Below are 57671 nucleotides of genomic sequence, written 5' to 3'. Positions count from 1 at the left end.
GCGGCTGGCGCAGGCGGCGCGGCGCAACCGGCTGGAACTGCTTCTTGAAATCATCCCGTCCAAGGTTGGCAATGTCGATGACACGACGACGGCGCGGATCATCGAGCGTTTCTACGAAATCGGCGTTTATCCCGACTGGTGGAAGCTGGAACCGATGAAAAGCGGAGCCGCGTGGAGAGCCGCATCTGATGCCGTGGAGCGCAACGACCCTTACGTGCGGGGCATCGTGGTGCTAGGTCTGGATGCGCCGCAGGCGGAGCTGGAGGAGAGCTTCCGGCTGGCGGCAGGGTTTGATCTTGTGAAGGGCTTTGCGGTGGGGCGCACGATTTTTGCGGATGCGGCCCGCGCATGGCTTTCGGGCAAGATGAGCGATGAGGAGGCCGTTGCGCAGATGACGCAACGTTACAGCGCACTCTGCCAGAAATGGGATGAGGCGCGCGCCGCAAGCAACAAGGGAGGTGCAGCGTGACCACATACCGTTTGACAGCCGCGCAGGCGATGATGCGCTATCTGGCCGCGCAACTGAATGAGGATGGCGATACCTATATTGCCGGTGTCTGGGCCATTTTCGGCCATGGCAATGTGGCCGGTATCGGTGAGGCGCTCTATGGCATCCGCGATGAGCTGAAGACCTATCGCGGCCAGAACGAGCAGACCATGGCGCATTCCGCCATTGCTTACGCCAAGCAGCTTGGCCGTCGTCGTGCGATGGCGGTCACGTCTTCCATCGGCCCCGGCGCGACGAATATGGTGACGGCTGCGGCGCTTGCGCATGTCAACCGTCTGCCCGTGCTGCTCATTCCCGGCGATGTGTTCGCCAATCGCGGCCCCGACCCGGTGTTGCAGCAGATCGAGGATTTCGGCGATGGCACAATCTCGGCCAATGATTGCTTCAAGCCTGTCAGCCGATATTTCGACCGCATCACCCGCCCCGAACAACTTTTGACCGCGCTGCCGCGCGCCATGCGCACCATGACGGACCCGGCCGATTGCGGGCCTGTGACGCTGGCCTTTTGCCAGGATGTGCAGGCTGAGGCTTATGACTATCCGGCCAGCTTCTTTGAGAAAAAAGTCTGGCGCCAGCGCCGTCCTGAGCCTGACCATGCCGAGTTTGAAGAGGCGGTTGCGGCACTGAAGGCTGCCAAGAACCCAGTGATCATTGCGGGTGGTGGCGTGCATTTTTCCGGTGCGACGGAAACGCTCAAGGCCTTTGCTGAAAAGCATTCCATTCCCGTGATCGAGACGCAGGCGGGAAAATCTGCGCTGGCCTGGGACCATGCGCTCAATTTCGGCCCCGTGGGTGTGACAGGCGCAGACAGCGCCAACGCCATTGCCGAAAAAGCCGATCTTATTTTCGGTATCGGCACCCGCTTTCAGGACTTTACGACAGGTTCCTGGGCGCTGTTCAAGAATCCCGACCGTCAGCTTCTGGCGCTGAACGTGCAGGCCTATGACAGCGCCAAGCATGATGCAATCAGCCTGACGGCGGATGCGAAGGTGGGACTTGAAAAGCTTTCCAGCGCTTTGGGAAGCCACCGCTTCACAGCGCCTGATACGGCGCTGAAAGAGGCGTGGTTTGCAAAAGCCGATGCGGTGACGGCGGCTCCAAAAGAGGCCAACAGTCTGCCGACAGACATGCAGGTTATCGGCGCGGTTCAGCGTGCTTCGCGTGACAACACGGTTGTCATGTGTGCGGCGGGCACCATGCCGGGTGAGTTGCACCAGCTGTGGAAGGCCAAGCTGCCGCTCTCCTACCATATGGAATACGGCTTTTCCTGCATGGGCTACGAGATTGCCGGTGGCCTTGGCATTGCGATGGCGCAGCCTGAGCGTGATGTGATCGTAATGGTAGGCGACGGTTCCTACATGATGGCCAATTCCGAACTTGCCACAGCCGTTGCCATGGCCGTGAAAATCACCGTCGTGATTACCGATAACCGGGGATATGGCTGCATCAACCGGCTGCAGATGGGCACCGGTGGTGCGGAGTTCAACAATCTCTATGCACACACCAACCACACCAACCCCATCGCCATCGATTTTACCAAGCACGCCGCCAGCATGGGCGCGGATGCGCACAAGGTAACCTCGATTGCAGAGCTTGAAACAGCGCTTGAGGCCGCCCGCGCGGCCGCGGTGACAACCGTTATCGTCATCGACACGGACCCTTACCCGACCCCGGATGCGGGTGGATACTGGTGGGATGTGGCGGTGCCGGAGGTTTCTGAGCGCAAGAATGTTAACGATGCACGCACAGCTTACGAAGCGGCGTTGAAGGAAAGGCAGTCATCATGATTCTCTACGGCACAAACCCCATTGCCTGGAGCAATGACGATGACCGCACGCTCGGCGCCCATATCAGCCTGGAACAGTGCCTGGATGAGACATCGAAGATCGGTTTCGACGGCATCGAGAAGGGCCACAAGTTTCCGCAGGAACCGGATGCGCTCAAAGCGGTGCTTAAGCCCCGCAATCTGCGCTATGTTTCCGGCTGGCATTCGCTGAACCTTTTGACCAATTCCATAGAGGACGAGAAGGCGGCGATGCAGCCGGTGCTCGATCTCCTGAAGGCCATGGGTTGCAAGGTCATCATCGTTTGCGAAACATCCAATGCCATTCATGGTGACGATGCAAAGCCGGTGAATGACCGCCCGAAACTCGCCGATGCTGAATGGAAATCCTTTGGCGAAGGCGTTGAAGCGCTGGCAAAGTTTGCTGCCGATCAGGGCATTGCGCTGGTCTATCACCACCATATGGGCACCATCATCGAGAGCGAGGATGAGATCGACCGGCTGATGGAGCATACCGGCCCACATGCCAAGCTGCTGCTGGACACCGGCCATTGCCTGTTTGGCGGTGGAAACCCTGAGCGCCTTGCCAAAAAGCATATGGGCCGCGTGGGCCACATCCACGCGAAAAACGTGCGGCCAGAGATTGCAGCTCAGGTGCGCGACGAGAAGCTTTCGTTCCTTGAGGGCGTGCGCCGCGGCGTTTTCACCGTGCCGGGCGATGCCGAGGGCGGGGTGGATTTTCCGCCCGTTCTGAAAGTTGCCGCAGAGCATGGTTACAGTGGCTGGCTGGTGATCGAGGCCGAGCAGGATCCTGATGTTCGCAACCCCTTCGAATATCAAAGCCTCGGGCTGAAATCGCTTCGGGCATACGCCAGGGAAGCCGGGCTCGATAGAGCCTGAATGAGGAGATGAGTGATGGCAAATCTGCTGCGCAAGCCGACCGGCCAGTCCGGCAAGGTCCATGATATCACGCCTGAAAGCGCTGAGTGGGGCTATGTCGGTTTTGGTCTTTACCGGCTGAAGCCAGGCGTGACTGCGACGGAAGAAACAGGGGACAAGGAAGTCATTCTGGTTCTTGTCGAGGGCAAGGCGGACGTCTCGAGCGAGGAGCAGACATTCGGCGAACTCGGCGACCGCATGAATGTGTTCGAGCGCAAGCCGCCGCACTGCGTCTATATTCCGGCAGGTTCTTCCTGGTCGGTGACGGCGATGAGCGATTGCACCATCGGTGTGTGCACGGCACCGGCCAAGCCCGGTCGCAAGGCGCAGGTGATCGGTCCTGCCGGGATTTCGCTCAGCGAACGCGGCAAGGGTGCCAATACGCGCTATATCTTCCCGATTGCCATGGAAGACCGCGATGTGGCCGATAGCCTGCTAGTGACGGAGGTGTTTACGCCGTCAGGCCACTGGTCATCGTACCCGCCGCACCGCCATGACGAAGACAACTATCCCGACATGACCTATCTGGAAGAGACCTATTACCACCGTCTCAACCCGGCGCAAGGCTTCGGTTTCCAGCGGGTCTTTACCGAAGACGGAACGCTGGATGAGACTATGGCGGTGTCTGATGGAGACGTGGTGCTGGTGCCGAAGGGCCACCACCCCTGCGGTGCGCCCTATGGCTATGAGATGTATTATCTCAACGTGATGGCCGGACCGATGCGCAAATGGCGGTTCCAGAACCATCCCGATCACGACTGGATCTTCAAGCGCGATAACGGCTAGTCACAGTCATCCTCGGGCCCGCCATATGGCAAGGCCCGAGGTCTTGGGAGATTATGCTGGCTGCTTCGTCTTGCGCAGATAGGGCAGGACGGTGTCGAAAGAGCCGAAACGGGTGATCGCATCCTCGTTGGAAACGGCAGCCGTGATGATGACATCCTCGCCCTGCTTCCAGTTCGCCGGTGTGGCGACCTGATGTTTGGCGGTGAGCTGGATGGAATCGATGGTGCGCAGGATTTCATCGAAATTGCGGCCTGTCGTCATCGGGTAGGTGAGGATCAGCTTCACCTTCTTGTCGGGACCTATAACATAGACCGAGCGAACCGTGGCGTTATCGGCAGGGGTGCGTCCCTCGGAACTGTCACCGGCATCATCCGGCAACATGTCATAGAGCTTGGCGACCTTGAGATCCTTGTCGCCGATCAACGGGTAGGCGACTTCAAAACCGGTTGCGGTCTGAATATCCTGCTTCCACTTGGCATGACTTTCGACCGGATCGACAGAGATGCCGATGACCTTGACGTCACGCTTCCTGAACTCGCCATCCAGGCCCGCCATCGCGCCAAGTTCGGTGGTGCAGACGGGTGTGAAATTCTTCGGGTGCGAAAACAGAACCGCCCAGCTATCCCCGATCCATTCATGGAAATGGATGGCTCCTTGTGTTGTATCGGCAGTGAAGTCAGGGGCGGTCTGATTGATACGCAAGGTCATGGCATACTCCGGTGAAGGGTTATGCGATGATCTTCGCCTGTTGCAGGGCGAAAGTCGCCAAATATTCATCCAGAATATGGGCAATAGCGAGCAGATATATTCGCTGAAGCCTCTCAGGCGACAACCGTTTTCCGCCAAAGTCCTGTGGCAAGTTTGCCGCACCTGGAGGTTTAGTCGACCATACCGCACAAAACCGGCTTGGCGTTTTCTTTCTGGTTGCATAGTATGGACGCATCAACGTGAACGAGGGAGGTATAGATGTCATATTTTTCAACCTCCCCGGTGGCTAGCGCCGCGCAGAGCTGACGCTCTCTCTTTTTCCGACAAAAGATCGACACGTACCAACCGGTAGGCCGGTCATTTCTCACATTCGTCAGAATTTTTCGCGAGCCAATGCGCGCGAATTTCCCTTTCAAATCTCTCTCGGGACCGGTTTCGACCGGTGATGATCATCATGTCTTTTGGATTGAAATTGCGCCGCAGTGAGGCGTTTCGCAGCGTTTTTCGCTTCTGTTGGGGCCATTGGCGACAGCAACCGGGCCGCGTTGCCTTCATGCTGTGTGCCGTTCTGTTTTCAACGCTGGCTGATGTCTTGACGCCCATGTTTGCTGGGCGTCTGGTGGATGCCGTTGTCTCAGGTTCGGCAAGCGATGCCGGTGCGTGGAACAGCGCGCTCTCGGCCTTCGGCTGGCTGATGGGGCTTGCCGTTTTAGCCGTGATCCTGCGTCACGCAACGTTTCTCACCATCATCAAATTCACGTTGCGATCCATGACGGATATCGCGGCGGGCTCGTTTCACCGCATCCAGCGGTTTTCGTCCGATTGGCATGCCAACAGCTTTGCGGGCTCCACCGTGCGCAAGGTGACGCGCGGCATGTGGGCGCTGGATGTGTTGAACGACACGGTGTTCGTGGCGCTGTTTCCATCCATCGTCATGCTTGTCGGTACAACCGCGCTGATGACATGGTACTGGCCGATGATGGGCCTCTTGGTGGGTCTCGGCTCGTTGCTCTTCGTCATCATCACCATGTCCATGTCGCTCGGTTTCGTCGCGCCCATGGCAAGCCTTGCCAATAGCTGGGACACGCGTCTGGGCGGTTCGCTGGCCGATGCGGTGACCTGCAATGGCGTGGTGAAAGCCTTTGGTGCGGAAGAGCGTGAAGATGCACGGCTGACCCGCGTCATGGGCAAATGGGAGGACCGGACACGGCGGACCTGGGTGCGCGGCACCATTAACGGCACGCTTCAGGCCGGTTTGCTCAGCATCATGCGCGCTGCCGTCATCGGTCTGGCCTTGATGCTGTGGGCAAGCGGCAATGCCAATGCGGGCGATATCACCTTCGTCCTCACGTCTTTTTTCATATTGCAAGGATATTTGCGCGAAATCGGCATGCATATCCGCAATCTGCAACGGTCGGTAAACGACATGGAAGAGCTGGTCTCCATCCATTCGCAGCCGCTGGGCATCGATGATGTGCCGGACGCAAAGGCGTTGCGGATCAACGAGGGGAAAATCGAGTTCGAGCGGGTGAGCTTCCATTATGGCAAGCATCTGGCACCGCTCTACAAGGATTTTTCCGTCACCATCAAGCCGGGCGAGCGGGTGGGGCTTGTCGGCCATTCCGGCTCTGGCAAGACCACATTCATCAAGCTCATCCAGCGGCTTCATGATGTGAGTGATGGAACGATCCGCATTGACGGGCAGGATATTTCGCAGGTGTCGCAGACATCGCTGCGTCAGCAGATTGCCATCGTGCAGCAGGAACCGATCCTGTTTCACCGGTCGCTGGCGGAAAACATTGCCTATGCAAAGCCGAACGCGACGCAGCGGGAGATTGAAAACGCTGCCAGACTGGCCAGCGCCCATGGCTTCATCAGCGCCTTGCCCAAGGGTTATGGCACGCTGGTGGGTGAGCGGGGCGTGAAGCTTTCCGGCGGCGAGCGCCAGCGCATTGCTATTGCGCGGGCATTTCTGGCCGATGCGCCTGTTCTCATTCTGGATGAGGCGACATCAAGTCTGGATTCGGAATCGGAAATGCTGATCCAGACCGCGATGGAACGGTTGATGCAGGGGCGCACGACGCTTGTGGTCGCGCACCGCCTGTCCACGGTTCGGTCGCTGGACCGGTTGCTGGTGTTCAGCCACGGCACGATTGCGGAAGAGGGTACGCATGCCAGCCTCATCCAGAAAAAGGGCGGCATCTATCGCGGTCTGTTCGAGCGTCAGGCGCTGGAACTGACCAAGGGACTTGTGATGGATGTTGCTGAGTAAGCTTTGGTCCACGGCATTCAGATTGGAATGCCGTGGACTTGGAAGAATTACCGCCAGCCGAGTGCGGGCGCGACATGTTTCAGAATGGAATCGAGGACATGCACATTGTAATCGACGCCCAGCTGATTGGGGATCGTGAGGAGCAGCGTGCCGGCCTCGGCAATGGCCTCATCCTGCGCCAGTTGCTTGATGAGTTGCTCCGGCTCTGCCGCATAAGAGCGCCCGAAAACGGCACGTGTTTGCGCATCCAGATAGCCGATGCTGTCGCCATCCTTGCCGCTTCCACCGAAATAGGACCGGTCACGGTCATCCATCAGCGCGAAGATGCTGCGGCTGACGGACACACGAGGGGTGCGGGTATGGCCCGCTTCTTTCCATGCCTCACGATAAGCGCGGATCTGCGCTGCCTGCTGAATGTGGAACGGCTCGCCGGTCTCGTCGTTCTTCAGCGTCGAGCTTTGCAGGTTCATACCGAGTTTGGCCGCCCAGACGGCTGTTGCGTTGGAACCGGCACCCCACCAGATGCGCTCGCGCAGACCTTCGGAATGGGGTTCGAGACGCAGCAGGCCGGGCGGGTTGGCAAACATGGGCCGTGGATTGGGTTCGGCAAAGCCTTCGCCTTTCAGAACTTCCAGAAAGACTTCCGCACTGTTGCGGCCCATATCGGCATCATCTGAGCCTTCCTTCGGCTGATAGCCGAAATAGCGCCAGCCTTCGATCACCTGTTCGGGAGACCCACGGCTGAGGCCAAGTTGCAGGCGACCATCGGAAATGAGGTCGGCAGCGCCAGCATCCTCCGCCATGTAGAGCGGATTCTCATAGCGCATGTCGATGACGCCGGTGCCGATTTCGATTTTGCTGGTGCGTGCGCCGACCGCTGCCAGAAGCGGGAAGGGCGAGGCAAGCTGGCGGGCGAAATGGTGCACCCGGTAATAAGCGCCATCGATCCCGATCTCTTCTGCGGCAACGGCCAGATCGATGGACTGGTGCAGCACGTCCTTGGCGGTGCGCGCCTGGGAATAGGCTCCGGGTCCCCAGTGACCGAATGACAGAAAGCCAATCTTCTTCATGTTATTTCACCTGATCTGCATATGTTTCGTTGCCAAACATATAGTGCGCCGATCAGCGATTGTATCGCCATGATTGTGAACAGTCTGTTCAGGCCTTGGCGCGAAGGGTCCCCGCACCATCATGTGCGGGGCCTTCAACCTGCACACCAACGATGGCGCTGGCGAGCTGACGGAAGGTGACATGGCCGACAATTTCGCCTGAAGCATCGATGACCGTAGCGGTTTCCTCGCCACTGCGCGCCAGCAAGCCCATCGTGTCTTCGATGCTGGTGCCGACAAGCACCTTGCGGTGGGCGGCAACAAAGCCCGGCGGGGGTTGAGACATGACAGCCTCGACATTGATGACGCGACCGCGGTTCACCTCCTTGACGAAATTGGCGATGTAATCGTCTGCCGGGCGCAGGACGATATCCTGACTGTTGCCCTGCTGGATGACCTCGCCGTCACGCAATATGGCGATCTGGTCTCCCAGACGAAGCGCCTCATCCAGATCATGGGTGATGAAGACGATGGTCTTCTTGATTTCTTTCTGGATATCCAAAAGCACGGTCTGCATGTCGGTGCGGATGAGCGGGTCAAGGGCGGAATAGGCCTCGTCCATCAACAGCACGGGTGCATCGTTGGAAAGGGCGCGCGCCAGCCCCACACGCTGCTGCATGCCGCCGGAAAGCTGGTTGGGAAAGCGGGTTTCAAAGCCTTTCAGGCCCACCCGCTCCAGCCAGCGCATGGCGATATCGACGCTCTTTGCCCGCTCCATGCCCTGCACTTCAAGGCCGTAAAGCGTGTTATCCAGCACGTTGCGATGGGGCAGAAGCGCAAATTTCTGGAAGACCATGGCCGTCTGGTGGCGGCGAAAGGCCCGCAATTCGGTCGCATTCATCTTCACCACATCGACACCATCCACCAGCACCTCGCCCGCTGTCGGATCAATCAACCGGTTGATGTGGCGGATGAGGGTGGACTTGCCGGAGCCTGACAGACCCATGATGACCTGAATGCAGCCGGAGGGAATATCTAGGTTGATATCCCGCAAGCCCAGAACATGGCCGTGCTTTTCGTTGAGCTCGGTTTTTGTCAACCCATTGCGAACGGCGTCGATATGGGTCTGCGGTGAAACGCCGAAAATCTTGTAGAGATTTCTGATCGTGATGCCGCCAAAAGACGTTTCAGCCATGGGAAATCTCCTGATGTTTCTGGAGCCTTTTGCCATAGGCCTGGCTGATGCGATCAAAGATGATGGCGATGCCGACGATGGCGAGGCCATTGAAGATGCCCAGCGTGAAATACTGGTTGGCGATGGCTTTCAGCACCGGTTGGCCAAGCCCCTGAACGCCGATCATGGAGGCGATGACGACCATGGCGAGCGCCATCATGATGGTCTGGTTGATGCCAGCCATGATGGTGGGAAGGGCGAGCGGCAGCTGCACCTTGAACAGCTTTTGCCAGCCGGAAGAGCCGAAGGCATCGGCGGCCTCCAGCACATCGCGGTCCACAAGGCGGATGCCGAGATTGGTGAGCCGGATCATTGGCGGAATGGCGTAGATGACGACAGCAATCAGCCCCGGGACGCGGCCAATGCCGAGCAGCATGACGACCGGGATGAGATAGACGAAGCTTGGCATGGTCTGCATCACATCCAGTATGGGATTGACCACGCGCTGGAAGCGATTGGAATGGGACATGGCAATGCCGATGGGCAGGCCGATGGCGATGGACAGAACGGTGCAGACGAAGATCATCGAGATGGTCCGCATCGTATCCATCCACATATCGAAATAACCGATGGCCAGAAGCGTGAAGAGACAGCCCACGACGATTTTGAGGCTGCGACTGCCAGCCCATGCGATGCCTAAAATGATGAGGATGATGACCGGCCACGGCGTTTGCGTCATGAAACGCTCGGCCCAGATCAGGAATTGTTGCAGCGGTGAAAAGAAGCCCTCGATGCTGCCGCCCCAGGCGCGGGTGAACTCGCGAAACCCGTCATCGATCATCTTTTTCAGATTTCGAAGCGTTTCGTCATCCATATGCGGAAACTTGTAAAACCAGTCCATGCCTTTCCCCTGTGATCGCGGTGACATGCGACGGGGTTTGCCCGCCGCATGTCCATTTGCGTGGCTGCCGGAATGTTCAGGCAGCAGGGAAAGCCATCAGAGAGAGGCCTTAATCTTTTCGGCTGCGGCTGGAGACACCCATTTCGTCCAGATATCGGGGCTTTCCTTGAGGAAATGCTTGGCGCTGTCTTCGCCCGTGGCCTGGTTGTCGGTCATCCATGCCATCAGCTTGTTGACGGTGGCGTTGCTCCACTGGCGCTTGTTGAGGTAATCCATGATTTCAGGCCCGGCCTTTTCGGAAAAAGGCTTGGCAACCAGTGTCACGACCTTGTCCACCGGCCATGCGTTTGGCTTGGGGTCCGGGCAATCGGCGACCGTGTTGCAGCGTTTCCATTCGGCGGCATCAGCGGCAACGCCGGGCTCAAGCTTGACCATTTCGTACTTGCCGAGAAGGGCGGTTGGCGACCAGTAATAGCCGACCCATGGCTGCTTGCGCTCATAAGCCTTGGCAATGGAGCCATCCAGACCGGCGGAAGAGCCGCTATCGACGAGGGTAAAGCCAGCTTTTTCAGCTCCGTATGCCTTGAAGAGTTGACCCGTGACGACGGTGCCGCCCCAGCCCTGCGGGCCGTTGACGATGGCGCCCTTATCCGGATTTTCCGCATTCGGGAACAGCTTCGGGTTCTTCATGAGATCGCCGATGGTCTTGATTTCGGGATGGGCGTCGGCGACGTATTTGGGTATCCACCAGCCCTGAATGCCGCCATCCGGCAGGGCTGTTGCGGCCACCACGAGCTTGCCTTCATCCACGCCGCGCTTGACGACCTCAGGCAGCGTATCCGCCCAGGCTTCAGGCGCGATATCCGGCTGGCCCTTTTCGACCATCGAGGTGATGGTTGGCACGGTATCACCAATGGTGATCTCGGCGCTGCAACCATAGCCTTCATTGAGAATGATCTTGTCGATGGCGGAGAGCACTTCGGCGCTCTGCCAGTTCATGCTGGCGATGGTTGGGCTTCCGCAATTGGCAGCATTGGCTGCCGCCGCGCCTCCCAGCAAACCAAACACCAGACAGGTTGATGCAAGCAATGACTTCATATCCGTTCCCTTTATTCGCGACGCTTATAAAGAGGCAAGCCTGCCGCTTGGGGTTGCCCCTGTCTTTGTCTTTGCAAAGTTGAGCGGATGATGGCGCGAAGCCCGGTGCGAACCTGCGCAAAATGCGACGGGGAGTTACCCAAGCACGACAGTGCGGGGCATTTTAAACTTTAGGTAACTTTTTGAGCATTTGGCGATCGCGACAACAGGATCACGCACTCTTTGCTGACGGATGTCAAAAAAAGCTGGATAGTTGATTTTCCCATGCCAATAATGGGAGTTGTCCGGAAAGGGCAGGATGGCGTTGAGGGATGTCGTCCGCAAGAGAACTCGTTTGGGGGAAACACCTTGGCTCGAATTACGCTTCGTCAATTGCTCGATCATGCGGCAGAACACGGTTATGGCGTGCCTGCTTTCAACATCAACAATATGGAGCAGGCGCTGGCCATTATGGATGCAGCGGATGCGACCAACTCTCCCGTCATCATGCAGGCATCACGCGGCGCGCGTGCCTATGCAAACGACATCATGCTCAAGCACATGATGGATGCCGTTGTGGAAATCTACCCGCACATTCCCGTCTGCGTGCATCTGGACCATGGCAATGAGCCAGCCAGCTGCATGACCGCCATGCAGGCCGGTTTCACATCCGTGATGATGGACGGTTCCCTGAAGGCCGATGGCAAGACGCCTGGAGACTGGGACTACAATGTGGGCGTGACCCGCGAGGTGACGACGACGGCCCATTACGGCGGCATTTCTGTTGAAGGTGAGCTGGGTGTTCTGGGATCGCTGGAAACCGGCATGGGCGAAGCCGAAGACGGCCACGGTGCCGAAGGCGTGCTTTCGCATGACCAGTTGCTGACCGACCCCGACGAAGCCGTAAAGTTCGTGCGCGAAACCAAGGTGGATGCGCTGGCCGTTGCCATGGGCACCAGCCACGGCGCCTACAAGTTTACTCGCCGCCCGGATGGTTCCGTGCTGGCGATGAATGTGATCGAGGCGATCCACCACAAGTTGCCCAACACGCATCTCGTGATGCACGGCTCATCGACCGTGCCGCAGGATTTGCAGGATATCATCAATGCCTATGGCGGCGCCATCAAGCCGACCTGGGGCGTTCCCATCGAGGAAATCCAGCGCGGCATCAAGAACGGCGTGCGCAAGATCAACATCGACACGGACTGCCGCATGGCCATTACGGGCCAGATCCGCAAGGTACTGGCGGAAGACCCAGCCGAGTTCGATCTGCGAAAATATCTCAAGCCCGCCCGCGATGCGATGACCAAGCTGTGCAAAGAGCGGTTTGAACTGTTCTGGACCGCAGGTCAGGCGTCGAAGATCACGCCGCTGCCGCTGCGGGAAATGGCGAAGCGTTATGCGTCCGGTTCGCTGGATCCTGTGATTTCGTAAACGGGCTTACACCACTCGGTCGTCATCCTCGGGCTTGACCCGAGGATCTGCCACGGTTCGTCTTTCGCGACGCCAGTGGGCTCTTGAAGGTGATATGAAGACAAAAAAGGCCGGAGGCGATGAATTCGCCTTCGGCTTTTGCGTTTCTGAAAGCCCACGTCGAAGTCGCTTGGGCGGCAGTAGACCCTCGGGACAAGCCCGAGGGTGACGGAGGTGGGATGGTTGGTTGGCTGGTCGGATGGTGGGGCTGGTGGAGTTGGTCGCAAAAAAACCGGGGGCAGTAAGCCGCCCCCGGCGTCATTGACTTCAGCAGACTTACTTCTGCCAGCTCTTGACCAGTTCGTCGTAGTTGACGGTCATCGGCTTTTCTTTTTCGTTGGCGACCTTCAGCTGGGGTGCGAGGTTGCCCTTAGAAACGGCGTCCTTGTTCCAGTATTCGAGGTCGTGTTCTTCAGCGAGTTTCGGTCCAAATTCGCCCTGAACGCCTGCACGTTCCAGACGCTGCAAGACCTTTTCCTGTTCGGCGCAAAGTGAGTCCATTGCCGCCTGAGCAGTCTTTGCTCCGGAGGATGCATCACCCACTGCCTGCCACCATAGCTGTGCAAGCTTTGGATAATCAGGAACGTTGGTGCCGGTTGGCGACCACTGAACGCGGGCTGGCGAGCGATAGAACTCGATCAGGCCGCCGAGATCCTTGGCGCGCTTGGTGAAGCTTTCGTGGTTGATCGAGGATTCGCGGATGAGTGTCAGGCCGACATGGCTTTTCTTCAGATCCACGGTCTTCGAGGTTACGAACTGCGCGTAGAGCCATGCGGCCTTGGCACGATCGTCAGGGGTGGATTTCATCAATGTCCAGGAACCCACGTCCTGATAGCCGAGCTTCATGCCGTCTTTCCAGTAGACGCCATGCGGGGAGGGGGCCATGCGCCACTTCGGCGTGCCATCCTCATTAACGACGGGCAGGCCCTTCTTGACCGCATCCGCCGTAAAGGCCGTATACCAGAAGATCTGCTGGGCCACTTCGCCCTGCGCCGGAACCGGGCCGGATTCGGAGAAGTTCATGCCCTGCGCTGCTGGAGGCGCGTAAGCCTTCAACCAGTCGAGATATTTCTGGATAGCATAGACCGAGGCAGGTCCGTTGGTATCACCACCGCGCGCAACGCAGGAACCGACCGGCTGGGATTTCTCGTTGACCTTGATGCCCCATTCATCGACCGGCAGGCCGTTTGGCAGGCCCTTGTCGCCGTTGCCAGCCATCGAAAGCCAGGCATCGGTAAAGCGCCATCCGAGCGACGGGTCTTTCTTGCCATAGTCCATATGGCCGTAGACCTTCTTGCCGTTGATTTCACGACCGGTAAAGAATTCGGCGATGTCTTCATAGGCAGACCAGTTGACGGGAACGCCGAGGTCATAGCCATATTTGGCCTTGAAATCCGCCTTGTTCTTTTCGTCGTTGAACCAATCATACCGGAACCAGTAAAGGTTGGCGAACTGCTGGTCAGGCAACTGGTAGAGCTTTCCATCCGGCGCGGTGGTGAACTTCGTGCCGATGAAATCCTTCAGGTCGAGGCCAGGATTGGTGACGGCCTTGCCTTCATTCGCCATCCAGTCCGTCAGGTTGCGGGCCTGCTGGTAGCGCCAGTGGGTGCCGATCAAGTCGCTGTCGTTGACGAAAGCGTCATAGATGTTTTCGCCAGACTGCATCTGCGTCTGGAGCTTTTCCACCACGTCACCTTCACCGATGAGGTCGTGGGTCAACTTGATGCCGGTGATTTCCGAGAAGGCCTTGGCCAGCACCTTGGATTCATATTCATGCGTGGTCAGCGTTTCGGAAACGACCTTGATATCCATGCCGGCAAAAGGCTTTGCCGCATCGATGAACCATTGCATTTCCTTTTCCTGTTCAGCCCGGCTCAGGCTGGAGAGATCGCCGACTTCCTTGTCCAGGAAGGTCTTGGCCTCGTTCATCCCGGCGTTGGCCACGCCGGTCAGTGCCAGCAGCGCGGCTGCCGTGGTTGCTAATAGATGCGCTCGCATAATCATCCTCCCAATGTTTACGATTGCTTGCAGTCCCATATCCGGGCGGTCCCTCCGCCCGGTATTTCCGTCGGTTGATCTATATGAGGCGGAACACGCCAATCGCATAGACAACCGAAAGAGCCAGTGCCCACCAAAGGCCGGGGCCGATAAGGCCGAGCCAACCAAGGTGGATGAATGCCGAGCCGAGCAGCGACACGAACAGCCGGTCGCCGCGTGTCGTCTCAAAGCGTAAGATTCCAATGCGCGGATTGCCGCCGGGCGATATATATTCCCAAACCGCCATGCCGATCAGCAGCGCCAGAATCGTCATAAAAAACAGTGCCGTGGGCAGCGTCCACGCCATCCAGGAAAAACTCATCGATCTTCTCCTTGTTAGACGCGACCGAGCGCAAAGCCCTTGGCGATGTAGTTTCTGACGAAATAGATGACGAGTGCGCCGGGGATGATGGTGAGCACACCGGCAGCAGCCAGCACGCCCCAATCCATGCCCGAGGCGGAAACCGTGCGTGTCATGGTGGCGGCAATCGGCTTTGCGGCTGTTGTCGTCAGCGTTCTGGCCAGCAGAAGTTCGACCCAAGAGAACATGAAGCAGAAGAAGGCTGCCACACCAATGCCGCTGGCGATGAGGGGCATGAAGATCTTCACGAAGAAGCGCGGGAAGGAATAACCGTCAATATAGGCGGTTTCATCGATTTCCTTCGGCACGCCGGACATGAAGCCTTCGAGAATCCAGACTGCCAGCGGAACGTTGAACAGGCAGTGGGCAATGGCCACCGCGATGTGCGTATCGATCAAGCCGAAAGCGGAATAGAGCTGGAAGAAGGGAAGCGCAAACACGGCGGGTGGTGCCATGCGGTTGGTCAGCAGCCAGAAAAACAGGTGCTTGTCGCCCAGAAAGCGGTACCGGGAAAAGGCATAGGCTGCGGGCAGGGCGGCGGCGACGGAAATCACCGTGTTCATCGCTACGTAGATGATGGAGTTGATATAGCCATTATACCAGGCTGGATCGGTAAAGATGACGGTGTAGTTGCGCAGCGTCGGGTTTTGCGGCCAGAGCGAAAAGGCACCGAGAATCTCGCCGTTTTCCTTGAAGCTCATATTCACGAGCCAATAGATCGGCAGCAGCAGAAACAGGATGTAGATCGTTGGGATCAAAAAGGAGAAGCGTGTGATGGACTTTGAATTGCTCATGATAATCTCCTTTCTCAAGCCTGTTCGTCGCTATTGGTCATGACTGTGTAGAAGATCCAGGACAGGGCAAGGATAATCAGGAAGTAGATGATCGACATGGCCGCCGCTGGCCCCAGATCGAACTGACCGACCGCCATTTTTACAAGATCGATGGACAGGAAAGTGGTGGAATTGCCCGGTCCGCCGCCGGTGACCACGAAAGGTTCGGTGTAGATCATGAAGCTATCCATGAAGCGCAGCAGCACAGCGATGAGAAGCACGCGCTTCATTTTCGGCAACTGGATATAGCGGAAGACCGACCAGCGGGATGCGCCATCGATGCGCGCCGCCTGATAATAGGCATCGGGAATAGAGACCAGGCCGGCATAGCAGAGCAGCACGACAAGGCTCGTCCAGTGCCAGACATCCATGATGATGACGGTTGCCCAGGCATCCACAGGGTCCTGCGTATAGTTGTAATCGACACCGAGCATCGACAGATAATGCCCGAGAAAGCCGATATCGACGCGGCCGAAGACCTGCCAGATGGTGCCGACAACGTTCCATGGAATGAGAAGCGGCAAGGCCATGAGCACGAGGCAGACGGGGACGCCAAGGCCGGTTTTGGGCATATTGAGCGCAATCAGAATGCCGAGCGGTATCTGGATTGCCAGAATGACGAAGGAGAAAATCAGGTTGCGCATCAACGCATCCCAGAAGCGGGGCGAATGCAGGATTTCCATGAACCAGTCGGTTCCGGCCCAGAAGAACTGGTTGTTTCCGAATGTATCCTGAACCGAATAATTGACCACCGTCATCAGCGGGATGATCGCAGAAAATGCCACGAGCACCAGAACGGGAATGAGCAGCAGCCATGCCTTGTTGTTGACTGTTTTTTCCATGGTCAGGCCTCCATGCCAACGCGCCAGCTATCGGCATAGATGCCGATGGCTTGGGGATCGAAACTGACATGCGGTTCGGATGGAATGTCGCCATCCTCAGGAACGACCACCGTCAACGGATGTCCGGCAAAGCTTGCCCGTACGATTTTATGGCGACCGATATCCTCAACCTTGCTGATGGTGACGGGCATGCCCTCACGGCCAAGGGTGATGAATTCAGGCCGGATGCCAAGCTCTGTGCGCGCACCGGCCTTCACGCCAGGTGCCGATGCCAGAACCAGATTTTGATCGCCAATACGGGCCGTTGCACCATCCAGCGCCACAGGCATGAAGTTCATGCCCGGAGAGCCGATGAAATAGCCGACGAAGGTGTGGCGGGGTTGCTCGAAGAGCTCGGCAGGCGTGCCGATCTGCACGATCTGGCCGTCATACATGACGACGACCTTATCCGCGAAGGTCATGGCCTCGGTCTGGTCATGGGTGACATAGACCATGGTAAAGCCGAACTGCTTGTGAAGACGTTTCAGCTGCGAACGCAGAACCCATTTCATGTGGGGATCGATGACCGTCAACGGCTCGTCGAACAGGATGGCGTTCACGTCATCGCGCACAAGGCCGCGTCCCAGCGATATCTTCTGCTTCTGGTCGGCGGTCAGCCGATTGGCGCGGCGGGTTGCCATATCCTTGAGATCGATCATCTCGAGGATTTCGTTCACGCGACGACCGACATCGTTTTCCGCCACACCGCGATTGCGCAGGGGAAAGGCCAGATTGTCGTAAACGGTCATGGTGTCGTAAATGACGGGAAACTGGAACACCTGCGCGATGTTGCGCTGTTCCGTCGGCAGGTTTGTGACATCCTTGCCATCGAACAGGATGCGGCCATCGGATGGATGGATCAGGCCTGAGATAATGTTGAGCAGGGTTGTCTTGCCGCAGCCGGACGGGCCGAGCAGCGCGTAGGCACCGCCATCGCTCCACTCATGGTCCACTTCCTTCAAGGCGTAATCATTGGCCGCCCGTGCCTTGGCATTGTAGGCGTGGCGGATATGGTCGAGACTGATGCGTGCCATGGTCTCTTCTCCTCACGCGGCTGCTTGTTGCGGGGCGCCAAGCGAGCGTCCCGTCGCATCGAACGCCATCAGATGGCGGGTGTCGAGATAGACATCGACCTCACGATCCGGCTCGATATCCAGAATGCCGCGTGTCAGCATGACCCAGCGGTTGCCCGCATAATTGAGATGGATAAAGCTTTCCGAACCGGCAATTTCCGAAATCAGCGTTTTCGCGCCGAGCTTTGCCGTCCCACCGTCATTGCTTGGTGCCGGGTAAAGATGGTGGGGATGGAAGGCGAGCGTGACCGGACCTTCTGCTACATCAGAGAGATGGGCCGGGACCGGAAAGGCGGTTTCGCCATTGTGAAGGAAGGACGCGCCGGAGCGGGTCAGCGGCAGGATGTTGAGTGGCGGATCGGCAAAGGTCTTTGCCGACACAAGATCGACCGGGTTTCTGTAGAGATCGATGGTGCTGCCGAACTGGGCCACATGCCCCTGATGCATGGTAGCTGTGTTGCCGCCCAGCAGAAGTGCCTCGGATGGCTCGGTGGTTGCGTAAACGAAGATCGCGCCGGATTCTGCGAAGATCTTCGGCAGTTCCTCACGCAACTCTTCGCGCAGCTTGTAATCAAGGTTGGCGAGCGGCTCATCGAGCAGAACGAGGCTGGCATTCTTGACGATGGCGCGGGCAAGGGCCGTGCGCTGCTGCTGGCCACCGGAGAGGTTGAGCGGCGTGCGGTCGAGATAGGGCGTCAGCCGCAGCATTTCGGCGGCGCGCCGCACCTCCCGGTCAATCGTTGCTGCATCCTTCTTGGCAATGCGCATAGGGGAGGCGATGTTTTCGTAAACGGTGAGCGCGGGATAATTGATGAACTGCTGATAGACCATGGCGACGCTGCGATCCTGCACGCGCTTGCCCGTGACATCGGCACCATCAAACAGAAGCTGTCCCTCGGTCGGTCTGTCCAGACCGGCCATGAGCCGCATCAGTGATGTTTTTCCAGATAGAGTCGGCCCCAAGAGCACATTCAATGTGCCCCGTTTCAGGGTCAGATTTGTGGGGTGAATATGGTACTCACCACCCACCATCTTTGCGATATTTCGTAATTCCAGCATGCGTTCCCGAGGCCTCCCAACCTGCAAGATTCTGCTTCAATGTCAGTGTTTTATGCCCCTGCGGGCATGGTTCAAGCGGCGTTCGTTGCCATGTAGTCGTTTAGTGAGGCCGCTTGCTCACGAGAAAAATGCAGGCCCTGCTTGGTTCTGCGCCACAGCACGTCTTCGCTGGTTCTGGCCCATTCCTGCTGCATCAGCCATTCAACTTCACGCTCGTAAAGATCGCCTCCGAAATGCTGGCCAAGCGCCTCCATGCTGGCCGCATTCCCGAGGATCGCGTGTGCCTTCGTTCCATAAAGACGCACCAGTCTGCGCGCCTGACGATCTGAAAGAAAGCTGTATTTTGCCTTGAGCTTGCTTACTTCTGTCTCGTAGCCGGTTGCTGCGAAATCTCCGCCCGGAAGCGAGCTTTTGCCTGTCCACGGCTTGCCCTTGTCACCAATGGCTTCCGCCACTTTTTCCAGCGCATGTTCGGCCAGACGGCGATAGGTGGTGAGCTTGCCGCCGAACACATTCAGAAGTGGTGCGGCTCCGTCCGTGCCCTCAAGCTTCAACACGTAATCGCGCGTGGCTTCCTGCGCACTGGATGCGCCATCATCAAAAAGCGGGCGCACAGCCGAATAAGTCCAGACGATATCGTCCTTCGTGACAGGTTCGGCAAAATATTCGCTGGCGGCGTTGCACAGGTAATCGGTTTCCTCGCCGCTGATTTTCACATCGGCAGGGTCACCGGTGTAGTCGCGGTCGGTGGTCCCGATCAGCGTGAAATCCGTTTCATAGGGGATGGCAAAAATGATGCGGTTATCAGGGTTTTGGAAGAAATAGGCCCTGACATCGTTGAACTTCTTCTTCACGATGATGTGGCTGCCCTGAACCAGACGCACATTGTGAACCTGGTTCTTGCCCGCCGCATTGGACAGGACATTATCTACCCATGGGCCGGATGCGTTGACCAGCATGCGGGACTGAACAGTCTTGATCGCGCCGCTTGCGGTATCCTTCACGTCGATATTCCACAGTCCGCCATCACGGCGCACAGATGTAACCTTGGCGCGGCTCATGATATCCGCGCCCCGGTCTGCCGCATCACGCGCATTCAAGACGACGAGGCGGGCGTCATCCACCCAGCCATCAGAATATTCAAAGGCTTTGGTGAACAGCGGCTTCAGCGGCTTTCCGGCAGGATCGCGGCGCATGTCGAGCGATTTGGTCGCGGGCAGCAGCTTGCGGCCACCGAGGTGATCGTAAAGGAAAAGGCCGAGACGGATGAGCCAGGCCGGGCGAATGCCGCCCTTGTGGAAAGGCAGAACGAAACGCATGGGCCAGATGATGTGGGGCGCCATGGCCCAGAGCACTTCGCGCTCCATCAAGGCCTCGCGCACCAACCGGAACTCGTAATGTTCGAGGTAACGAAGGCCGCCGTGAATGAGCTTGGTTGCGCCTGAAGACGTGCCGGAGGCGAAATCATTCATCTCGGCAAGCGTCACGGAATAGCCACGGCCCGCAGCGTCACGCGCGATTCCGCATCCATTGATGCCTCCACCGATCACGAAAATATCGCGGACAGCGCTCTCAGCCACTGCATTCTCCCTGATGCGACTATGCGCCGCTTGTTCTCTTTAAATCCGAACTTAATCAGAGTTAAAATGAAAAGAAAGCGAATGTCAAACGAATGTTCGCAACTCAATTCGGCTTCGTTTGGTTTTCGGTTTCGATCAGCCGGACGTCGTTTTCGCGGCAGATGGCCTTGACCGATGCAGAGGGGCAGTGGTCGGTTATAAAGGTGTGAACCTGCGATAGATGGCCAATTCTGACGGGTGCCGTGCGGTCGAATTTGCTTGAATCCGAGACGAGAATGACGTGCCGCGCATTGGCGATGATGGCCTGTGCGACTTTCACTTCGCGGAAGTCGTAATCGAGGAGTGCGCCGTCCTTGTCGATGGCAGAAACGCCGATGACAGCATAGTCCACCTTGAACTGTCGAATGAAATCGACAGCCGCCTCTCCCACGATGCCGCCATCGGTGCCGCGCACCACGCCACCGGCAATGACGACCTCGATGCCTGAGAATATCCTCAACCTGTTGGCAACATTGATGTTATTGGTAATGACCATCAGTTCCTGATGGTCCACCAAGGCTTCGCCAACGGCCTCCGTGGTGGTGCCGATATTGATGAAAAGCGATGATTTTCCGGGAATGATATCGGCTGCTGCGCGGCCTATCGCCTGTTTTTCAGTCGCGGCAATAGAGCGTCGCGCCTCGTATTTGACGTTCTCCGTGCTGCTGGGAAAAATAGCGCCGCCATGGATGCGTGTGAGCGCACGCGCTTCGCAAAGGTCGTTCAGATCCTTGCGGATTGTCTGGGCCGTTACCGAAAATCGTGACGCCAGATCATCCACGCTGACCTTGCCCTCGGATTTTGCAAGCTCGATGATATCAAGTTGGCGCGATGAGAACATCATGAAGGCTTCTACCCGGCAATATGGATGAAGTTTCGTTTTATTTCATTTTTTGAGAAAACGAAAGCGGTAGAGAGGCGCATTTCGCGCAGGTTTTCCACAATCTACGGGGTTATAAACCCTTTAAATTGTCCGCCTGATAAATATTGGGGTTGCGCGTCAGGCGGATTTGTCATTGTTTGCGGGTTCTCACACTTTATGGGGAAATTAAAAAAATGAAATCTATAAAAACAACAACGCGAGCCGCACTCCTGCTAGGCTCGATCCTGATTGGCGCAACTCCTTCTCTCGCAGAAACCGTTCTGCACCGTGGCAATTCCGGCGAGCCGCAGACGCTCGACCAGGCCCAGACCTCGATCAACATCGAAGCTTTCATCGTGAAGGACCTTTATGAAGGCCTCACCATCTATGACGCCGCGGGCAAGATCGTTCCCGGCGCTGCGGAAAGCTGGACGCTGTCTGACGATGGCACGGTCTACACATTCAAGCTGCGCGAAAACGCAAAATGGTCTGACGGCACACCAGTGACCGCCGAGGACTTCGTGTTCTCCTACCAGCGCGTTGAAGATCCGAAGACTGCCGCGAAATACGCAAATATTCTCTACCCCATCAAGAATGCCGAAAAGATCAACAAGGGCGAAGCCAAGCTCGAAGAGCTCGGCATCAAGGCTGTTGACGCCAAGACGCTGGAAATCACGCTTGAGCGCGCGACACCATTCTTCCTTGAGCTGCTCGCGCACCAGACTGCACTGCCCGTTTCAAAAGCAAGCGTTGAGAAGAACGGCGCGGACTTCGTCAAGCCGGGCATCATGGTTTCGAACGGTGCCTATACGCTTCAGGCGCATGTTCCCAATGACAGCCTGACAGTCGTGAAGAACCCGAACCACTGGGACGCGGCCAACACCAAGATCGACAAGGTCATTTTCTACCCAATTGACGATCAGGCCGCTTCCGTGCGCCGTTTCGAAGCCAAGGAAATGGACCTTGCCTATAATTTCTCGGCCGATCAGCTGGATCGTCTACGGACATCCTACGGTGATCAGGTCCGCGTAACGCCGACACTCGCAACCTATTACTACACCTTCGATACGCGTGAAGCGCCCTATAACGACGTTCGCGTTCGCCGCGCGCTCTCCATGGCCGTAGACCGTGACTTCCTTGCCAAGGAAATCTACAGCGGCTCGCAGTTGCCATCCTACTCCATGGTTCCGCCCGGCATGGGCAGCTATGGCGAGCCTGCCAAGGCAGACTTCGCCACACTTTCGCAGCTCGACCGTGAAGACGAAGCCGTGAAACTGATGAAGGAGGCCGGTTATGGCGAAGGCGGCAAGCCGCTGTCCGTCGAAATCCGCTATAACACCAACCCGAACCATGAGCGCGTTGCGACAGCCGTTGCCGATATGTGGAAGACCACATTCGGTGCCAATGTGTCGCTAGTCAACCTCGACGTGGCCTCGCACTATGGCTATCTGCAGGAAGGCGGCAAGTTCAACGTTGCCCGTGCTGGCTGGGTTGCCGACTACGCGGATGCGGAAAACTTCCTGGCTCTGTCTGTCTCTTCCAACAAGACCTTCAACTATTCGAAATTCAACAATCCTGAATTCGATGCGTTGATGAAGAAGTCTTACGAAGAAAAAGACGCTGCTGCTCGCAACAAGATCCTGCACGAGGCAGAAACCATCCTGATGAAGGAACAGCCGGTTGCGCCGTTCCTGACGCAGGCTGACCTTTGGCTGGTTTCGAACCGCGTCAAGGGCTGGAAGGACAATGCCAATAACGAGCACCTCAGCCGCTTCCTGAGCGTTTCCGAATAAGCAATGCTGCCACGGTGGTTCTGAAACATGTCGCGCATCTTGCCCGCGCGACATGTTTGCAAGAACGGGTTATATGTGCGGCTGGATGAAAATCCCGACGCATTTCGCCGCCGTGCCATGCCGGAGCCCGAATTATCATGATCTCTTTCGTTCTGCGCCGTTTGGCGAGCGCCGTGCCGACGTTGTTTATCGTCGTCACGATTTCTTTTTTTCTGATGCGATTTGCACCTGGCGGTCCGTTCAATCTTGAGCGCCCTCTGCCCCCGCAGACCATGGAAAACCTGATGAGAACATATCATCTGGATGAACCATTGTGGCGTCAGTATCTGATCTACATGAAGAACGCCGTGACCGGCGATTTCGGCCCGAGCTACATCTATAAGGACAACACCGTTGCCCAATTGATCGGCAAGGGTCTGCCCTATTCGCTGGAGCTTGGTTTTTACGCGCTGCTGCTGGCCTTGATCGGCGGTGTGCTGGCCGGAACTTTTGCGGCGCTGAGGCAAAACAGCCTGTTCGACTTCTCGCTCATGTCCGTTTCCACGGTTGGCGTGACGGTGCCGAACTTCGTTGTTGCGCCAGTTCTGACGCTGGTCTTTGCGGTTCTACTCGGTCTTCTGCCCGCCGGAAGCTGGGGCGATGGTTCGCTGCGCTATCTGCTTTTGCCGATGATTGCGCTGGCTTTGCCGCAGCTGGCCGTCATTGCTCGCCTGACACGAGGCTCCATGATCGAGGCTCTGCGGATGGATCATATCCGAACCGCCAAGGCCTATGGCCTGCCCAGCCGCACGGTCGTCATCGTGCATGCCATGCGTGCGGCCATGCTGCCGGTGGTTTCCTATCTTGCACCCTGCGCTGCCGCACTGCTGACCGGCTCCGCCGTGATCGAAACGATCTTCACCATTCCCGGTGTCGGTCGCTACTTCGTTCTGGGCGCTATCAATCGTGACTATACGCTTGTGATGGGAACCGTCGTTCTCATCGCGCTGTTCGTCATTGTTTTCAATCTGGTGGTCGATATTCTATACGGCCTTCTTGATCCGAGGGTCAGACATGACTGATATCCCCGGCACAACAGCCGTTTCTCCTTCGGTGAAAAGCCGAAGCCTCTTCCAGCTCGCAACCATGCGTTTCCGGCGCAACACCGCTGCCATGGCCGGATCGGTCATGCTGGTGCTGATTACGCTGTTCTCGTTCCTGGGGCCGCAGTTCCTCACCCACACCTACGACCAGGTGTTCTCGTCCTATGTCTCGGTTCCACCAAGTCTTGAGGCGCGGCCTGATGCCGGCAGTCTCCAGGGCGTGATGGAGGGCGTTGCCGAGCGGGCACGGGTAGAGCTTAGGGAATTTGTTGTCGAAGGGCAGAAATTTACCGCGACCGTCACTTCTTCAAGCACGGTTGATCCACGCACGACACGCTATTTCGACCGCGCCAATGAGTTTGAAAACACCACAGTCGTTGCCACGGAGGACGATGGCCGCACGCTGAAGATAGAAGGCGATGTGAACCGCGAATATTTCTTCTTCGGCACAGACAGCAACGGCCGTGACCTTCTCGTTCGCGTCATGCTGGGTGGGCAGATCTCGATTGCTGTGGGCGTTCTCGCCAGCCTCGTGTCGCTCGGCATCGGCGTCGTTTATGGCGCAACCGCTGGCTATATTGGCGGGCGTGTCGATAATGCGATGATGCGCTTTGTGGAAATCCTCTATTCGCTTCCCTTCGTGTTTCTCGTCGTTGTGCTTGTGGTGTTCTTCGGGCGAAGTTTCATTCTGATCTTCCTCGTTATCGGGGCGGTGGAATGGCTGGATATGGCGCGCATCGTGCGTGGCCAGACGCTGGCTCTCAAACGTCGTGAATTCGTCGGTGCCGCACAGGCGCTGGGCCTGACCGACTGGCAGATCATCCGCCGCCACATCATTCCCAACACCATCGGCCCTGTGGTCGTGTTCGTGACGGTTGTGGTGCCGAAAGTCATTCTTCTGGAAAGCTTCCTGTCGTTCCTCGGTCTTGGCGTTCAGGCACCGTTGACCAGCTGGGGCGCGCTGATTTCCGAAGGTGCGCAGAATATCCAGTCTGCCCCATGGCTGCTGATATTCCCGGCGACATTCTTCGTGCTGACGCTGTTTTCCTTGAACTTTGTGGGCGACGGGTTGCGTGACGCGCTCGACCCGAAGGATCGCTGATATGAATACGACATCTGACACCATCCTGACCGTGCGCGGTCTCAAAGTGGATTTCACAACGCCGGATGGCGATGTGAACGCCGTCAAGGGTATCGATCTCGATGTAAAAGCGGGTGAGACGCTGGCTGTGGTCGGTGAATCCGGCTCCGGCAAGAGCCAGACCATGATGGGCATCATGGGGCTACTGGCTGCCAATGGTCGTGTACAGGGTTCAGCCAAATATCGCGGTCGCGAGCTGGTTGGCCTTCCCGTCGATGAGCTTAACGGCATCCGCGGCGCGAAGGTCACGATGATCTTCCAGGAGCCGATGACCTCGCTTGATCCGCTTTACAAGATCGGCAAGCAGATTGCCGAGCCGATCGTCCACCATCGCGGTTCCAGCAAGACGGAAGCGCGGGCGAGGGTGCTGGAATTGCTGAAGCTGGTTGGCATTCCAGACCCTGAAAGACGCATTGACAGCTATCCGCACGAGCTTTCCGGTGGGCAGCGCCAGCGCGTGATGATTGCCATGGCTCTGGCCAATGAGCCGGACCTGCTGATCGCGGATGAGCCGACCACTGCACTTGACGTGACCATTCAGGCGCAGATCCTCGACCTCCTGAAATCCTTGCAGCAGCGTTTCGGCATGGCCGTTGTGCTGATTACCCATGATCTGGGCGTCGTGCGGCATTTTGCCGACCGTGTTGCTGTCATGCGGCGTGGCGAGATCGTGGAAACGGGTACGACGGAAGACATTTTCGAGCGTCCGCAGGCCGACTATACGAAGATGCTTCTGGATGCCGAACCCAGCGGCCACAAGCCGCCTATTGGTGGCGATGCACCTGTGGTTCTCTCCGGCCAGAATGTGACGGTGGATTACGAAATCCCCGGCGGCATCTTCACCAAGGCCAGCGCGTTCAGGGCCGTTGAAAGCGTCACCGTCAACCTGCGTCAGGGCCAGACCATCGGCATTGTCGGCGAATCCGGCTCGGGTAAATCCACGCTTGGACGCGCCTTGCTGCGACTGACCCCATCCACCGGGCGGCTGTTCTTCGGCAAGACGGAGATTTCAGGTCTCGACAGAAAGGCCATGCGGCCCATGCGCCGCCAGCTTCAGCTGGTGTTTCAGGACCCCTATGGTTCGCTGTCTCCACGCCAGACGGTGGGTGAAATCATTACCGAAGGTCTATACGTGCACGAACCGCAATTGAGCCGTGCCGAGCGCGACAAGCGGGCGATTGAGGCGCTGACGGAGGTGGGCCTCGACCCCGCAGCCCGCAACCGCTATCCGCACGAGTTCTCCGGCGGTCAGCGGCAGCGTATTGCCATTGCACGCGCGATTATCCTCAAGCCGGATGTGGTTATTCTGGATGAGCCCACATCGGCGCTGGACCGTTCGGTGCAGGGGCAGGTCATCGATCTCTTGCGCGACCTTCAGACTGCGCATGGTCTTTCCTATATTTTCATCAGTCATGACCTGTCGGTCATCAAGGCGATCTCAGATTATGTGATCGTGATGAAAGACGGGAAGATCGTGGAAGAGGGTGAGACGGATGCGGTGTTCAACAACCCTGCTGCCGATTACACCAAAACCCTGATCCAGTCTGCTTTCACAGCGGATGCAGCTGCCTGAGGATAGACCGGCTCCGGCCGGTCTATATTTCCGGGTCAAGGAACAATTCGGTCACATCTGCGTTATTGCCTCGTGAAATTGATGTGCCAGCATAAGGCACCAGGAGGATATATGTTTAAATTGATTCAGGTGTCGGGTCTTGCGATGGTCATGGCTATGGCTGGTGTTGCGGCCACGGCCCCCGCCAATGCGCAGGACATGGAACTCAGAATTGGTCGTGACGGCGTTCGCCCTGTCATTCGCGACCGCGACATCGACCGCCGTGGCCCACCGCCTCGCCGTGGATGCGGTGAACGCGAAGCCCGTGCAGCAGCCCGTGATTCCGGTCTGCGCGATCCAGAAATCGTGCGCGTAACGCCTCGCCGAGTTGTCGTGCAGGGCTTTACCCGTCGCGGCCCGAGCACGATCACCTTCGCAAATGAACGCGGTTGCCCTGAAATCTGAGCATCGCTCCTATTTGCTGCCGATATGAGATGTTGAAACCCGCCTTGTGCGGGTTTTTTCGTGGCATGTGGGAATAAATAGAAACTGTTTGGCATTGGCGTGCCCATCTCATACAACGAGAAGAGTATATATTTTAGGTTTGTTGCGAATAAGCGAATTGTCGAGTTCAGTATGATAGAAAATATAATTGCCACGCGGGTGGCAAGTCCGGCACAGGTGCTCGAATGTTTCGACACGCTGCCGGTGGTCGATCTTTCGTTTATGGCAGGGCGCTGGCGGGGTTTCGAGATCAAGACCGGTCACAGGCTCGATGGGCTACTGGAGCCAAGCGGCTGGTATGGCAAACTGTTCATCAGCGCGGAAGCGGTGCACCCGCTTCTGTTCAACGCCCGCGACGGCAAAGAGCTTTACGCCGTTGATCCTCTGCTGGTGCCGTTGGGCTTGCCCTTCCCACGCTCATCGGTGCTGGGTCTTGCCATGGCCGTTCTGCGCCCTGTTTTGCAAACGCGTTTGCCCAAGGCCCGTCTTCGGATGATCGAGTATCGCGGGCGCTCGACCGCCACGATGGCCTATGATGGCAAGCCGATCTTCGATCATTTCGTGAAGATCGATGACAGTCGTGTTCTGGGCATCATGGACCTCAAGGGCATGAGCGGCCCCTATGCATTCTGCTTGGAGCGCGACGATACGCCCATGGATGTGAGGCTCTGACCATGACCGGCGTAACCCTGATTACCGGTGGGGCAAGCGGCATTGGCAGGCTGCACGCCCTTCACGATGCTGCAAAAGGCGCGACCGTTGCCATTATCGACCTCAATGATGAGGGGCTTGCGGAGGTTTCGGCGAAACACGCTTTGATCCACGCCTTCCGCTGCGATGTGACGGATTACGCCGCAATGGAGAACCTCGTCGGCGAAATCGAGCGTGATCTCGGTGAGATCGACCGGCTCTTTGTCTGCGCGGCCATGATGCCGGGTGGCGAGTTGGCGGCGGACGAACCGGAAAAGATCAATCGCCTCATGCAGATCAATTATGGTGGCACGGTCAATGTCACCGGGATTGTGCTCTCACGCATGCTGCCTCGGGCAAAGGGCGATGTCGTCATTTACGGCTCGACTGCGGGCATTGTTCCGGTAAACCGCTTTGGCGCTTATGGGGCGACGAAGGCGGCGGTCAACCATTATGCCAAGGTGCTGATCAGCGAAAACCGCAATTCGGGCTTACGTTTTCAGCTCGTCTGTCCGCCAGCGGTGGACACGCCGTTGATCGCGCAGGTCATTGAAGATGGCCCTGGCTTCATCAAAAATGGTCGCAAGTGGATCTCACACATGATGGCCCCTGAGGCTGTTGTGGCCTCTGTCGAAAAGGCGCTGGAGGTGGGACGGGAGATTAACTATCCCGGTCGGGGAAAGCTGATCGAACTGGCCTACCGCGCATGTCCCGGCATCCTTCGATGGGTCTCAAACAATACCTAGGGTCAATGCCGCTTAAGATTAAAACAGCCCGGAGGAACATCTCAGAGGCCGCAGCGTTTTCCTGTGCTTGAAAAAGGAGACTATGATGGCAGTGACCTATCACGTTGGTGAACACGATGGCGGATACGCTTACCGGCTTGGCGATGTTTGGTCGGAGACGTTTCCTGACCATGATTCTGCGCTGAACGCGGCCAATGATGCCGCACGACGCCAGCAGCTTGGTGGTGAAGAGGTGGATATTTCCTTCCAGCTTTCGGATGGCACATGGCAGGAGCAGCATGTGAAGGGCGGCGACCGCCCACAGACCGATGTTGTTGATGATACCGACGAGAAGTAAAGCTAGCCTGACCAGCGTGCCGACCCAGCGCAAGGCTGATCCGTCGGCACGTCAAGGGTCTTGCGGTTCTGCATTTCCGGTGCAAGACTGGCCGCAATGATCCTGTCCCTGTCTAATATCCGCAAATCCTATGTCAGCCCCGAAGGCCCCATCGAGGTCTTGAGAGGTGTTGATCTCTCGGTTTCAAGCGGTGAGAGCGTTGCGCTGACCGGAGAGTCCGGCAGCGGCAAGAGCACCTTGCTGCATCTGGCGGGGGGCCTCGACAAGCCAGATGGCGGCACCATCACCATGAATGGCCGGGATATCACTGGACTGGATGAGCCGGGACGCGCGCTTTACCGGCGCAACGAGGTGGGGCTGATTTTTCAGCAATTCAACCTTATTCCATCGCTCAACGTGGAAGCCAACATCAGCTTTCATGCACGCCTTGCTGATCGGTTCGATGCGGCATGGCAGGCAGAACTCGTGCAAAAGCTTGGGCTTGAGAGCCTGTTACAACGTTATCCAGAGCAACTATCCGGTGGGCAGCAGCAACGGGTGGCGGTTGCGCGCACATTGGCGGCAAAGCCAGCACTTGTGCTGGCAGATGAGCCGACTGGCAATCTGGACGAAGCTAGTGGTGATGCCGTTCTGGAGCTAATGCTCTCGCTCAGCAGGCAGGCCGGCTCGGCACTGTTGCTCGTGACCCATTCCATGCGGCTGGCAGACAAGCTGGGCTCGAAGATCGTGCTGCGTGGCGGAAAAATCGCGACATGAGCCGGGTTGCATTTTTCGCTCTCCTCTCGCACTGGCGTCACCGCCCGCTTCAACTCCTAACATTGATTTTGGGCATTGCGCTTGCAACTGCGCTCTGGTCTGGTGTTCAGGCCATCAATGCCGAGGCGCGAGCAAGCTATGCGCGCTCTGCCTCCATTCTGGAACAAAGCGGCCTTTCGCAGCTGACCGCAAAAGATGGCGGCAGCATTTCGCTTGGCACCTTCGCCGCCTTGCGACGGGCCGGGTGGAACGTTTCTCCGGTCATCGAGGGTGAAACCCGAATAGGCGGCGTGCGGATAAAATTGATCGGTATTGATGCCCTGACCATGCCGAGCGAAGGCCGCGTCGTTTCCATAACCGGGTCGTCAGATCTGGTGGATTTTATGGCGGGGCAGGATGTGCTCATCGTTTCGCCCGCAACGGCTACGCGTCTTGGAAGCCCTGAGAGGGTTCGCCTGCGCGTTTCCGAAACCATTCCCGATGGTGCAGCCTTTGCCGATATCAGTGTCGCCGACCGGCTGCTCGCGAAGAACGGTCTCATCAGCCGGTTGGTTGTCGCGCCGGTGCAATTGCCCGGTTTGGAGCCGTTGGAAAGCCTCGCGCCCGATCTTGGGCTCCAGACGCCAGACCGGCCTGACATGGCGCGGCTGACGGACAGTTTCCATCTGAATTTGACCGCCTTCGGCTTCCTTGCCTTTATCGTTGGTCTGTTCATCGTCTATTCTGCGGCGGGGCTTTCTTTCGAGCAACGCCGCGCAACCTTCCGCACTCTTCGCTGTTTGGGCGTCTCGTTTCGGGGGCTCACCCTCATGCTGGTCATCGAGATCATGGTGCTGGCCTTTATCTCGGGCGTTCTTGGCGTGGTGATTGGCTATGTCATGGCATCCATGCTGTTGCCGGGTGTGGTTGCCACGTTGCGCGGGCTTTATGGCGCAGAAGTTTCCGGCACTCTTTCGCTGCGGCCGGAATGGTGGCTGGCGGGCATGGGCATGGCGCTGGCAGGCACGGCGCTGTCCTCTCTCCAGAGCCTGTGGCGAGTGCGCACGATGCCCATTCTGGCATCCTCGCAGCCTCAGGCCTGGGGTCTGGCATCGGCAACGGCGCTGCGGTTCCAGTCTCTGGCTGGTGTCGCGTTGCTGCTGATCAGTGCGAGTTTTGCCGTGGCAGGCTCTGGCCTCATATCTGGCTTTGTCGTTCTGGGTGCGCTTCTGCTGGGTTGCGCGCTTTTGCTGCCGCCTGTGCTTTCCATCTTTCTGCGATCCGTCGAGCGCCGGTCGCGGCGCGCCATGACCCACTGGTTTTGGGCAGATACGCGCCTGCAACTGCCGGGCCTTTCGCTGGCGCTCATGGCGCTTCTTCTGGCGCTTTCTGCCAATGTCGGTGTCGGAACCATGGTGTCTAGTTTCCGCACCACCTTTCTCGGTTGGCTGGACCAGAGGCTGGTGGCTGAGCTTTACGTGACAGCCCGCGATGAGAACGAGGCGATGAAGCTTCGTGCGTGGCTGCCGCTCCACTCCGATGCTGTGTTGCCCATCTGGAGCACGCGAGGGACGGTTCTGGGAGAGGAGCTGGAGATTGCCGGGATTTCCGACCACGCGACCTATCGCGACCACTGGCCGCTCTTGGAACAGCAGCCTGATGTTTGGGACAGCGTGGCCGAGGGACGGGGTGCGCTGATCAACGAGCAGCTATGGCGAGAGAAGAAGCTTCAGCCGGGGCAGGAGCTGACATTGCCGGGTGGCTGGGTGGTAACCGTTGCTGGGGTCTATTCCGACTATGGAAATCCGAAGGGGCAGGTGATGGTGGGTGTGGATGCGCTCACCCGACACTACCCTGACGTTTCGAAACTGCGATATGGCATTCGCGTTGATCCAGCCCGGGTGCAGGATTTGAAAAAGCAGCTTTTCGAGCGGATTGGTCTTCCCGAGGCGGGTATTATCGATCAAGTCTCGCTCAAACAGCAATCACGTGCCGTGTTCGAACAGACCTTCGTTGTGACTGGCGCGCTGAATGTGCTGACGCTGGGTGTGGCGGGCTTTGCCATGTTTGCCAGTTTGCTGACGCTTTCCACATTGCGCCTGCCGCAGCTTGCGCCCGTCTGGGCGATGGGGATACGCCGCAGAAACCTTGCCTTGCTCGAGGTTTTGAGAACATTTGCGTTGTGGTGCGTGACCTTTGTTGCCGCTATTCCCGTCGGGCTTGCACTGGCATGGGTGCTACTGTCAGTCATCAATGTCGAGGCCTTTGGCTGGAAGTTGCCGATGATGATCTTTCCGTGGGATTGGCTGCGGCTGGCCGCGATTGCGCTTGTTGCGGCGATGCTGTCCGTGGCGGTGCCCGTCATCCGGCTGGCAACCATCAACCCTTCCGATCTGCTGCGGGTATTTGCCAATGAACGCTAGAATTCTGCGTATTCTGACCACGCTACTGACGCTTGTTTCGCTGGCGGGTGGCGCGCTTGCTCAAGGCTTTGCGGGGCTTGGGTCTGATGCGCAAGGCTTCCAGGTGCCTGTGCGGGGAACGGCCTTGTCCTTCCCTAGGGATCATGGTCCTCACCCGGATTTTCGCATCGAATGGTGGTATGTCACCGCCAACCTTCAGGCAGAGGATGGTACGCCGCTGGGCATACAATGGACGCTGTTTCGATCGGCACTTGCGCCTGAGAACGCACAAGGGTGGGCAAGTCCGCAAATATGGATCGGCCATGCGGCGGCCACCACGGCTTCCCGCCATTACGTTGCGGAGCGGCTGGGGCGAGGTGGTGTGGGGCAGGCGGGCGTAACTGCCACACCGTTTGAAGCCTGGATCGATGACTGGCAGATGAAGGCTTTGCCGAATGATGGCCGCGACGAGTTGGACAGGCTTGAGCTTGGCGCCAGAGGCAATGATTTCGGCTATCAACTGACACTCGCAGCCAAGGGGCTACTCGTTGCGCAAGGCGACAAGGGTTATTCGGTCAAATCAGCCTCCGGTCAGGCCAGCTACTATTACTCCCAGCCATTTTACAATGTCACGGGAACGGTGACGCTGGATGGGGCACTAGTTAAGGTGACGGGCAAGGCGTGGTTGGACCGCGAGTGGTCGTCTCAGCCGCTCGCATCTGACCAGACGGGTTGGGACTGGTTCTCGCTGCATTTGCCATCTGGCGAAAAACTCATGGCGTTTCGGCTGCGCGATGCTGGCGCGGGTTACACATCCGGCAACTGGATAGCGGCGAGCGGCGAGACCACACCACTGCTTCCGGGCGATGTTGTGCTTGAGCCGGTGCGCAGCGCTTCCGTGAATGGCAAGGACGTGCCGGTTGAATGGCGCGTGCGTGTTCCCGGCAAGGGGCTGGATATCACCACGCGGGCGTTGAACGAGCAGGCATGGATGAAGACTTCCATGCCCTATTGGGAAGGCCCGATCAGCTTTGACGGGAGCGCAAAGGGCGTGGGCTATCTGGAAATGACCGGATACTGATTCACGCCAAGGCCGTGTCTTACCCTTGCTGTTGCGTGATGAGGCGCCGGTGCTCGGCTTCCGGTATGCCGTAGGAATCGCCAGCAGTTTCCAGCAATATGTCGCGGTTCTTGACCGTGATCATGCCGCGCTCTGCCTTGATGGCGAGATTTCCCTCCAGCTTGTGAAGCGCATCGGTGACGCTGGGCCGCCTGACGCCCAGCATGATGGCGAGGAAGTCATGCTTCAGAGGTAGCTCATCCCCCAACCGGTCCTGACACATGAGAAGCCAGCGCGCCAGCCGCTGTTCTACATCATACCGGCCGTCAGCAAGGGCTGTGGCCGCGATCTGGATCATGAAGACATGGGCGTATTTTTGCAGGTGCTCGCGAAGCGTCCGGCTGTCATTCATCAGGGCACGCAATTCAGGCGAGGGGATGCGCAGCGCATCACCACCAACCTGCATGAAGGCCTTGTGCGGACTGGCGTCCACTCCCAGCAAAACTGGAACGCCGGAACAGCCCTCATGGCCGATGCAGCCGACTTCAATCGACTTCGAGGCTACGACTACCTCTGAAGAGAGGCCGCTTTCGAAGAAGTAGACATGGCTGATGGGCTCGTAGCTTTCAAACAGGGACTGTTCCTGGGTCAGTGTCACCTTTTCCAAGAGCGGCTGAATGAGCGCCATGTCTTCCCGATTGAGGGTTTTAAGAAGGCCGTTATTGGTCCAGGTCAAAGCGATACCCTTTCAAATGGTCTGTAACATGTGAGGCCATCAAATGCCGGGCGGGAGGCCTGCGGTGTTTCTGGCCGTAAATTCTGTTGTGATGAAACTTTTGCAAGTGGCCTTGGTTCGGGAAGAACACTGGAGAATTGCAATGAGATATTATTTTCACGTTCGCAGCCATGATGGGCTGGCACTCGACCCTGAAGGGGCTGAATTTGAGAGCCTGAACGCAGCATGTGATGAAGCCTTTCATTCCGCACGTGAAATCCTTGCCGATCGGTTGCTCCGTGGGGAGGTGATCGATGGAGAGGTTTTCGAAATAACGATGGAAAACGGCGATATCGTCCGAACTGTTCCCTTCAGGGACAGCGTAAAGTTCGAACCCTGAAAAGGTGGTTCCGGAAGCACCGTATTTCCCATGCGTCGATCCTCGGCGCTTTGCTGAACATTCGACCGATACGTGCCAGATGCCGAGAAAATCAAGCATATTAGCGCCAGCGTACGTTATCGTACCCAGAGCGCGGAAGCCGGAACGATGACGGTGGCAATGACTTGATCTCCCATGCACCAAGGGAGATCGAGAATGTCAGCAGAGCAGAATATTCAGCAGGAAGTCATTGCCCTTATTCCAGCCCTTCACCGGTTCGGATCGAGATTTCACCGCAGCCAGACCGACGTCGAGGATCTTGTGCAGGAAACGCTTTTGAAAGCGCTGCGCGCCCTGCCATCCTATACACCAGGAACAAATCTGAAATCCTGGATGTTCACCATCATGCGCAATGCGCATCATACGGCCTACCAGAAAAACAAGCGTATCACCGTTGGTACGAACAATATGGAACACCTTATTCCGGCAGCGCCCTCGCCGCAGGAATGGGCCATTCGCAAAATCGAGTATGACCGCGCGCTTGCAGCCATGCCGGAGATTTACCGCGATGTATTTCATCTCGTCATCGAGGATGGCGAAGCCTATGATGCGGCGGCGGACAAATGCGCGATTTCCGTCGGCACTGTCAAAAGCCGGGTGAACAGAGCCAAGCATTTTCTCGCCAACCACATGGGCGACACGATGTCGACTGCGGCGGCCATTTGATATTTCCCGGCTGAAATGTGGAACAAGTCGTGGCCGGTGCAGTTCTCGCTCCTCTCCCACTGGAGCCTTGCATGACCGTCCCGACTTCCACCTACCGCATTCAATTCCGCAACGGCATGACTTTTGATCGCGCAGCGACACTCGTGCCTTATCTCAAACAACTCGGCATCAGCCACCTCTATGCCTCACCCGTTTTTACGGCCACGGAAGGCTCCACCCATGGCTATGATGTTACCGACGCCAACGAGATCGATCCTGCCATTGGCGGTCGTGAAGGCTTCGACAGGCTGGTGCAGACGCTGAAATCAGCAGGTCTTGGCATGATCCTCGACATCGTGCCCAACCACATGGCGTCGTCTCTTGATAATCGATGGTGGAAAGATGTGATCGAACATGGCGAAGACAGCCGATATGCCCGGCATTTCGATATCGACTGGTCACGCCGCCTGACACTGCCGTTTCTGGGTGATGACTTTGACAAGGAACTGGAGGCGGGCAAGATCAGCGTCAAGACAGACCTTGAGACGGGCAAGCCCGCACTTTTTTACGAAGGTTCGTTCTATCCGTTAAACCCGGCCTCCTATGCCGGTCTGGACGGTAGCGTGCTCGAAACGATCAATACGGCTGCAATTGCTGAGCTGCATGAGCGCCAGCCCTACCGCCTCACATCCTGGCGCGATGCCAGCCGCGACCTGTCCTATCGCCGGTTTTTCGAAGTTGCGGGACTGGTGGGCGTACGCGTTGAAGACCCCGACGTTTTCGACGACACCCATCGCCTCATTCTGGAGCTTGTGCGGGACGGCTCTGTGGATGGTTTGCGCGTGGACCATGTCGATGGCCTTGCCGACCCCAAAGCCTATCTGGAGCGTCTGCGCCGCGAAGCTGGTACAGAGTGCCATATCACCGTTGAGAAGATACTGGGCCCAGAGGAGCAACTGCCCAAGGACTGGCCTGTTTTCGGCACCACCGGCTACGAGTTCATCGCGGCGCTGAGCAATCTGTTCGTCGCTGATAATAAGCTGGGTGAATTGCGCGCGGCCTATGAGGCATGTCTCGGCGAGCCCGTGGATATGCCCAAGCGCTTGCGGGATGCCAAGCTTTTAATGGCGGACCGCAACTTTGCCGGCGAGTTCAACCGGCTGCTTGAGATGGCGCGTGACCTGCTTGGCGCTGAGCCGCATAACAGACAGCCAGATGACGAGAAGCTTCGGTCGGCGTTGCGTGAATTGCTGGTCGCCTTTCCGGTCTACAGAACCTATGGCACGCCTGATGGATTTCCCAATGAGAGCAAGGCGGTTCTGGATGATGTCGTTGAAAGCATCAAAGCCGGCCCTCACGCGCCGGATGCCGACGTGCTTGCAAGTCTTCAGAGCCTGCTAAGCGAAGGCACGGGTGAGTTGGCGTGCGAATTCAGGACGCGCTTTCAGCAACTGACCGGCCCGCTGATGGCAAAATCGGTGGAAGACACGCTGTTTTATCGGCAGAACATGGCGCTTGCGCTAAATGAAGTGGGCGCTGAGCCCCTGCAACATGCATTTTCCGTCAATCAGTTTCATGAGGCGATGACTGAGCGGCTTCGGCAGCAGCCGGACGCCCTCTCGGCCACGTCGACCCATGACACGAAACGGGGCGAAGACGCCCGTGCGCGGCTCTACGCCATCACGGAGCAGCCGGGCACATGGGCGGATGCCGTGAAGCGCTGGCAGACCATGAATGCGCCTTTCGTTCAGACGCTGGACGATGGCCCCGCGCCTGAGCCTGCGGTGGAGTGGCTGATCTATCAGGCGCTTGCGGGTGTCTGGCCCGTCGAATTTGATTGGACGGATGAAAAAGCGCTGAAGGAATTGGAAGAACGCTTTCTTGCTTATCTTGAGAAGGCATTGCGTGAAGCCAAGCTGCGCACGGATTGGGGCGAGAACAACGGGGCCTATGAAGGTGCCGTGGCGGGCTATGTGCGCGATCTTCTTGCGCCGCAAAACAGCGGGTTTCTCAAGGACTTCAACGATACGCTGGAGCCTTTCGTCAAGGCGGGGCTTTCCAACAGTCTGGCGCAGACGCTGATAAAGCTCACAGCGCCGGGCATTCCAGACATTTATCAGGGAAGCGAAGGTTTCGACCTCAGCCTTGTGGACCCTGATAACAGGCGTATGCCGGACTTCGACACGTTTCAGAAGCAGTTGGATAAAGGTGAGCACAGCTCAAGCCTTGAACTGAAACAGCATCTGATCGCCACCGTGTTGCCGATGCGCCAGAAAATACCGCAACTGTTTGGTGCCGGCACCTATGTTCCATTGGTTGAACAGGGCGAAGGCGCTGGCCATTTTGTTGCCTTTGCACGGGTGAGCCCGGACGCGGCTCTCATCACCATTACGCAACGCATGACGATGCAGGCCGACGGCGATGGGAAGAGCTCCTATTCATCTGTCGAGATTCCGCTTCCGCCCGAACTTGCCAACCACACCTATGTGGATGTGCTGACAAGCAAGGAATGGCAGCTCGGCGTGACGATCAACCCCGCAGAGGTCACTGGTGGCCACGGCGTGGCGCTGCTTAAAAAGCGATAGGATATTGGAGACATCAGGCTCTATTCTAGGGCCTGATGTCTCGATTCAGCGTCTATCAGCCAGACGCTGGCGGCGGCGAGAACCAGCAAGCCCGAGATGAGCCCCAGTGCCAGCCCGAAATTCGAGACCATCAGCGGCGCGACGACGAGCGGTCCCAGCAAACCACCAAAGCGTGCCACGGCCCCGGCTGTGCCCATGCCCGTTGCGCGAAGGGCAGTGGGGTATAGCTCGGGCGTGAATGCGTAGATTGCGCCCCAAGTGCCCAGCAGCGAAAAGCTGAGCAGCAGGCTTGCCGCAACCGCGATTTCCGCACTCTGGCCCAGTCCAAAAGCGAAGGTGCCGATGGCGCTGAGCAACAGGAAGCCGATCAGGGTGGGCTTGCGGCCCCATTTTTCCACGCCGTAAGCCGCAAGCGCGTAGCCGGGCAACTGAGCAATAGCCAGATACACCAGAAAGACTTGACCGCGCACGAAGCCGAAGCCATCTGCCGCCAGCTTGACCGGTAGATAGACGAACACGCCGTAGTAGGACACCGAGATCAGCAGCCATGCCAGCATGAGATAGAGCGTTCTGCGGCGCAGAGTGCTTGAAAACAGGTCGGTTAGCGCGGTGCGCTGCCGCGCCTGTGGGGCCAACGGGGGTATTTCGTCCGTATTGCCATTGGTGTTCGCCACCCGTTGCAACACCTGCCGTGCTTCATCCGAGCGGCCCTTCTGATTGAGGTAGAAGGGCGATTCAGGCACATAAAGGCGCAACAGAATGCCGATGAGTGCTGGAAGACCGGTTACGAAGAATATCGTTCTCCAGGCTTCTCCGCCCTGTGTGCCAGCGACAAGCGCCAGAAGCGCCAGCGCAACCGTGCCAATGGCCCAGCATCCTTCCAGAAGAACCAGCCAGCGTCCGCGCCGGTCAGAGGGCAGAAACTCGGCCATCATCGCGTAATCAACTGGCAACGTACCTCCGACACCGATGCCGGTCAGAAAACGTGCGACAATCAACCATTGCAGATCAGGCGCGAAGGCCGAGGCTACACCACAAACCGCATCGAGAATGATGGCGATAAACAAAACCGGCCGCCGACCGATCCGATCCGCCAACCGCCCGAACGCGAATGCGCCAACCAGCATGCCGAGAAAGAAAAACGTGCCCGTCTGCAACGCTTGCGGCACGGTGACGCCGAAGCTCTTGGCAATTGACGGCGCGCTGAAGCCGATCGCCAGAACCTGCATGGCATCCGCTGCCCAGACCAGGCCAAAAATCGCAAAAAGCCGCTTTTGAAACGCGCCGACACCGGCAATTTTGAGGCCATCCTCAACCGTAACAGACGATACCATAACACCCCCAAATGTTTGTGCAGCCCGCACAGGGTCAAGAGGCATATCGCTGCTGCCTTTCAACACTTGCAAGGGTTCTTACATGCCCGGCGCCTAATTCAAAGATGGGAGCTGCAAATAATACGCAGTGGTGTGGCTAGACGGTTCAGAAGCGAGGGGGCGTGCAGGCACTCGGCTCGAAAACTGCAGTTCAACTGCTGGCCAATAGATTAGAAAATCTAATGTGTTTTTACGACTTTCTAAATTGAGCTAATTTCTCCCTTAACATAGGTTTAATACAAGTTGCTTGGGAGGCAGCTGGGAGTGGCGGTTCTGCCGGTGCTTCTTGGAGGAGATTGAAACAGCATTGACGCCACCTTGGACCAGCGAAGCGCGAGCTTTGCTTTGGTGAACTCGTGTAGCTTTGCCAAGCAGAGCACTCCTCACATTCATTCCCTAGTTGAGGACTTTGTTTAATGAACCTGTATTCTCTTCTTTCGTTGCGGGCCGCGGGCGGCAAGCCGGTCAGGGTTGGACTGATCGGTGCCGGCAAGTTCGGCTCCATGGTCCTTGCTCAGGCGCAACGGATCGACGGTTTCCATATGGTTGCCGTTGCTGATCTCGATGTCGGCAAAGCAAAAGAATCCATGAACCGGGTTGGCTGGCCAAAGGAGCGGTATTCCGCCACGAGCGCCGCAGATGCCATGAAGAACGGCACGACCTTCGTCACTGACGATGTCAGGGCGCTGTTTGAATGCGGCGAGATTGAATGCATTATCGAGGCGACCGGCCACCCGATTGCAGGCACGCGCCATGCACTCGGCGCTATCGAACACAACAAGCATGTGGTCATGGTCAATGTGGAAGCTGACGTGATGGTGGGGCCCATCCTCGCGGAAAAGGCTCGTGCCAAGGGCCTGATCTATTCCATGGCGTATGGTGACCAGCCAGCCCTCATTTGTGAACTCGTCGATTGGGCCAGAGCAACAGGCTTTGAAATCACATCGGCGGGCAAAGGCATGAATTTTGAGCCGCGCTACCGCTATTCGACCCCCGATACGGTCTGGGGTCTGTTCGGATGGACCGAGGAGCAGGTGGCTGCGGACAATCTCAATCCGAAGCTTTACAACTCCTTCACCGATGGCACCAAGGCTGCGATCGAGATGGCGGCGGTTGCCAACGGGACTGGTCTTGATTGCCCGGATGACGGTCTGGCTTTCCCGCCCGCAGGCCTGCATGATCTGGCTCGTGTGTTCCGACCGGTTGCCGACGGCGGCCGCATGGCACGCTCGGGTCTGGTCGATATCGCGGCCAGTCAGGAGCCCGATGGCCGCGAGGTCTTCAACAACATCCGTTACGGTGTTTTCGTTACATTCAAGGCGCATAATGAGTATGCACGTGCCTGCTTCAAGCAATACGGCCTTCTGACGGATCCATCCGGCTGGTACGCGTCCATGTGGCGTCCGTTCCACATCATCGGCCTTGAAACATCCATCAGCGTTCTGTCTGCCGTTCTGCGCAACGAGCCGACCGGATGCTCGAAGGAGTTTCGCGGCGATGCGGTTGCAACCGCGAAGAAGGACATGCAGCCGGGCGAGATGCTGGACGGTGAGGGCGGTTACGCCGTTTGGGCCAATGCCATTCCGGCCAGCCGCAGTCTGGATCTCAAGGCGCTTCCGATCGGGCTTGCACATAATGTCAAACTCAAGCGTGCGATCAAGAAGGACCAGATCGTGTCCTTCGATGACGTGGAACTTGTGAATGACCTTGATGTCGTTGCACTTCGCCAGGAGATGGAAAATCGCTTCCGTCCTGCCAAAATAGCGGCGGAGTGAGCCCCATGACAACGCTAGACAACAAGGCCTTCGTGGTCATCGCAGAGTTCCAGATAAAGCCGGGTTGCCTGGCCGCCTTTCTGGAAGCAGCAAAGGATGATGCCAAGCATTCTGTGGCAGATGAACCGGGCTGCCACCAGTTCGATGTGATCTGCCAGCAAGGCTCTGATGACGTCGTTGTCTTCTACGAAGTCTATGACAGCCGGGAAGCCTTCGACGCGCATCTGGAAACGCCACATCTCGGCCGGTTTCGAGACGCTTTCCCGTCATTGATCGTGGAAGAGCGGCCCGTCCGCTTTTCCACACGGCAATACCCATGAGCGAAATGGACGGGCAAAGGCGTGACACGACCGTTGCCGTCATCGGCACCGGCATCATGGGCGCACCCATGGCCGGTCGCCTGGCGCAGGCAGGTTACACGGTCAAGGCGTGGAACAGGACGTTGGAAAAGGCAGCGGCACTGCATGGCAGGGGCGTAGCCACGGTTGCCACTGCAGCAGAGGCCGCGTCCATGGCCACGGTGGTTGTCTGTATGCTGAGCTCGGGGCCGGTTTGCGAAGCGGTTCTGCTTGGCGAGGGCGGCGTCGTTAACGCGATGGCGGCTGGATCGGTGCTCGTAGTGATGAGCTCCATTCCGGTGGAAACAGCCGTTACCATCGCTGAGGCTGCTAGAGCGCGCGGCGTCTTCTGCGTCGATGCGCCCGTTTCGGGCGGGGAGAAGGGGGCCGTTGAAGGCACCCTGGCCATTATGGCCGGTGGCGAAGGGGCTGTTGTGGACGGTCTTAGACCGGTCTTTTCCCACCTTGGACGTGTCACACATGTCGGCCCTTTGGGCAGCGGTGCGCTGACGAAACTCGCAAACCAACTGATCGTGGCGTCAACAATCTGCGCTGTCGCCGAGGCACTCACGCTTGCTAAAAGCGGCGGTGCGGACCCGGCAAAGGTCCGCGAAGCATTGCTTGGGGGCTTTGCCGACTCAACCGTCTTCCGTCAACATGGCCTGCGCATGGTTGAAGGGAATTTTGTGCCGGGTGGACCCGCTAAATATCAGGTGAAGGATACATCCACGGCTCTGGCATTTGCGCGAAGCCGTGGCTTGACACTACCGGTCGGCGAGGAGGTCGACCGACTTTTCCAGGCCATGGTCGACAATGGCGATGGCGAACTGGATCACAGCGGAGTTATCCGCGAAATACAGCGTATGAATTCACAGTCAAACTGTTGAATGCGTGCGATATGACCACCAACGGGAGGAATGACAATGAAATATAACGGGATTCGTAGCTTGATCGCTGCGGCGGCGCTTATGTCCGTTTCTATCGCACATGCGGAAACGCTGACACTCTCCACGCCAGACGCAGACACATCAGAAATTACAGTTGCCGCGAAGAAATTCGCAGAAATTGTTTCTGCCAAGACGAAGGGTGAATTGACCATCAAGGTCTTCCCCAACGGCACGCTCTACGGCGGTGACCCATCGGCTGGCGTGAAGCAGCTGGCGGGCGGTTCGCTTGATCTGTTGCTGAACTCGACATCGCTGTACGCAACCTTCAACCCGAAATTCACGGCAATTGCCATTCCCTATCAGTTCCGCGATATCAAACAGCTGCGCAGCTATCTCGACAGCGATCTTGGCCAGGAGCTGCAATCCGATCTCGGCAAAATCGGCATCAAGGGGCTCGATCTCTGGTCAAGGCCGCTCCGCCAGATTACCAATTCCAAGGTTGCCATCACGTCCCCCGCTGACATGAAGGGCATGAAGCTGCGCGTTCCGAACAATCCATTGTGGGTCGAGTTTTTCGGCGCCATGGGGGCGGCACCGACGCCTATGGCCTTCGCAGAAGTTTACAACGCATTGCAGTTGCGGGTCGTCGACGGTCAGGAAAATCCGATCAACGTCCCCGTCAGCGCAAAGCTTTACGAAGTCCAGAAATACGTGACGATCAGCAACCACATTGCGGATGCCTGGGTGCTTGGCATGAACCCTGCACGCTACGATGGTTTGAGCGACGTTTTCAAGGCCGCACTGAACGATGCCGCCAAAGAAACGGAAGCGTGGAAAGCTGAAAACGATAATGGCGACATCGCAAAATCCATCGCGACCTTGAAGGCGAATGGTATGGAGGTCAACGAGTTGACCGACGAGCAGCGCAAGGCCTTTGTCGATGTCGCGGCAGGTCTTTCCGACAAATTCTCAACCCTGGTCAAGGATCAGTCCTTCTTCGATCGCACGCGTACTTTCATCAAGACGAATTGATGCTTTTCCGACACGTTGTGCTCAGTGCAACGTGTCGGTTCCCATCTTTTCATCATTCCTTGAAAGGGCATTTATATGCGTAGTTCCGTGAGTTCGCTGCTGGGTACCGTGGTCAAAATCATTGCGGATGTTGCAGCTGGTGTCGCCTGTGGTGGCGTGTTGATCGTCGTGTTGTTGCAGGTCATCGGCCGGTTGTCGGGCCATCCCCTTCCCTGGACCGAGGAGGCCACTCGCTTTCTTTTCATCTGGATGGTTTTTCTTGGCCTTGCAGCCGGTTTTCGAACCGTTGAAAGCGCCCGCGTCGTCATCTTTCTCGTTATGGGTCGGCGCCTGTTCCAGCATCTGGCGGTTCCGATTTATGTCGGTTCGTCCGTGTTTTTCTTCGGTCTGATGGGTTGGACCGGGTTCACGCTCATGCGCCAGCAAGTCATGATGAATGAAACGGCTGCGACGCTGCCTATACCGATGTGGCTCATTGGCATGGTGATGCCGGTGTCGGCAGTCATCGCAATCCTGGCGATCATCGATTCTCTGCAAAGCCGTCGCGACTTGATCGCACTTCCAGAACTCGGACTTCCGGCGGGCGAAATTGCCCACGCCGATGTGTCCATCACGTCAGGACATTAGACCATGTCGGTGTTTCTTCTCGTCTCCTTTTTCGGGCTGAGCATGCTCGGCATTCCGCTGGCCGTCGCTTTGGCTCTTGCCAGTGTCGCGACTCTGTCAATCTACACCTCAATGCCGCTCGATCTCCTGTCGCAGACGATGTTCTCGTCGATGAATTCGTTTTTGCTCGTTGCAGTGCCGCTTTTCATTCTCGTGGGTACGGTGATGGAGCGTGGGCGTGTCGCAGAACGCATCTTTGACTTTGCGGAGGCAATGGTCGGCTGGTTGCCGGGCGGCCTGGGCCACGTCAACGTCATCTCGTCGGTCATCTTTTCCGGCGTTTCCGGCTCATCGGTTGCCGATATTGCCTCCGTTGGCGCCATCGAAATCAAGGCCATGGAGCGCCACGGCTTTCCCAAAGGCTATGCCGTTGGCATGACGCTTTGCACGGCAACGCTGTCGTCGATCATTCCACCATCGATCCTGGTGGTGATTGCAGGCTCAATTGCGAATGTTTCGATTGGAACGCTGCTGGTTGCAGGTCTGGTGCCGGGTCTGTTTATCGCCTTCGCCTTTATGGTCTATAATCACATCTATTCGGTCTATTACGGCTATAATCCGCCTTCACCCTTCAACATGCGCGTCGTTATCGTAACCGGTCTTCGCGCCATCCTGCCGATGCTGACACCGCTCATCCTGATCATCGGCATCGCCAGCGGCCTGTTCACGCCAACGGAAGCGGCAGCGATTGCCGTGGTCTATGTCGGCATCCTCGGCGTTCTTGTTTATCGGACGCTGCCGATCAAGGAATTGCCGGAGATTTTGATCTCAACCGCGCGTATTTCCGGGACGATCCTTTTCATCGCAGCGACGTCGCAGATCGCAGCCTGGGTTTTCACCTATGATGGTTTGCCGGAAAAGGTTGCCGAGCTGCTGAAAGGCATGAACCTGGGTCCCATGACGGGCATGCTCGTTATCTTTGTCTTCCTGTTGATCATCGGTATCTTCATGGAAGCCATCCCGGCCATGTTCATTCTCATTCCGGTGTTGATGCCTCCCGTAGAGGCGCTCGGTATCGATCCCATGCACTTCCTGATTGTCACGGTTATGACGCTGACGCTCGGGCTTGTGACGCCACCCGTTGGTGTTTGCCTGTTTGCAGCGGCTCAGGTGGCGAACATGAGTGTCGAGGATGTCATTCGTGGATCGCTTGGGCCCATGGCGGTGCTGACGCTGGCTATATTTGCCCTCGTGCTGTTTCCAGTCTTGACCTTGGGGCCGATCCGCCTGCTGGGCATGTACTGAGGCGTTTACACTTCGAATCTCAGGATCGTCCGGGGCGGACGATCCTCAAGCGCAACGGCCAGCTAAGCTGGCAGGGCGCCCAGTGGGTAGATTGCCTGCCAGGTCTCTCGTTCAAGCCGCAACCAGTCCAGAAAGATGCGCACCTTTTTCTGCCGAAGGTGGTCTCGTGGGCAAACAATCCACTGCGTCGTGATCCTCACAGTCGGTGGCGAAGCGACCGGGCAGACCAGCCGCCCACTTTCAATCTCATCGCCCATCATGAGGGTGCTCTCCAGAGCAATGCCCATTCCCCGAACTGCGGCATCAATGGCCATGTGGCTTCTGTCGAAAAGAATACGGGGCCATCGTTCCTTTGGAGAGATCTGGGCCAAAGGGAACCAGCTGTTCCATTGGGCTTGCGATTTTACCGAATGGATAAGGCGGTGTTCGAGCAGGTCTTGCGCGCTCAAGCTGCCAGCTGCCGCGTAATCCGGAGAGCAAACCGGATAAAACTGCTCTTCCGCTATGCCCTCTACGAAAAGGCCCGGCCAGCGCCCATCACCATGCCGGATTTCGATGTCGACTGCTTCCTGATTGAAATCCGTTGGTTCATTGGTGCCATCAAGGCGCAGTTCGAGGTCGGGATGCGTATCAAGCAAAGTGCCGAGCCGTGGCAGCAACCATTTGTTGGAGAGAGTGGGTGTGGCCCGCACGGTCAGTGTCGTGACTGACCTGAAGCCCCTGATAGTCCGTGTGGCCTCTTCGATACGTTCGATCTGATCGGCAATCATCGAAAAATATCGTTCGCCCGCCTCTGTCAACATGATGCCGCGACCAGCCTTTGCAAGCAGCGTTACCCCAAGCTGGCCTTCAAGCACCTGAATCTGCTGGCTGACAGCCGACGAAGTAACACTCAGTTCTTCCGCAGCGCGTGAAATGCTTCCAGCTCTTGCCGCAGCATGAAAAACCAGAATCGATTTAATGGGAAGCTGCATGCTTTCTCGAACTCTCTCGGTCGCCTTATCTGCGGCAAGGTTTTGCGGGGTGACCTCACCTTACTGCATCGTCTTAGCTGTTGAAGCTTTCATCAAGACAAAAACGCAATGCAGCGATGCAAGCTTTCGACTGCAACTTTCCGCCTGCCTGATTTATCAATAGGCTCAGAAAGCAAACCAGAAAGCAATCAAATGAACCGCAATTCAAACCACGCACGTAGCTCTTTTGGAAAGAAGATCTGGGACGCGCTCGTTTGCGCCCGCACGCGTGAAGCAGAGCGTATGCTGTCTCAGGTTGCGAGAAATAAACAGCTCTGAGAGGCAAAAGGCATCATGCCATTTACGTCATATTTCGGCGTAAATGGCGGTCATTCAGTCAGTTTCAGAGCTCTATTTTTTTAGACAGAAATCTGTCGGTCAACATGTCCAACCGAGTTGTAAAGCCTGTTCAGGTCGGCCAATTACCAGCTGAGTGAAAGCCCGGTGGATGGCGATCAGACTCCGTCCAGCCTTCGGTCTTGGACCTATTCTTCCCAGCAGGAATAACGGCAGCAATGGCCTGATTTATTGGCCGGATGCGCCAGCGGCGCAAGTGCGTCAATTGATGCGAAAACAGGATGGCAAGCTCGCCTAGCCTGCCAAAAACAGGCCGCACTGTCGGCTCGTGTCTAGAATTATCATATCGATTGGATCGTCATTTCCGCATGTTGGCGCAGTGCTTCGGTGCCAATGGGCGAAGTTTCGCATTTGCTTTTTAAACTCCTGTTAACTGTAACTACTTTAGTCCTCTACGTGGAAAGTCACTTCGTAAATTCAATGGTTTGTGAAGTTACTGCACCCCGCTGATCACATGATGAGAGCAGCAGTTCCCCTCCCAAAATAGTTCTTCAATCTGGTTGACTTCTGGAGCGTTTACGCACCTGCCAGCCTGCCCGCTTGTGGAAAATTACAAATCGATTTCATCGATGCGCGTCTGTGCTTGCCGCTTTGGGAGTGGCGGTCTGAGTACACGGCGTTGAGATGGGAATACTATGTCCAACAGGAAGGCGCGGTGCGCCCCGTCCTCATGGGAGCTTTCAAAAAGATCAGGTGCCGCAGTCGAATCTCAAATGAACATCTACCTTTGAACGCGTCGACTTATTCGATGTTCAATAGATTTCTTAGGAGAATGGAGTGTCGAACCCTGTTTGAGCCATTTACCAGTTCGACCCATAGCCAGACACACACGTGAACGGCACTTCTCGTAATAAATATCGACCTCTCTAAGGAAGTCTAAAATGCGATTTACGATTAAAATGAAACTAGCGGTTTCATTCGGATTTTTGATCTTTATGCTCGCCGGAATTGCTGCATACGGCACCTATAGCCTTGGCGTTGCCAAGGACGCAATGGATGATGTGGTGGACGGCACGGTCGTGCGCCTGGACAAGACACACCAGATCAATGCCCTGTCGATTTCCACGGTACGCGCTCAGAAAAATATCATTCTGGCAGCGACACCGGAGGAAGTCCAAAAACACATCGCCACAAGCGACGAATTACGGTCCGAAATGGACAAGATGATCAACGACATGGCAGCCACAGCCAGCACTGAGACGCGCAGTTACTGGGCTGAGCTATTGGCGGTTACCCAGGCGTTTGAAGCCAGTGACAACCGCGTTCGGGAATACGTCCGTCAAGGCAACACATCTGCCGCATCCGCCTACTCATCGGAAGAAGGCCGCACCGCTGCAAATGCGCTGACGCAGAAGCTCGAGCAGGGCGTCACCATGAACCGCACACGTCTTGAGAATGCCAAAGCGTCTCAGAATGCTGACTATCTGCAGACCCGCATGTTGCTGATTATCATTTCGTTGGCAGCTGTCGTCATTGCAGTCGGCACGGCTCTCTGGATCGCCCTTGGTATCAGCAGCGGTCTGCGCAAGATCATGGTCGTTGCCGAAGCTATCTCTTTGGGAGACCTCAACCAGGACGTCGATATCAAGACGAATGACGAAATCAAGGATCTGGTCAACCGCATCAACATCATGACTGGAAATCTGCGCGCAACCGCCGAGGTTGCCAGCACGATCGCCGAGGGCGACCTGTCTAAGGACGTCAAGCCACTCTCTGATAAGGATGTGCTCGGTCAGGCAATGCTTCGCATGGTTGGAAATCTGCGCGAGACATCCAAGGTTGCGGACCTGATTTCCAACGGTGATCTCACCGTTACCCCCAAACCTCTTTCGGAAAATGACACACTGGGCCTCGCTCTCCAGAAAATGGTGGAACGCCTTCGCGGTGTTGTCACTGACGCGCTTGCCGCAGCCGGCAATGTGTCATCCGGCAGCCAGGAACTGTCTTCCAGCTCTGAACAGCTTTCGCAGGGCGCAACAGAACAGGCGTCTTCTGCCGAAGAAGCATCTGCTTCGATGGAACAGATGGCCGCCAACATCAAGCAGAACGCCGACAACGCCGCCCAGACCGAAAAGATTGCCCGCCAGTCTTCCAAGGATGCGGAAGTGAGCGGCGAGGCCGTGGGCCGTGCGGTAACCGCCATGCGCACCATCGCCCAAAAGATATCCATCGTGCAGGAAATTGCGCGCCAGACCGACCTTCTTGCTCTCAATGCTGCTGTGGAAGCCGCACGCGCCGGTGAACATGGCAAGGGCTTTGCGGTCGTTGCATCTGAAGTGCGCAAGCTGGCAGAACGCAGTCAGGCCGCAGCAGCCGAAATTTCGGAGCTGTCGGGTGAAACCGTTCAGGTTGCGACCGAAGCCGGTGACATGCTGAACCGCCTCGTTCCCGACATTCGCAGGACCGCGGAACTGGTGGCCGAGATTTCAGCTGCATGCCGCGAACAGGATATTGGTGCAAGCCAGATCAACGAGGCCATTCAGCAGCTTGATAAGGTAACGCAGCAGAACTCGGGTGCGTCCGAAGAGATGTCGGCAACATCAGAAGAACTGGCCGCACAGGCCGAAGAACTTCAGGCGAGCATTTCCTTCTTCAAGGTCGATCGCACCGGTTCCGCACAGCCATCCCGGTCAAATCCACAACCACGGAGCACAGCGAAACCAGCCGCATCCCCACGCCCTTCTGCCAAGGATCACTCCCTGCAGTCACAGCAGGCACGTGCGAAAGGCTTCGCGCTGGATATGTCGATGGGTGGACCAGACGCGTATGATGAGGAGTTCCGTCACTCCGCTTGACCAGCGTCGTGAGACAGGATGCGAAAGTGGGTTCTCCTCTTTCGCATCCTCTGGTTTGCCGGGAATGGCAATTCAGCCGAGAATACTGCACTTGCCCTGCCGCGTGCGGAGGGCAAGTGTCGCCATTTTGAGGGCCGCTCGAGCAGATCAGGCAGCCTTTGTCAGGTCTCCATGTGGGTCCAGCACGTACTTCACCGCAGCCCCCTGATCAAAGCTTTCATAGCCCTGTGCGGCGTCCTCAAGCGAAATGATCTTTGCATTGACGATGTCGGCAATCGGCAGCCGATCGTGAAGGATCGCTTGCATGAGCTGGCGATTGTATTTCAGCACGGGGGTCTGGCCGGTGTGGAAGGACTGTGCCTTCGCCCAGCCAAGACCCAGGCGAAGGGAGAGGCTGCCCATTTTGGCTGCCTCATCAACCGCACCGGGGTCATCCGTGACGTAGAGACCTGGAATACCGATCGAGCCTGCTGCGCGCGTGATCTCCATCATCTGGTTCAAAACGATCGCCGGCTGCTCGCCGCCGGAATGTCCGCGGGCTTCGAACCCAACGGCATCGATGGCGCTATCGACCTCGTTGCTCCCGGTTACCTCAGCAATCATTTCCCCGAGCCGGTCGCTCTTCGACAGATCGATCGGCTCAAATCCAACCTTGGCGGCATGGGCAAGGCGATCCTTGTTGAAATCCCCGATCATCACGACAGCAGCACCCAGAATGCGCGCTGAGGCGGCGGCTGCGAGACCGACTGGACCGGCCCCTGCAACATAGACCGTCGATCCAACACCGACGCCAGCCTTAACCGCCCCGTGAAAACCCGTAGGCAGGATGTCCGACAGCATCGTGAGATCACGGATTTTCGACAGAGCCCTGTCGCGATCCGGGAATTTCAACAGATTGAAATCGGCGTAGGGCACGGTCACGTAGCGGGCCTGGCCACCGATCCAGCCGCCCATATCGACATAGCCATAGGCTCCCCCTGCGCGTGACGGATTGACGGTGAGGCACACGCCAGTATCCTGTGACTTGCAGCAGCGGCACCGACCACAGGCGACGTTGAACGGCACGGAAACGATATCGCCAACTTCCAGCATCTCGACGTCGATGCCTTTTTCGATGACCTCACCGGTAATCTCATGGCCCAGCACAAGACCCGGCAAGGCCGTCGTGCGACCTCGCACCATGTGCTGATCGGACCCGCAAATATTGGTGGAAATGACCTTGAGGATCACACCATGCTCTATCCGACGGCCGTCCGGCGCCTCAAGCCTGGGGTCATCGATATCTCTCACCTCGACCTTGCCCGGCCGCAAATACACTACACCTCTGTTCCTGCTCATTCCTAACTCTCCTCCGAGTTCAGATACGACGTTTCAAGTGCTCGCCTGATCAGCCAAACCTCTTTCTCCTCAAAAGATCATGCCGAAAGACAATGCACCTCAACCCCATCAGCAGAACATCAACATAGCTATTCGACTAACGCGACAACGACATATGGCGGCGAAATGGCGACGAGCGACGGTTTGGAAAGCGATCTGCGAGGTGCGCGTAAAGGTTGATGTCGACCGCTTATGTTCTGACAGTATATCGACCGACAGTCGATCGAATGCCGTCTTGTTTCTTAAGTATTGGCGTTGATATCTATTAGTATCGATCTGGGTATATAAGTCATTTAAAAAATATGTATTGCATTTTGATGGAAAATATGCGTTTAGAGTGTTGCTCTATCGCAAGGACGCTGGCTAGCACTCCAACGCACGGGCTCACCATCGTCCGCGATGTCTTGCGGACCGGTTGAACGTCTCTCCCAGCCAGCCGTCATTCAACATGTGCCTTGGTTGGGCCGGCTTTTGTGCGCACGCTGCTTGAGTCACAAGCCAGAGCCCTTGCTGCAGCTTTGCACGTTGCGTTTGTGATGCCTTGGCTGGGCGTATGCGCGAAGTCCGCACTCGTCCCTACCATTCCACATGGACATTCAGTCCCCGCTGCGTAACGCGCGCGCAGCAGCGCGAGTTCAGCTTGGGGTGGTCAACCGAAGCAGCGGCTCAGCGCAACACGGAGGTTGGCGCCGATGTCTTCGTTGCTGCTATCCTTGGAAATGATGACATAGTCCTTTTCCCGGCCCAGTGTGCCCTCAAATCCATCACCACGGGAACGTTTGGTCGGCTTCATCACGATGTTACTGTCCGAGCATTCAACCGAGCAAAGGACCATACCCTTGAACATCAAGCTCTTTGTCCGAAAACCGAACGTCTCCATAATATCCTGAATCCAGGCGACATACCGCGCCGCATGCTTCTTGTTGTCCCAGAGTTCAGGATCCTCTTCTGGCGAAACCTGGCGACTTTTGGCAAGCGCCTCTATGACGGCTTCACCCAACTGAACGTTCCCCACATCGGGGGAAATCGCTTCTCACCGGCACGAAAGTCACCGAGACGCAGCCTGTATCCTGACATGGTTTTCACAGAAATAAATTTCTTTTTCCTGTAAACATGACAAGCCGGAATGTGTACAATATCGTTGCTCATTTTATCACCGTAACCTTTATCGGAACACCCAGTTGCTTGCCATATTTCATTGCCCGCGCAGGCCAAATTCGACGGCGTGGACGTATTCCGAGCCAAGCGGCTGAACGTGCTAAAGGACGAGGCCTCTTAGCTGAAGCGGCTCCTGGGGGATGACATCCTCGATAATGCCGCTTTCAAAACATTTTAGGAAAGAAGTGGTTACGCCCGCAGCAGGGCGGAAAGCTGTTGCTGGTTTGATGGATCGCCACCGAATGAGCGAACGTCGGGCTGGAAAAAACCATGGGTGTTCTCCGCCCCGGCTCTCATCGCAGCCGGATGTCACTCCAGCGGCAGGTCTTCGCCAACCCGCTGGGATGATGATAAGCCCGGCGGGTCGGTGTGCTGTTTATTGCTTCAGTCCTTCTTGGCAAGCGCGTCAATCGCCTGCTCAAACCCGGACCAGGATACGGGAATACCAAGCACCTTGCCGCTTGCATCGACAAAGCGAAGCTGGCCAGCCTCTTCCTTGCGGAAAATGGCGAGTGTTGCGGCGTCCGGCTTAGCTGTCGCGACACAGGCGCCGGCACTGCATTTGTGCCAGGCAAGCGTCAGCATGCTCTTTGCCTCTGCATCCGACTTGCCGTTGCCGAATATCTGAACGGCACCGGGAATGGCAATGTTGACCGGCAAAAGCGCGGTTAAGGTGAAGTCCTTGTCATTGGGCAAACGGCCCAAGGCTATCTGTGCGATAGGCTGTGCTTGGCCCTGAAGCTGAACGGATTGAATGATTTCACAGCTTTGTGCGGCGGGACGGGCCGTTTTGCCTTCGGTACCTTGAGAGGGCAGCAACTGCATGCAACGCAATGTCCAGGAACCGTAAAGTGCGGTGGTAACGGTCGGCTCAGACGCGACGATAGGCTTGGGAGCATCTCCCTTCGCTGCGGCTGGCGCGGTTTTCGAAGCGTCCTGCGCAGCGACGGGCGAACAGATGACGAGCGCTGCGCTCATGACGGCAGCGGCGAATGGGAGGGAAATTGTGGTACGCATAAATTTCTCGAATTACTTTGCTTTTAAGACTATGCACGGCCTGCTAGCAGGAGCGGCCGCGCAAATGACGTAAGATGATGCCGGTTCAGAATGTTGCGTTAAAGCGCAGATTGAAACGGTTCTCTGCTTCAAGCCCCGTGGCTGTCCCATGGGCATATTCCAGCGTCAGAGTGGTGGAATGAGGCGTCGCCTGTTCTGAAAGGCCGACACGAAGTCCGGCACCGAAACTCGTTGCACGGGTGATGGCATCTTCGACAGCGCTTGGCTTCTCAAGCTTGGTCAATCCAGCCGCACCAAAAATATAGGGTGCCACCGCCCCGCCAAATGGAGGCGTCATGCCGAGCACGATGGGAAAGCTGACCTCCGCGCGTGTCGCCACACCGCCATCGCCCTGAAGCTTGCCACCGTCAAAGGCCGACAACCAGTCAAAACCCGCAATACCGAATTGCTCTGATGATGCAAGGGAGTCACCAAATGAGGTTTGCGCCTTTCCTGCGATCGTCAGGTGGGCGCGCTCGTTCAGCATGGACTGGCCATAATTGACGGCGAGTTCCAACTTCGAAAAGTCCGGCTCCGCGCCATCGCGCGAAAGGGGAAGTGCCGATGTGGCTGAACGTGCGCCAAATGAATCGGCGCCAAAGGATGCGCTGAGGTTGCCGCCAACTGAAGCACCCCAGGGGAGAATGACGTCAGCCGTTTGAGACAGGCGGAAAACGCGCAGTTGATCTTCGGTGAAGGGTGTGGAGGTACCAGCCAGATCCAGCTTCTGTCGCTCTCGCAAAACATCATAGGCGATGACGGAGCTCGTATTGAAATCACGCGAACGAACCCAGCTATAGCCTAGCTTGGTTGATAGCCGCTGATAGTGATCTTCCATCGTGTAGGCGAAATCGGACGTGGGATTGGTGCGGCTGTCAACGCCTTCCATGTTCAGCCATGCGCCGTCCATACCCAGAGGCAGGGTAAAGCCTGCGACGATCTGACGGTTGCGCGGATCATCTGAAGCAATGCTGTTGTTGAAGCCGGGATAGCCGGTCATGCGGAGATAACCAACCTCACCAAGGCCGAGCATGCTGTTGAAGTCTACCCCCAGTCCCATGGCGAAGGTGCCAAGATTACGGCCGAGACTGTCGTCGAACGTTACCGTCGACGTCATGGCATCATAACGGCCATCAATGACAATGATGGTGCTGCCCGGCTTGGAGCCAGCCTTGAGGGTCGACTTGAGCATGACGCCGGGCATGTCTCCTGCAAGCAGGAGCTTTCGCTCGACGTCAGCCTTTGTCAGGCCTGACTTGCCGACCAGCGGTGAAAGCATTGTCTCGATACGGCTGCGGACGACCGGCGACAGAGCTGAAGAATCGATTGCCTCGACCTGACCGTCCGTTACGACGAGGCGCAAAGGCATGCCGTTCTTGATTGTTTGCGGTGGCAGGCTGACGCGAACAAGAATGAAGCCAGCCTTCGCGTAGATTTCTTCCAACTGTCGCGCGGCGGCGAACAGATCGGCACCGGTGACCTGCTTGCCTTTCAGCGAAGCTTCCACCCGTGCGGTCTCTGCAGCAAGCTCTGGTCGCGCTCCCTGTACCGAAAGGCCAGAGGGCGTAACGCGCAGTTTTTCCGCACCCTTTGGCGCTTCCTGAGCGGTGGAGCCTTCCATCGAGAGGCCACCGTCCACGGGGCGCACCGCTGGTGGCGCGTAAGTTGGTGAAACCAACTGTCCGGCCGTTTGAGCTTGCGCGATGCCTGCCGGGGCCATAGCCGCAGCCGCAAATACTACCGAGCCAACTCCAGCCAACAATATCGACTTTAATTCATTCATGATTGCTTACCGTAATTTAGTTAGCTGAGCAGGAGACGGAGAAATTTGGTCCGAGCGAGCAGACTGCCCCGCTCATCTTCGGGCTTTCGATCGTCATGCTTGTCGCTACTGCCTGTTGGATTCTGGCCTGGATGTCCGTGTTAAAGGATACGCGCTGCGGCGAAATCGATGCGACGGTTGTCACCTGTACAGGGTTAAATCCACCGGACGGAGATGACGTAAAGACCGGATTAGGCAGAGACGGAATTGTTGTCGGCGTTGGTAGGGTGATGACGTTTCCGCCACCTGTGCTGCCACTGCTTGCTGCGGTCACGGTCATTCGACCGGCCTGATAGCGCACGTTATAATTTCCGCTAGCAGAATCCGAAAGAGTGCCGCCCTCGACAAAGGTAGAATATTGCGATCCGGCTGGCGACGAGCCTGTTGCATTGGTGTAGGCCGTCACGTTGCTGAGGAGGCTGTTGCCGTGATTGCCTTTCCAGCCTGCAACACTATAGCCGATTGTCGGGACTGTCGCACCCGCAGTCATGGAAGCGTCATCTGCGGTGATCGTCAGCGCAGCCTGTGTGACGGAGAAGCTGCCATTGGCATAAGCGAGGGTGTAATTGCCCGTCGCTTGGCCTGACAGGGTTCCGCCGGATGCAGCGGTTTGATAGGTGTTACCAACATTTGAAGACGAGTTTGCATTGGTCGAGACGGTGACGTTGGAAAGCAGACTATCCGTTTGCCCGTTTTTCCAGCCCGATACGCTGTAGCCGAGGTTCGGTGCAGCGTCACCATAGACCATGGTACCGTTAGCGGCGGTCACTGTGAGCTGTGCCTTGTTGACCGTGAGCATTCCGGTAACGGGGGCCAGATTGAGGAAATACCCCTGAGCGTTCGACGCAAGAGCCGCACCGGTTCCGTTGAGTTGGTACTCGTAGCTACCGACATTGCTGTTGGCATCGGCGGCAGTGTTGGCCCAGTTCAGAGTTGGCGCTGTCGTAAGCAGCGTGTCCAGGGTATGGCCCGAGCGTAATGCGCCTGCTGTGAGGGCCCATCCGCCGAGAGCAGGATTGGCGTCGCCATAGGTCCGGCTGACGTTGCCGCCAGCGAGGGCGAGGCGGGCGGCGTCTGCGGTATCCAGGACACCAACACGGGTCGTCACACCACCTTCAGAGAAGGTGATTTTATTGCCGGCGGTGCCCGCAGAGATTGAGGATGTGCTTTCCTGTTTCCAGTCGATCTTGCCGCCGTGGTCGGTGGCCAACGTGACATCTGCCCCGTTGATTTTCAGTGCGCCGTCATAGGCCTGATTACCCGCCGTACTGATGTTACCGGTGAGCGCGATCGCGGTGCCTGTGGTCAGCCCTAGATTGGCAAGATTCACGGCTCCAGCGGTGATATTGCCGAGGCTTAGATTACCGCTTGCATTCTCTGTGCGTCCATCACCTGTTCCGATGGTTCCCGTGAATGTGCCAGCTACGTTGAGAATGGCACCCGACGTATCGATCACCGCCGCGCCCGTTTCACGGTCTGCCGCGATGACGCCGTCACTCTGAGGCGCATTGGCCAGCAGGGTAAGGTTTCCGCCCACAGTAATTTCACGAGAGATAATGATGGAGCGACCAGCGGATAGGCTGAGCGAGCCCATGCCAAGCGAAATGATAGGACTCAGGATCGAAATGTCGTTCGAGGCCTGGAGGGAAAGGTTTGTACCCGAATCGAGAATGGAGGTTAGCGCACCAGTGGAGAGCGTTAGCGTTTGGCCGGGAAGCCTCTGGTAGGTGAGTCCGCCATTTGCGGCGTTGATATCTGTGAGGCCAGCATAAACATGAGTAATGTCATTGACGGTTCTGCCAATGAAGATGCCGGCAGAGGAATTTTCCTCATCGTAAGACAATTGGTCACCCATTGACTGTCCGACCAGTGAGTTGCTGGCTCCCACGAAATCAGAAGTGCTCATTGAGCCGTTGCCCCATGTCAGTGCACCGACATCGGCCGTCGCTCCATTGTCCCAAGTGTTGCTACTTACCACATAGTTGCCATTGCTGAGGGCATAGACCCCGCTACCCCCGACAGCATCATTGCTCCTTGAACCGATCAGGGAGTTGGATTCTGACACGGCTCCAATGGTGCCGATTAGGCCATTGCCCCATGTCACTGCGCCGACATTGGCGACCGAACCGTTGTCCCAATAGGAGCTTCTGACCACATAATTGCCATTGGTGAGTGCGATGGCTGCGGCATTCCCGACATAATCACCGCTTTTGGTGCCGACCAAGGAGTTAGTCTCGGACACGAAACCAGAGATGCCGGTTGTGCCGTTGCCCCATGTCACGGCACCGGCATCTGTTATCGAATTATTGTCCCAACTCCTGCTGCTGACCACATAATTGCCATTGGTCAGCGCGGTGATGCCGCTAGCCCCCACCTGATCATTTTGCGTGGTGCCGACCAGAGAGTTATTCGCGGAAATGGAACCAGAGATGCCGGTTGTGCCGTCACCCCATGTCACGGCGCCGACATTGGCTGTTGAATCATTGTCCCAAAGGGTACTACGCACGACATAATTGCCATTGGTCAGTGCATAGACGGAGCCATTCCCCACCTCATCATTGGCTTTGGTGCCGACCAGGGAGTTGCTCGCTGACACCTTGCCGAAGGTGCCGCCAGTGCCGTTGCCCCATGTCACGGCACCGACATCTTTGACCGAGTCCTTGTCCCAATACCTAGTGACCACGACATAGTTGCCGTTGGTCAGCGAAACGATGGCTTGGAGACCCACCTGATCGTCGTTTGTTGTGCCGACCAAGGAATTGTTCTCTGACAAGGCACCGAAGGTGCTACCGTTGCCGTTGCCCCAAGTTACGGCACCTGCATCCTTGATCGAATTGTTGTCCCAATATGCACTTCTGACCACATAATTGCCATTGGTCAGCGCGGTGACGCCGTAACTTTCCACCTGATCATTTTGCGTGGTGCCGACGAGGGAGTTGCTCGCTGACACATTGCC

At 57.2% G+C, this 57671-nt stretch carries 47 protein-coding genes and 3 pseudogenes (1 of these 50 running past the window's edge); 29 read left to right on the top strand and 21 right to left on the bottom strand.

Annotated elements, in window-relative coordinates:
* The 4 genes in view from iolC to iolB are tightly spaced (at most 15 nt apart) and all read left to right on the top strand, a layout consistent with a single transcriptional unit that may run on beyond the window.
* On the top strand, positions 1–469 hold the end of the coding sequence (gene iolC, locus RQI55_RS17230; RefSeq protein ID WP_311272994.1) for a bifunctional 5-dehydro-2-deoxygluconokinase/5-dehydro-2-deoxyphosphogluconate aldolase. It extends 1505 nt beyond the left edge of the window; the window shows 469 of its 1974 coding nt (coding positions 1506–1974); its start codon lies beyond the left edge, outside the window; the stop codon is at positions 467–469.
* Complete coding sequence (iolD, locus tag RQI55_RS17225; protein ID WP_311272993.1) at positions 466–2295, top strand: 3D-(3,5/4)-trihydroxycyclohexane-1,2-dione acylhydrolase (decyclizing); 1830 nt, start codon at positions 466–468, stop codon at positions 2293–2295. The genes iolC and iolD overlap by 4 nt, the downstream gene beginning before the upstream one ends.
* Positions 2292–3191, top strand: coding sequence for a myo-inosose-2 dehydratase (gene iolE / locus RQI55_RS17220; RefSeq protein WP_311272992.1), 900 nt, complete (start codon positions 2292–2294; stop codon positions 3189–3191). The genes iolD and iolE overlap by 4 nt, the downstream gene beginning before the upstream one ends.
* Positions 3192–3206: 15 nt before the next feature.
* On the top strand, positions 3207–4016 hold the full coding sequence (gene iolB, locus RQI55_RS17215) for a 5-deoxy-glucuronate isomerase (protein WP_311272991.1): 810 nt from the start codon (positions 3207–3209) through the stop codon (positions 4014–4016).
* A 51-nt stretch (positions 4017–4067) separates the two neighbouring features.
* On the opposite strand, the gene RQI55_RS17210 is transcribed toward iolB, so the two are convergent.
* Entirely contained in the window at positions 4068–4724 is a 657-nt protein-coding gene (locus RQI55_RS17210) for a peroxiredoxin (RefSeq protein ID WP_311272990.1), read from the bottom strand.
* A 454-nt stretch (positions 4725–5178) separates the two neighbouring features.
* On the opposite strand from RQI55_RS17210, the gene RQI55_RS17205 reads away from it, so the two are divergent.
* Positions 5179–6996 carry an ABC transporter ATP-binding protein gene (locus tag RQI55_RS17205; protein WP_311272989.1) on the top strand — a complete coding sequence of 606 codons (1818 nt, stop codon included), beginning with the start codon at positions 5179–5181 and terminating at the stop codon, positions 6994–6996.
* A gap of 47 nt (positions 6997–7043) precedes the next feature.
* On the opposite strand, the gene RQI55_RS17200 is transcribed toward RQI55_RS17205, so the two are convergent.
* The 4 genes from RQI55_RS17200 to RQI55_RS17185 form a co-directional block, all read right to left on the bottom strand.
* Positions 7044–8066, bottom strand: coding sequence for an LLM class flavin-dependent oxidoreductase (locus tag RQI55_RS17200; RefSeq protein ID WP_311272988.1), 1023 nt, complete (start codon positions 8064–8066; stop codon positions 7044–7046).
* Between the two features lie 88 nt (positions 8067–8154).
* Positions 8155–9240, bottom strand: a complete 1086-nt coding sequence (locus RQI55_RS17195) for a glycine betaine/L-proline ABC transporter ATP-binding protein (RefSeq protein ID WP_311272987.1) — start codon at positions 9238–9240, stop codon at positions 8155–8157.
* Complete coding sequence (locus RQI55_RS17190) at positions 9233–10120, bottom strand: proline/glycine betaine ABC transporter permease (protein WP_243257844.1); 888 nt, start codon at positions 10118–10120, stop codon at positions 9233–9235. The genes RQI55_RS17195 and RQI55_RS17190 overlap by 8 nt, the downstream gene beginning before the upstream one ends.
* Positions 10121–10216: 96 nt before the next feature.
* Entirely contained in the window at positions 10217–11218 is a 1002-nt protein-coding gene (locus RQI55_RS17185) for an ABC transporter substrate-binding protein (RefSeq protein ID WP_042616917.1), read from the bottom strand.
* Between the two features lie 348 nt (positions 11219–11566).
* On the opposite strand from RQI55_RS17185, the gene fba reads away from it, so the two are divergent.
* Positions 11567–12631 carry a class II fructose-bisphosphate aldolase gene (gene fba, locus RQI55_RS17180; protein WP_042616918.1) on the top strand — a complete coding sequence of 355 codons (1065 nt, stop codon included), beginning with the start codon at positions 11567–11569 and terminating at the stop codon, positions 12629–12631.
* A gap of 315 nt (positions 12632–12946) precedes the next feature.
* Here fba and RQI55_RS17175 read toward each other — a convergent pair whose 3' ends face one another.
* From RQI55_RS17175 to RQI55_RS17140, 8 genes are all read right to left on the bottom strand, one after another.
* On the bottom strand, positions 12947–14668 hold the full coding sequence (locus tag RQI55_RS17175; protein WP_192066233.1) for an ABC transporter substrate-binding protein: 1722 nt from the start codon (positions 14666–14668) through the stop codon (positions 12947–12949).
* Positions 14669–14747: 79 nt separating this feature from the next.
* Positions 14748–15029 (bottom strand): DUF2160 domain-containing protein, encoded by a 282-nt coding sequence (locus tag RQI55_RS17170; RefSeq protein ID WP_042616921.1) that lies wholly within the window; start codon positions 15027–15029, stop codon positions 14748–14750.
* 14 nt (positions 15030–15043) lie between these two features.
* Positions 15044–15862, bottom strand: a complete 819-nt coding sequence (locus tag RQI55_RS17165; protein WP_409233748.1) for a carbohydrate ABC transporter permease — start codon at positions 15860–15862, stop codon at positions 15044–15046.
* A gap of 14 nt (positions 15863–15876) precedes the next feature.
* Positions 15877–16743 carry a carbohydrate ABC transporter permease gene (locus RQI55_RS17160; protein ID WP_192066236.1) on the bottom strand — a complete coding sequence of 289 codons (867 nt, stop codon included), beginning with the start codon at positions 16741–16743 and terminating at the stop codon, positions 15877–15879.
* A gap of 2 nt (positions 16744–16745) precedes the next feature.
* On the bottom strand, positions 16746–17816 hold the full coding sequence (locus RQI55_RS17155) for an ABC transporter ATP-binding protein (RefSeq protein WP_311272986.1): 1071 nt from the start codon (positions 17814–17816) through the stop codon (positions 16746–16748).
* 12 nt (positions 17817–17828) lie between these two features.
* Positions 17829–18914, bottom strand: a complete 1086-nt coding sequence (locus RQI55_RS17150) for an ABC transporter ATP-binding protein (protein WP_311272985.1) — start codon at positions 18912–18914, stop codon at positions 17829–17831.
* Between the two features lie 71 nt (positions 18915–18985).
* Positions 18986–20494: a glycerol-3-phosphate dehydrogenase gene (gene glpD, locus RQI55_RS17145; protein WP_311272984.1), complete on the bottom strand. Its 1509-nt coding sequence runs from the start codon at positions 20492–20494 to the stop codon at positions 18986–18988.
* A 103-nt stretch (positions 20495–20597) separates the two neighbouring features.
* A complete protein-coding gene (locus RQI55_RS17140; RefSeq protein WP_243257850.1) occupies positions 20598–21377 on the bottom strand; it encodes a DeoR/GlpR family DNA-binding transcription regulator in 780 nt (259 codons plus the stop codon).
* Between the two features lie 212 nt (positions 21378–21589).
* Here RQI55_RS17140 and RQI55_RS17135 point away from each other — a divergent pair, with 212 nt between their 5' ends.
* From RQI55_RS17135 to RQI55_RS17085, 11 genes are all read left to right on the top strand, one after another.
* Positions 21590–23188 (top strand): peptide ABC transporter substrate-binding protein, encoded by a 1599-nt coding sequence (locus tag RQI55_RS17135; RefSeq protein ID WP_311272983.1) that lies wholly within the window; start codon positions 21590–21592, stop codon positions 23186–23188.
* Positions 23189–23325: 137 nt separating this feature from the next.
* The gene (gene oppB / locus RQI55_RS17130; RefSeq protein ID WP_112501497.1) at positions 23326–24249 is read left to right on the top strand and encodes an oligopeptide ABC transporter permease OppB; all 924 of its coding nucleotides are present in this window, start codon (positions 23326–23328) and stop codon (positions 24247–24249) included.
* On the top strand, positions 24242–25372 hold the full coding sequence (locus RQI55_RS17125) for an ABC transporter permease subunit (protein ID WP_311272982.1): 1131 nt from the start codon (positions 24242–24244) through the stop codon (positions 25370–25372). The genes oppB and RQI55_RS17125 overlap by 8 nt, the downstream gene beginning before the upstream one ends.
* A 1-nt stretch (position 25373) precedes the next feature.
* The gene (locus RQI55_RS17120) at positions 25374–26984 is read left to right on the top strand and encodes an ABC transporter ATP-binding protein (RefSeq protein WP_311272981.1); all 1611 of its coding nucleotides are present in this window, start codon (positions 25374–25376) and stop codon (positions 26982–26984) included.
* A 111-nt stretch (positions 26985–27095) separates the two neighbouring features.
* Complete coding sequence (locus RQI55_RS17115) at positions 27096–27428, top strand: hypothetical protein (RefSeq protein WP_311272980.1); 333 nt, start codon at positions 27096–27098, stop codon at positions 27426–27428.
* Positions 27429–27599: 171 nt separating this feature from the next.
* A complete protein-coding gene (locus RQI55_RS17110) occupies positions 27600–28139 on the top strand; it encodes a DUF4334 domain-containing protein (protein ID WP_311272979.1) in 540 nt (179 codons plus the stop codon).
* A 2-nt stretch (positions 28140–28141) separates the two neighbouring features.
* Positions 28142–28903, top strand: a complete 762-nt coding sequence (locus RQI55_RS17105; protein WP_311272978.1) for an SDR family oxidoreductase — start codon at positions 28142–28144, stop codon at positions 28901–28903.
* Between the two features lie 82 nt (positions 28904–28985).
* Entirely contained in the window at positions 28986–29240 is a 255-nt protein-coding gene (locus tag RQI55_RS17100; RefSeq protein ID WP_192066255.1) for a hypothetical protein, read from the top strand.
* Between the two features lie 96 nt (positions 29241–29336).
* Positions 29337–29996, top strand: coding sequence for an ABC transporter ATP-binding protein (locus RQI55_RS17095; RefSeq protein WP_311272977.1), 660 nt, complete (start codon positions 29337–29339; stop codon positions 29994–29996).
* The gene (locus RQI55_RS17090; RefSeq protein ID WP_311272976.1) at positions 29993–32398 is read left to right on the top strand and encodes an FtsX-like permease family protein; all 2406 of its coding nucleotides are present in this window, start codon (positions 29993–29995) and stop codon (positions 32396–32398) included. The genes RQI55_RS17095 and RQI55_RS17090 overlap by 4 nt, the downstream gene beginning before the upstream one ends.
* Positions 32388–33458 carry a lipocalin-like domain-containing protein gene (locus RQI55_RS17085; protein WP_311272975.1) on the top strand — a complete coding sequence of 357 codons (1071 nt, stop codon included), beginning with the start codon at positions 32388–32390 and terminating at the stop codon, positions 33456–33458. The genes RQI55_RS17090 and RQI55_RS17085 overlap by 11 nt, the downstream gene beginning before the upstream one ends.
* Positions 33459–33477: 19 nt before the next feature.
* Here RQI55_RS17085 and RQI55_RS17080 read toward each other — a convergent pair whose 3' ends face one another.
* Positions 33478–34173, bottom strand: coding sequence for a Crp/Fnr family transcriptional regulator (locus tag RQI55_RS17080; RefSeq protein WP_311272974.1), 696 nt, complete (start codon positions 34171–34173; stop codon positions 33478–33480).
* 64 nt (positions 34174–34237) lie between these two features.
* Between RQI55_RS17080 and RQI55_RS17075 the strand changes: the two genes are divergently transcribed.
* From RQI55_RS17075 to treY, 3 genes are all read left to right on the top strand, one after another.
* Positions 34238–34552 carry a DUF6894 family protein gene (locus RQI55_RS17075; RefSeq protein WP_311272973.1) on the top strand — a complete coding sequence of 105 codons (315 nt, stop codon included), beginning with the start codon at positions 34238–34240 and terminating at the stop codon, positions 34550–34552.
* Positions 34553–34747: 195 nt separating this feature from the next.
* Entirely contained in the window at positions 34748–35257 is a 510-nt protein-coding gene (locus tag RQI55_RS17070) for an RNA polymerase sigma factor (protein WP_052496772.1), read from the top strand.
* Positions 35258–35328: 71 nt separating this feature from the next.
* Positions 35329–37821 carry a malto-oligosyltrehalose synthase gene (gene treY / locus RQI55_RS17065; RefSeq protein ID WP_311272972.1) on the top strand — a complete coding sequence of 831 codons (2493 nt, stop codon included), beginning with the start codon at positions 35329–35331 and terminating at the stop codon, positions 37819–37821.
* Between the two features lie 20 nt (positions 37822–37841).
* Here the strand turns inward: treY and RQI55_RS17060 are convergent, their stop codons facing one another.
* Entirely contained in the window at positions 37842–39155 is a 1314-nt protein-coding gene (locus RQI55_RS17060; protein WP_311272971.1) for an MFS transporter, read from the bottom strand.
* A 455-nt stretch (positions 39156–39610) separates the two neighbouring features.
* Between RQI55_RS17060 and RQI55_RS17055 the strand changes: the two genes are divergently transcribed.
* The 6 genes from RQI55_RS17055 to RQI55_RS17030 all read left to right on the top strand — a co-directional run bounded on the left by RQI55_RS17055 (position 39611) and on the right by RQI55_RS17030 (position 45137).
* Positions 39611–40969: an SAF domain-containing protein gene (locus tag RQI55_RS17055; RefSeq protein WP_311272970.1), complete on the top strand. Its 1359-nt coding sequence runs from the start codon at positions 39611–39613 to the stop codon at positions 40967–40969.
* A gap of 5 nt (positions 40970–40974) precedes the next feature.
* Positions 40975–41289 (top strand): putative quinol monooxygenase, encoded by a 315-nt coding sequence (locus RQI55_RS17050; protein WP_311272969.1) that lies wholly within the window; start codon positions 40975–40977, stop codon positions 41287–41289.
* A complete protein-coding gene (locus RQI55_RS17045) occupies positions 41286–42194 on the top strand; it encodes an NAD(P)-dependent oxidoreductase (protein ID WP_311272968.1) in 909 nt (302 codons plus the stop codon). Before RQI55_RS17050 ends, RQI55_RS17045 begins: the two co-directional genes overlap by 4 nt.
* Positions 42195–42230: 36 nt before the next feature.
* A complete protein-coding gene (locus RQI55_RS17040) occupies positions 42231–43226 on the top strand; it encodes a DctP family TRAP transporter solute-binding subunit (RefSeq protein ID WP_311272967.1) in 996 nt (331 codons plus the stop codon).
* 75 nt (positions 43227–43301) lie between these two features.
* A complete protein-coding gene (locus tag RQI55_RS17035) occupies positions 43302–43853 on the top strand; it encodes a TRAP transporter small permease (protein WP_192066272.1) in 552 nt (183 codons plus the stop codon).
* Between the two features lie 3 nt (positions 43854–43856).
* Positions 43857–45137 carry a TRAP transporter large permease gene (locus RQI55_RS17030; protein ID WP_042616945.1) on the top strand — a complete coding sequence of 427 codons (1281 nt, stop codon included), beginning with the start codon at positions 43857–43859 and terminating at the stop codon, positions 45135–45137.
* Between the two features lie 62 nt (positions 45138–45199).
* On the opposite strand, the gene RQI55_RS17025 is transcribed toward RQI55_RS17030, so the two are convergent.
* A complete protein-coding gene (locus RQI55_RS17025) occupies positions 45200–46111 on the bottom strand; it encodes a LysR substrate-binding domain-containing protein (protein WP_311272966.1) in 912 nt (303 codons plus the stop codon).
* Positions 46112–47388: 1277 nt separating this feature from the next.
* On the opposite strand from RQI55_RS17025, the pseudogene RQI55_RS24265 reads away from it, so the two are divergent.
* Positions 47389–47913: pseudogene (locus tag RQI55_RS24265) on the top strand (MCP four helix bundle domain-containing protein); the annotation flags it as partial.
* A gap of 141 nt (positions 47914–48054) precedes the next feature.
* Positions 48055–49302: pseudogene (locus RQI55_RS17020) on the top strand (methyl-accepting chemotaxis protein); the annotation flags it as partial.
* A 147-nt stretch (positions 49303–49449) separates the two neighbouring features.
* Here RQI55_RS17020 and fdhA read toward each other — a convergent pair.
* Together fdhA and RQI55_RS17010 are read right to left on the bottom strand one after the other, a co-directional pair.
* Positions 49450–50640: a formaldehyde dehydrogenase, glutathione-independent gene (fdhA, locus tag RQI55_RS17015; RefSeq protein WP_311272965.1), complete on the bottom strand. Its 1191-nt coding sequence runs from the start codon at positions 50638–50640 to the stop codon at positions 49450–49452.
* A gap of 688 nt (positions 50641–51328) precedes the next feature.
* Positions 51329–51694 carry a contact-dependent growth inhibition system immunity protein gene (locus RQI55_RS17010; RefSeq protein WP_311272963.1) on the bottom strand — a complete coding sequence of 122 codons (366 nt, stop codon included), beginning with the start codon at positions 51692–51694 and terminating at the stop codon, positions 51329–51331.
* A gap of 192 nt (positions 51695–51886) precedes the next feature.
* Between RQI55_RS17010 and RQI55_RS17005 the strand changes: the two are divergent.
* Positions 51887–52112 (top strand): annotated as a pseudogene (locus RQI55_RS17005) (IS3 family transposase); the annotation flags it as partial.
* A gap of 109 nt (positions 52113–52221) precedes the next feature.
* Here RQI55_RS17005 and RQI55_RS17000 read toward each other — a convergent pair.
* The 3 genes from RQI55_RS17000 to RQI55_RS16990 form a co-directional block, all read right to left on the bottom strand.
* On the bottom strand, positions 52222–52854 hold the full coding sequence (locus tag RQI55_RS17000; protein ID WP_311272962.1) for an invasion associated locus B family protein: 633 nt from the start codon (positions 52852–52854) through the stop codon (positions 52222–52224).
* An 85-nt stretch (positions 52855–52939) separates the two neighbouring features.
* Entirely contained in the window at positions 52940–54676 is a 1737-nt protein-coding gene (locus RQI55_RS16995; protein ID WP_311272961.1) for a ShlB/FhaC/HecB family hemolysin secretion/activation protein, read from the bottom strand.
* 16 nt (positions 54677–54692) lie between these two features.
* A partial coding sequence (locus RQI55_RS16990) for an MBG domain-containing protein (RefSeq protein WP_311276919.1) occupies positions 54693–57671 on the bottom strand: 2979 nt, incomplete at its 5' end.

Origin of the sequence: Rhizobium sp. WCS2018Hpa-16 (assembly GCF_031843705.1) — a bacterium.
GTDB classification, from domain to species: Bacteria; Pseudomonadota; Alphaproteobacteria; order Rhizobiales; family Rhizobiaceae; genus Agrobacterium; species Agrobacterium tumefaciens_C.
The sequence above is the reverse complement of the archived record's forward strand: the minus strand, read 5'-3'. Positions and strand labels throughout refer to the sequence as shown.

Coding starts and splice junctions, on each gene's coding strand:
- RQI55_RS17040 (WP_311272967.1), top strand. CDS start 42,231: ATGAAATATAACGGGATTCGTAGCTTGATCGCTGCGGCGGCGCTTATG.
- RQI55_RS17195 (WP_311272987.1), bottom strand. CDS start 9,240: ATGGCTGAAACGTCTTTTGGCGGCATCACGATCAGAAATCTCTACAAG.
- RQI55_RS17095 (WP_311272977.1), top strand. CDS start 29,337: ATGATCCTGTCCCTGTCTAATATCCGCAAATCCTATGTCAGCCCCGAA.
- RQI55_RS17000 (WP_311272962.1), bottom strand. CDS start 52,854: ATGCGTACCACAATTTCCCTCCCATTCGCCGCTGCCGTCATGAGCGCA.
- fdhA (WP_311272965.1), bottom strand. CDS start 50,640: ATGAGCAGGAACAGAGGTGTAGTGTATTTGCGGCCGGGCAAGGTCGAG.
- RQI55_RS17025 (WP_311272966.1), bottom strand. CDS start 46,111: ATGCAGCTTCCCATTAAATCGATTCTGGTTTTTCATGCTGCGGCAAGA.
- oppB (WP_112501497.1), top strand. CDS start 23,326: ATGATCTCTTTCGTTCTGCGCCGTTTGGCGAGCGCCGTGCCGACGTTG.
- RQI55_RS17090 (WP_311272976.1), top strand. CDS start 29,993: ATGAGCCGGGTTGCATTTTTCGCTCTCCTCTCGCACTGGCGTCACCGC.
- RQI55_RS17150 (WP_311272985.1), bottom strand. CDS start 18,914: ATGCTGGAATTACGAAATATCGCAAAGATGGTGGGTGGTGAGTACCAT.
- RQI55_RS17205 (WP_311272989.1), top strand. CDS start 5,179: ATGTCTTTTGGATTGAAATTGCGCCGCAGTGAGGCGTTTCGCAGCGTT.
- RQI55_RS17055 (WP_311272970.1), top strand. CDS start 39,611: ATGAACCTGTATTCTCTTCTTTCGTTGCGGGCCGCGGGCGGCAAGCCG.
- RQI55_RS17165 (WP_409233748.1), bottom strand. CDS start 15,862: ATGAGCAATTCAAAGTCCATCACACGCTTCTCCTTTTTGATCCCAACG.
- RQI55_RS17050 (WP_311272969.1), top strand. CDS start 40,975: ATGACAACGCTAGACAACAAGGCCTTCGTGGTCATCGCAGAGTTCCAG.
- RQI55_RS17190 (WP_243257844.1), bottom strand. CDS start 10,120: ATGGACTGGTTTTACAAGTTTCCGCATATGGATGACGAAACGCTTCGA.
- RQI55_RS17045 (WP_311272968.1), top strand. CDS start 41,286: ATGAGCGAAATGGACGGGCAAAGGCGTGACACGACCGTTGCCGTCATC.
- RQI55_RS17135 (WP_311272983.1), top strand. CDS start 21,590: ATGAAATCTATAAAAACAACAACGCGAGCCGCACTCCTGCTAGGCTCG.
- iolB (WP_311272991.1), top strand. CDS start 3,207: ATGGCAAATCTGCTGCGCAAGCCGACCGGCCAGTCCGGCAAGGTCCAT.
- RQI55_RS17140 (WP_243257850.1), bottom strand. CDS start 21,377: ATGATGTTCTCATCGCGCCAACTTGATATCATCGAGCTTGCAAAATCC.
- RQI55_RS17085 (WP_311272975.1), top strand. CDS start 32,388: ATGAACGCTAGAATTCTGCGTATTCTGACCACGCTACTGACGCTTGTT.
- RQI55_RS17175 (WP_192066233.1), bottom strand. CDS start 14,668: ATGCGAGCGCATCTATTAGCAACCACGGCAGCCGCGCTGCTGGCACTG.
- RQI55_RS16995 (WP_311272961.1), bottom strand. CDS start 54,676: ATGAATGAATTAAAGTCGATATTGTTGGCTGGAGTTGGCTCGGTAGTA.
- RQI55_RS17200 (WP_311272988.1), bottom strand. CDS start 8,066: ATGAAGAAGATTGGCTTTCTGTCATTCGGTCACTGGGGACCCGGAGCC.
- RQI55_RS17035 (WP_192066272.1), top strand. CDS start 43,302: ATGCGTAGTTCCGTGAGTTCGCTGCTGGGTACCGTGGTCAAAATCATT.
- RQI55_RS17125 (WP_311272982.1), top strand. CDS start 24,242: ATGACTGATATCCCCGGCACAACAGCCGTTTCTCCTTCGGTGAAAAGC.
- RQI55_RS17170 (WP_042616921.1), bottom strand. CDS start 15,029: ATGAGTTTTTCCTGGATGGCGTGGACGCTGCCCACGGCACTGTTTTTT.
- RQI55_RS17100 (WP_192066255.1), top strand. CDS start 28,986: ATGATGGCAGTGACCTATCACGTTGGTGAACACGATGGCGGATACGCT.
- RQI55_RS17185 (WP_042616917.1), bottom strand. CDS start 11,218: ATGAAGTCATTGCTTGCATCAACCTGTCTGGTGTTTGGTTTGCTGGGA.
- RQI55_RS17160 (WP_192066236.1), bottom strand. CDS start 16,743: ATGGAAAAAACAGTCAACAACAAGGCATGGCTGCTGCTCATTCCCGTT.
- RQI55_RS17060 (WP_311272971.1), bottom strand. CDS start 39,155: ATGGTATCGTCTGTTACGGTTGAGGATGGCCTCAAAATTGCCGGTGTC.
- iolE (WP_311272992.1), top strand. CDS start 2,292: ATGATTCTCTACGGCACAAACCCCATTGCCTGGAGCAATGACGATGAC.
- RQI55_RS17070 (WP_052496772.1), top strand. CDS start 34,748: ATGTCAGCAGAGCAGAATATTCAGCAGGAAGTCATTGCCCTTATTCCA.
- RQI55_RS17155 (WP_311272986.1), bottom strand. CDS start 17,816: ATGGCACGCATCAGTCTCGACCATATCCGCCACGCCTACAATGCCAAG.
- treY (WP_311272972.1), top strand. CDS start 35,329: ATGACCGTCCCGACTTCCACCTACCGCATTCAATTCCGCAACGGCATG.
- RQI55_RS17210 (WP_311272990.1), bottom strand. CDS start 4,724: ATGACCTTGCGTATCAATCAGACCGCCCCTGACTTCACTGCCGATACA.
- RQI55_RS17030 (WP_042616945.1), top strand. CDS start 43,857: ATGTCGGTGTTTCTTCTCGTCTCCTTTTTCGGGCTGAGCATGCTCGGC.
- RQI55_RS17110 (WP_311272979.1), top strand. CDS start 27,600: ATGATAGAAAATATAATTGCCACGCGGGTGGCAAGTCCGGCACAGGTG.
- RQI55_RS17105 (WP_311272978.1), top strand. CDS start 28,142: ATGACCGGCGTAACCCTGATTACCGGTGGGGCAAGCGGCATTGGCAGG.
- RQI55_RS17120 (WP_311272981.1), top strand. CDS start 25,374: ATGAATACGACATCTGACACCATCCTGACCGTGCGCGGTCTCAAAGTG.
- RQI55_RS17115 (WP_311272980.1), top strand. CDS start 27,096: ATGTTTAAATTGATTCAGGTGTCGGGTCTTGCGATGGTCATGGCTATG.